Genomic DNA, 56,470 nt, shown 5'->3' with positions numbered 1-56,470 from the left:
ACAAGCCCTACGCCGGGGTCAAGGCGCCGTTCTTCTACAGCCTGGCCGCCGGTTACCAAGCGATGGACAGCCTGGCCCGGGTGTTCAACATCCCCGACTTTATCTGGCAGCAGCAGGGTGATGGGGAGGTGTTCGTGGGCAGTTGGGCTGACAGCTTCTTTGGCGTTCGCCCGCCGCTGCAGTTGCCGGCGGAACTGTTCGACGACTACCAGGGCAACCAGAGCGCGATGATTGCAGCCATTCCCGGGTTGCGACCAGGTGCAACGATCAACCACGGCGAGCGCATCACCAGTGTGGCCCTCGTCGATAACCAGATGGCCATCCGATGGACGACGCAATAAAGCGAAGCGTAGAACGACAGTTCCCCGAACTCACCGGCGGTTACCACCTGCCACGCTTTGCCCGGGTTGTCGGCGTGGCCGATGCCCCGGCCGGCGCCGGGATCTGTGACGACTTCCGGCCGCGTTATGCGGTGGATATCGAGGTGCTGGGGCCGGATGGCGAGCCAGACAGCAAGCTGCCGATCCTGGCGGGTGTGCCGTTGCCGCTGCCCACGGGTGGCGAGGAAATGGGCATCTATGCCTTTCCCGAGGAAGGCACCCGGGTGGTGGTGTGCTTTGCCTACGGCCTGCCGCACAAACCCTATATCCAGACGATCCTGCCCCATGGCCTGAGCATGCCCAGCGTTCCGAAGGGGGACCAGGTGTGGCAGCACAGCGAGGCGTGCCAGCAGCGTGTAGACGCCGACGGCAACTGGTTACGCCAGACTGACGGCAAGATCCAGGACAAGGCGATCGAGCGGGAAGTGGAGGCCATGGGCAACACGGAGCGCTACCAGAACCACACCAGGACGGTGGACGACCATTCCAAGGAGTCGGTAGGGGGTATAAAGACGATCGAGGCTCTGGGCGCGCTCAAGCTGTTGTCGGGCGGATCTGCGAGCCTAGCGGCAATGGATGATCTGCACCAAGCGACCGGGCGCGACTTGAACCTGGTGGTAGGGCAGAAGCACAACGCCACGGTGGGTGGCGACATGGAGGAAAGGATTGAAGGCGTTCGGCAGAGCCTGGCAGCTATCAGCCAACAACTGATAGCACCGAAGAACCATGTCGGCTCTAAGAGCGTGAACATCTTCCAGGTGGTGTGTGACTTGCTCGACCTGGTGCAACAGATGAACACACAGTTGGCCGGTCACACCCATGGGCCTACACCGGTACCAGGAAACGCTGGGGCGTTCATAGGTAACGCGGCTAAGGCCACCGCACTGGCCGGACAATTAAAACCCATCACGTTATAAGCCCGGTTATGCGTAGTTCAGCCAGCGACCCGCCCCTGTAAACACAGGTGGATACTGGCGAAACCCCATCATTCATGGAATCATGCACTTTATTCGCAGCTAACGGTCGCTAGCCTGTTCGTTCCTTCGGAAACCGTTAACAAACGCCAATGCAAATAGTGTTTTAAATACCAGACTGGCAACTCAGTAAATGGTTAGTTTGCTGCCAAGGGTTACACGAGTAGGTGAGCACCATATTTTAATAAGCCCTATTGTAAGGGTGGAAAACTTGAGATTTTAGTATTGAACAATATGGACGTTAAAAGCAGCAACTTTAGGGGCGACATAAATGGGTTGCGTGCCTGGGCGGTGGTTTCAGTAGTTCTTTATCACTTTGGCGTGTTCGGTTTTTCTGGAGGTTTCATCGGTGTAGATGTTTTTTTTGTGATCTCTGGTTATTTAATGACCGGCATAATCGCGAAAGGCCTATCTAACTCCCTGACTTCAAATAAGCGGTTTTCGGTGCTAGAGTTTTATGTATCTAGAGCCAAGCGCATCCTACCTGCGCTAATTGTTTTATGTGGCTTCGTTTTGATTCTTGGGTGGGCCATTTTATTGCCGGGAGAATATCGTACGCTTGGCGCTTATACGCTTAGTGCGCTGGGATTTTTTTCGAATATAAAATTTAGACGTGAGTCGGGGTATTTTGACGCCGCCTCCCACGAAAATTTACTGTTGCATACATGGTCGCTTTCGCTTGAGTGGCAGTTCTATATAATTCTCCCGCTAGTAATGCTGGGGGCGTGGAAGCTCCGCCCAAAAATATCAACTCTAAAAATAGTCGTACTTCTTTGGCTTGCGCTATCGCTTTATTGGTCGCTTACGATAACTCCGCACAAACCCACAGCGGCATTCTATCTTCTTAAGAGCAGGGGGTGGGAATTGCTCGCGGGCGGGATTGTTTATCTGTGGGCTAACAATGTTTCGATGACGGCGAATCTTAAAAGGATTCTTGAGGGGCTTGGCTTTTCATTGATAATTTTATCAATTTTTTTATTTGATCAAAACAGCCAGTGGCCAGGTTGGCGTGCAATAGTGCCAGTTCTTGGGACGGCATTAGTGTTAGTTGCAGCAAGGCAGGATTCGTGGTGGACCGGCTCAAAGCTAGCACAATGGTTAGGAGACTGTTCTTACTCCTTGTATCTTTGGCATTGGCCAATAGTAGTGGTTCTGATGTTTTTGAACCTGAAAGGTCACACATTCGCTGTACTGATCGGATTGGTGTTGTCTCTGTTTTTCGGTTGGATATCTTACCGATATGTTGAAACACCTGTGCGTATAGGCTTGTCCAAAAAGCCTATGATCCCATCGGTGATATTTTTGTTGATTGGGGCCCTAACAATAAGTGCCTTTAGCACGCTGATTCGCCAGAAAGATGGTTTTCCAAGCCGGGTATCACCACAAACAAACGCAATATTTAACGAAGCGCTTAATAAGAATCCGCGTTTAGAAGAGTGCGCATCCGCATCATTTGGTATCGGCTCTAAAGACAACCCTGTACCCAACTGCAAATATGGGAACAATGACATAATCAAAGCGGTAATGATTGGTGATAGTCACTCTTCATCCCTGATTACATCACTGAAAGCAGCCATTGGGGATGGTGATGTATTGCAGTGGGCTGCCAATGCATGTCCTCTGGCTAGCGGCATATACAGCAAGAACGAAGAGCACAAGTGCCCTGATTACTTGACTTGGGCGCTGAAAGAAGCCAAGAAGCTACCAAGCAATGTACCTGTTGTTTTAGTAAATAGATTCTCACTTTATTTATATGGCCCAAATGAAATTGACCCGCCACTGGCAAAACTCATGTCTCAGTCCACCTCTAAAAATGGAGACATAAAAAGCGATGAATATGCTGCCGAAATGAGAGCGGGCATACTTAAAACCGTGTGCGAGCTTTCTAAAGACAGGGATGTTTACATCGTCAAGCCTGTGCCAGAACTAGGTTTTAACGTTCCTGCCAGTATGGGGCGGTCGATGATTTTTAATGTACCCACGAGGGTTTCAGTAACGCTAGATCAATATGACAAAAGAAACTCATCCGCTTTAAAAACACTCGACTTGGCGGTAGATCAATGCGGCGCAAAACTTCTCGACCCAACTCCATATTTATGTGACAAAGATACATGCTGGGGAGATGTTAACGGACTCCCAATTTATTTTGATGACGATCATCTAAATGAAAGAGGTAGTGAGATTCTAATTCCTATGTTTCAAAAAATAGGCAAACCAAACTCATAGAATCAATACAACTCCCGATTCGGTGGTCGGGAGTCAGCGACCAAAAAACACATAGGTACTCACACCATAACTATTACCTGTACTTTAAAAGACAAAGGGCGCCAATTGGCGCCCTTTCTGTAAGTCATTTCGATTGGTTAAGTGCACAACTCTCGTAGCGCTGCAGTGGCTAGAAAGCCTGATCGCGATGCGTATCGGTGATCCTTCTGCACCTTTTCATCAATCCGATTCAGCAGATGCTCAGGCAACGAGGCATTGAATCTAACCGACTTGCCCAGGTATGGAGTCAGATCGAAGTCGATCACCGCCCACACACCATCCGCGTAATCTGGATTGCCCAAGTGCGCATCTACTTCTTGTGCTTGAGGTAAAGCCTCGTCGTCCGCAACGAGCCCTTCCAGGTGTAGCGCCAGTGCCTCACGTACATTTTCAAGCGCTTCCGAGAAGGTGCTGCCAGCTGAGAAGCATCCGGGCACGTCTGGCACGGTCACACTAAAATCAGAATCCGCGTCTTTATGTATTACGACTGGAAATTTCATTTACATAATTCTCCCTTGAGAATTAACACGCTCGTTACACCGAGCGCTTGAGATTCAGTATCTGTAGGTTTGAGGGCTTCATAAAGCCCCCAGTCGCCCAGTACCGCCTCACCGGAGCCCTTGTCGGGGTCTTCGGTGGTCAAACCGGCCTCACTTGAGGCCGGCGCTTTTCAGTATGCTGTGCAACGTTCCTTTCGCTATTTCAGTCTTGGGGTGTGGAACCGTCACCCTGCCTTTTTTGGTTGGGTGTTTGAACTGGTGGTGACTCCCCTTTACCGCCACTTCAAACCACCCATCCGCCTCGATTAACTCAATGACCTCTCGACTTCGCATCAACCCCCTCCCTTCGCTTCAATGTTGTGTATAGTACACACGATTGGCACTACAGTCAAGGACCAATACACACGATACACACGAAAAGATCTGCGTGTGGTAAAAGATTGCAGCCAAAGAAAAAATGAGACGAAAAAGCACTTATCCCCCTCCCGCCGACGGGCTTTGCGTCCGTTTTTTGTGCAAACCCGCAGGGTGGTGCAATCAGGGTGCCAGGCCACGCCGGCCGTGGGGCTTCGCGGGGTAACGGTGATTGCACGATGTGAAAGGTTTTGCAAAGAAGTGCAACGAACGAGTCGGAGAGTGTCCAAAAAGTGTCCAAAACTTTTATCACCCCGTGGGAAATATGGGGCAAAAGGCCAATAAAAATGGCAGTTCCTAGAGTTTTCCCAATAGACACTGGTGCTTTTTTTGGGCTCATAATCCCTTGGTCGTAGGTTCGAGTCCTACTGGGCCCACCAAATTGAAAGCCGCGCACTGCGCGGCTTTTTTTGTTTCTGGAGGCTGGAAATCCAAGAGGCTGGCCGCTAACTCTCAGGGCCTACATTCAGCGCGCAGGGCATACATACCGCCAAGCCATGGAGAGGCCTGACTACTGGGACACACCAACATATTCGTCCCTCCACTTTGCGAAGTCGGAGCGAGTCTTATAAATAACGTCATCAACTATATAAGCCCCTCTGGCAACTTCGCCAGGAAAATCAATAATAAACGCAAACCTTAAGCTATAGCTTTCTGACGGTTGATGGCGATATCTCTCTTCTTCAGAAAGATCCTTAATGTACATTTTATTTTCACCAGGTCGTTTTTTTGAAAACGATTCCCAGTCGATGGCAACTCCATCTGGATTAATTATTCGATACCTTTCTGGCTGACTATCAACATTCCACACAATAAACGCACCATTCGGACCGTCAGCAACATTGCGAACAATACCAATCACACCTGGCTTCAAAATATTATTGTTTGCCCTATTCTTCGGCTCCAGCAGTGTAGTCCTATGACCATCAATAAAAACCTCAACCAATGCTTTAGTACTCATGACGGACTCCATCAATTAGACTTTTAAACTTGAGTCTAAAATGCACCTATCGCCCCAACAACTGTGAAAACTAACAGGGTGCAATAACTATTTTGAATATTTTCCATAACCCTCAGGAATTACGACTTTGAATATTCCTGGTGCACTCGCCGCTGAATAATTTCCGGTGTAGCGCACGCGCAGGACTCGAAGATCTTTTTTGATCCAGTCGGGCAACGCGTTAACGAATGCTCCCCCCGTGAAATACGAGCCTGTAACATGCCCCAACCGCCACCCGCATCGGAGCCGCACTTGTCCATCCCCCGCCCGCCCCTCCTCGATGAAATCGACCGCCAACTAATCGCCGCCTTGCAGCTCAACGCCCGTGAAAGCGTGGCGATGCTCGCCCGGCAATTGGGGATTGCCCGTACCACGGTGACCTCGCGCCTGGCGCGCCTGGAAAAGACCCAGGTGATTACCGGCTATGGCGTGCGCCTTGGCCAGCGTGTGGTGGATGGTGGGTTGCAGGCGTATGTGGGGATCACGGTGCAACCGCGCTCTGGCAAGGAAGTGCTGCGTCGACTCAGCGCCATGGCCCAGGTCCAGCAGTTGTGTGCGGTCAGTGGCGAGTTTGATTATGTGGCCTGGCTGCGCACCGATTCGCCGGAGCAACTTGATCAACTGCTGGACCAGATCGGCAGTGTCGATGGGGTAGAAAAGACCACCACCTCGATCATCCTTAGCAACAAATTGGATCGTGGGCAGCCAATCTGACCACCATTTTCGTCACTTCGACTAAAAACAATCCAAAACGACGACACTTTGCGTCTTATTAACGAGCGCTACGCTCCCTAGAATGGCTGCCATCTTTTCCTATACTCCACGGGTCGTGCCCCGTGCAGTTGCCAGCAAGGTCAGCCATGAACGCCACTAACAAGAACAATCGCCACCCTGCAGACGGTAAAAAACCCATCACCATCTTTGGCCCGGACTTCCCGTTCGCCTTCGATGACTGGATCGAACACCCGGCTGGCTTGGGCAGTATTCCTGCCGCCCACCATGGCGCCGAAGTGGCGATTGTCGGTGCGGGTATCGCCGGGCTGGTGGCCGCCTACGAGCTGATGAAGCTCGGCCTCAAGCCGGTGGTGTACGAGGCCTCGAAAATGGGCGGGCGCCTGCGGTCCCAGGCGTTTGAAGGGGCCGAAGGCATCATCGCCGAACTGGGTGGCATGCGTTTCCCGGTGTCCTCGACGGCGTTCTACCACTATGTGGATAAGCTGGGCCTGGAGACCAAGCCCTTCCCCAACCCGTTGACACCGGCCTCCGGCAGCACCGTGATCGACCTGGAAGGCCAGACCCATTACGCACAGAAACTCGCCGACCTTCCTGCGCTGTTCCAGGAAGTGGCTGACGCCTGGGCCGATGCATTGGAAGCCGGTTCGCAGTTCAGCGATATCCAGCAGGCCATCCGCGACCGCGATGTGCCACGCCTCAAAGCGCTGTGGAATACCCTGGTGCCGCTGTGGGACGACCGCACGTTCTACGATTTCGTCGCCACTTCCAAGGCGTTCGCCAAGCTGTCGTTCCATCACCGCGAAGTGTTCGGCCAGGTCGGTTTTGGCACCGGTGGCTGGGACTCCGATTTCCCCAACTCGATGCTGGAAATCTTCCGCGTGGTGATGACCAACTGCGACGATCACCAGCACCTGGTGGTCGGTGGCGTGGCGCAGGTGCCCATGGGGATCTGGCGCCATGTGCCAGAGCGTTGCGCCCACTGGCCAGCCGGCACCAGCCTCAGTTCCCTGCACCACGGCGCGCCGCGGGCCGGGGTCAAGCGCATTGCCCATGCCGCCGACGGGCGCTTCGCGGTGACCGACAATTATGGCGACACCCGGGAATACGCCGCCGTGCTGACCACCTGCCAGAGCTGGCTGCTGACCACCCAGATCGAATGCGACGAAAGCCTGTTCTCGCAAAAAATGTGGATGGCCCTGGACCGCACGCGCTATATGCAGTCGTCGAAAACCTTCGTCATGGTCGACCGGCCTTTCTGGAAGGACAAAGACCCGGAAACCGGCCGCGACCTGATGAGCATGACCCTCACCGACCGCTTGACCCGCGGCACCTACCTGTTCGACAACGGCGACGACAAACCGGGGGTCATTTGCCTGTCTTACTCGTGGATGAGCGACGCCCTGAAAATGCTGCCGCAGCCCATCGATAAACGGGTCAAGCTGGCCCTCGATGCGCTGAAAAAGATCTACCCGAAAGTCGATATCAAGGCGCGCATCATTGGCGACCCGATCACCGTTTCCTGGGAGGCCGACCCGCATTTCCTCGGTGCTTTCAAGGGCGCGTTGCCGGGCCACTATCGCTATAACCAGCGCATGTACGCGCACTTCATGCAAAAGGATATGCCGGCCGAGCAGCGCGGGATTTTCATCGCCGGCGACGACGTATCCTGGACCCCAGCCTGGGTCGAAGGCGCAGTGCAAACCTCGTTGAACGCGGTTTGGGGCATCATGACCCACTTCGGTGGCAGTACCCACCCGCAAAACCCGGGGCCTGGGGATGTGTTCGATGAGATCGGCCCCATCGCCCTGGCCGAATAAGGAGTCAAGCCATGCGTGTCGCCCTGTACCAATGCCCGCCATTGCCACTGGATGTAGCCGGCAATCTCAAGCGCCTGCACCACGTCGCCCATGAAGCGGGCGATGCAGACCTGTTGGTGCTGCCGGAAATGTTCCTCACCGGCTACAACATTGGTGCTGAAGCGGTGGGCGCGCTGGCCGAGACGCAGGATGGACCGGCAGCGCAAACCATTGCCGAACTGGCGCGCAATGCGGGCCTGGCGATTCTTTATGGCTACCCGGAGCGGGCCGAGGACGGGCAGATCTACAACTCCGTGCAACTGATCGACGCCACTGGCCAGCGCCGGTGCAACTACCGCAAGACGCACCTGTTCGGCGACCTCGATCACTCGATGTTCAGCGCCGGCGGCGACGAGTTCCCTATCGTCGAATTGAACGGCTGGAAGCTGGGGTTCCTCATCTGTTACGACCTGGAGTTCCCGGAAAACACCCGGCGCCTGGCCCTGGCCGGTGCCGAGTTGATCCTGGTACCGACGGCCAACATGGTGCCCTTCGACTTCGTCGCGGACGTCACCGTGCGGGCACGGGCCTTTGAAAACCAGTGCTATGTGGCCTACGCCAACTACTGTGGGCATGAAGACCAGATCCAGTATTGCGGGCAAAGCAGCATCGCCGCGCCGAATGGCCAGCGTGTCGCCCAGGCCGGCCTGGATGAAGCGCTGATCGTCGCCACCCTCGACCGTCTGCTGATACGTGACGCACAAGCGGCCAATCACTACCTCGCAGACCGGCGCCCCGAGCTTTATGCCGCGCTGCACAAGCACTGACCACCGCGCTTTGCGCTAGCATAGGCACTTCCTACGTTCTGGAAGTGCTCATGCCTGTGCCGGCCCACCCTCATCACCTGCAACTGACCCTGGCCAATGGCCTGCGCGTTTCGCTGCGTCACGCCCCACGTCTCAAGCGCTGTGCCGCGGCCCTGCGGGTAGCGGCCGGCAGCCATGATGTGCCGTTGGCCTGGCCGGGGCTGGCGCACTTTCTGGAGCACCTGCTGTTTCTCGGCACCGAGGCTTTTCCTACGCCTGACGGTTTGATGGCCTACGTGCAGCGCCACGGTGGGCAGGTCAACGCCAGCACCCGCGAACGCACCACCGACTTCTTCTTCGAAGTGCCCACCCCAGTGTTTGGCGGCGCGCTGCAGCGTCTGGTGGATATGCTCGCTCACCCGCGCCTGGCGATGGACGATCAGTTGCGCGAGCGTGAGGTGTTACAGGCAGAGTTTGTCGCCTGGGCCCAGGATGCCGAGGCACAGCATCAAGTGGCGATCTTCGAAGGCCTCGCTGCCGCGCATCCACTGCGGGGTTTTCATGTGGGCAATCGCGACAGCCTGCCGGTGCCACACGAGGACTTCCAACAAGGTTTGCTGGGGTTTTATCAAGACTTCTATCACACAGGGCAAATGACCCTGAGCCTTGCCGGCCCGCAATCGCTTCAGGAGCTGCAAGCCCTGGCCCAGCACTTTGGCGATCGCCTGCGCGCTGGCCCGCTGCGCCCGCAGCAGGCACCGCCGGCGTTGATGGACAGCAATAAACATCGCTATCAACACCTGGATAAACAGCATCTGCACCACCTCATCGCCTGCAACGCGCCCCGCGAAGCCTTGGACTTCCTCTGCACCTGGCTGAATGCGCAGGCACCTGGTGGTTTGCTGGCCGAGTTGAAAACCCGTGGCTGGGTAAGCGCGCTGCACGCCAGGGTGCCGTACCAGTTCGCCGGGCAGGCGCTGCTGGATATCGAGTTCACCCTGGGGCCCAAGGGCTCACAACAAGTCCCGGCAATCGAAGCACTATTGAACGACTGGTTGAGCTTTTTCGCCCACAGCGACTGGGCTGCGCTGCGCGAAGAATATGCCCGGCTGATCGACCGCCAACAGCAAATCAGTGGCGCCTTGGGCCTGGCCCGTCAGGACAGTGAGAACCTTCAAACTCAGTTGTCCGAGCCGCACTGCCAAGCCCTCAAGGCCATGCTGATTGCACTGCAACCGTCGCCCGCGCAGCAGGCCTGGCAGCTCCCGCCAGGCAACCCATTCCTGCAACGGTCACCCCAGGAACACCGCCCCGGGCTGATTCGCGGGCAGACCAGCGCCCATCGGGGCTTGCGCACCTTCGCTCAGGATCGCTCCCGTGGCCGGCGCGAACTGCCAGGCCTGTCGTTCAGCCAAGCATTGCCGGCCGATAGCGACGAAGGCGCCCTCTACCTGCGCTGGCAACTGGATTCGCCCGCACATGGCTTGGGCAACAGCCTGCAAACACTGCAAACCAACGCCCGTCAGGCCGGGGTGCAAGTGTCCTGGGAAGCCGTAGGCAATGACTGGCTGCTGAAAATGAGCGGGCTGCATGAACCCATGCCCGCTATCGTCGAGCAACTGGCACGCGACCTGACCCAGCCTGACGCCGACCTTTGGCAGGACGCACTCGCCAGGCCGGCGCCGCAGATGGCCATCCGCGAGCTGCTCAAGGCATTGCCGGCCTGCTTTGCCGATATCGCTGACGTCACCGCGCCACCTGACCGTTGGGCCACCGCCCGCTGGCAAGGCCTGGGCATGGGCCTGCCCGCCGCATGCGAAATGGCCATCAACAATGCGGCGGCACGCCTACCCGGGCACTGTGCCGACTGTGAACACAAAGCCCAGCCCATCAACGGCCCGCATCGCTGGCACACCGTAGCAACCGATGGCGACGAAGCCGCCTTGCTGCTGTTTTGCCCGACACCCAGCCAGTCCCTCGCCGACGAGGCCGACTGGCGGTTGCTCGCTCACCTGGCGCAAACCCCGTTTTACCAACGCCTACGTGTCGAGTTACAAGTGGGCTACGCAGTATTCAGTGGCACCCGACAGTTCAATGGGCAAACCGGCCTGCTGTTTGGCGTGCAGTCACCCAATATCGCGCTTGCGGGCCTGTTCGAGCACATCCAGGTCTTTCTCAAGCAACTGCCAGCGTTGATCGGTGGGAGTAACGACTTGGGCAACACCACCCTGGCCCAGCAGTTCTCGCCACAAACACTGCCCACCGCCCAAGCCGCGGAGTTGCTCTGGCAGGCGCATTTGGCGGGGCGTGGCGCGGACTATCTTGAGCAACTGCAACAGATGATCCAGGCGCGCAACCGGCAGAACCTGGTGGATGCGGCGCAGCGACTCGAGCAAGCCGCCGGCGGCTGGCACTGCCTGGCCAATGGTGCGGCGGTGAGCGATGACTGGCAGATATGATTCTGATCGTTGCCGATGCTGCAACAGGCTTTTTCCACCAAGACAGCGCTAGCTTGACGAGAAATGAGTAATATTCCGCCACGCATCTGAACATCTCCGCTTGGAGGTGGACTATATGTATTACTTGGTAGTAAACGTCCCATCCCTTCGTAGGAGTATGAATATGACTTGGTCCAAACCTGCTTACACTGATCTGCGTATCGGTTTTGAAGTCACCATGTACTTCGCCAGCCGCTGAGTGCTTTTGTATTGCAATGCAACGCCTCGGCTCGCCGGGGCGTTTTTATTTTGAGTCTTGTGTGAAGGAGCGGCGATGTTTGTCCAGATTCTAGGTTCGGCGGCCGGTGGCGGTTTCCCGCAGTGGAACTGCAACTGTGTGAACTGCGCCGGCTTTCGCGACGGCAGCCTGCGGGCCCAGGCACGAACCCAATCGTCCATCGCCCTGTCCGACGATGGCGTGAACTGGGTGTTATGCAACGCCTCGCCGGATATCCGCGCGCAACTGCAAGGTTTTGCGCCGATGCAACCGGGCCGAGCACTGCGCGATACCGGGATCAGCGCAATCATCTTGATGGACAGCCAGATCGACCACACCACCGGCCTGCTCAGCTTGCGCGAAGGCTGCCCGCACCAGGTGTGGTGCACCGACATGGTCCACGAAGACCTGAGCACCGGATTCCCGCTGTTCACCATGTTGACTCACTGGAATGGCGGCCTCGATTGGCAGCGCATCGAGCTGGATGCCAGCTTCACTATTCCCGCCTGCCCCAACCTGCGCTTCACCCCGCTGCCTCTGCGCAGTGCCGCGCCGCCCTACTCGCCCCATCGGTTCGACCCGCACCCCGGTGACAATATCGGCCTGATCGTCGAAGACCTGCGCACCGGCGGCAAACTGTTCTACGCCCCCGGCCTGGGCAAGGTAGACGCGCCGCTCTTGGAGATCATGGCCGGCAGCGACTGCCTGTTGGTGGATGGCACGATGTGGGATGACGATGAAATGCAGCGCCGTGGCGTCGGCACCCGCACCGGCCGCGAAATGGGCCACCTGGCACAAAACGGCCCCGGCGGCATGCTGGAGGTACTGGAGCAACTGCCCAAGCAGCGCAAGGTGCTTATCCACATCAACAACACCAACCCGATCCTCGACGAAGACTCTGCCGAGCGAGCCGAGTTGGCGCGGCGCAATGTAGAAGTAGCCTACGACGGCATGAGCATTGAACTGTAGGAGAGCCCCAATGACCGATACACCGCTGAACCCCGCCGACTTTGAACAGGCCTTGCGGGCCAAGGGCGCCTTCTACCATATCCATCACCCCTACCATGTGGCGATGTATGAAGGCCGGGCCACCCGCGAGCAGATCCAGGGCTGGGTCGCCAACCGGTTCTACTACCAGGTGAACATTCCGCTGAAAGACGCCGCGATCCTGGCCAACTGCCCGGACCGGGAAATCCGCCGCGAATGGATCCAGCGCCTGCTCGACCATGATGGCGCCCCCGGCGAAGACGGCGGTATCGAAGCCTGGCTGCGCCTGGGCCAGGCCGTGGGCCTGGACCCGGATCAACTGCGCTCCCAGGAACTGGTGCTGCCCGGCGTGCGGTTTGCCGTCGATGCCTACGTCAATTTCGCCCGCCGGGCCAGTTGGCAGGAAGCCGCCAGCAGCTCGCTGACCGAGCTGTTCGCCCCGCAGATCCACCAGTCGCGCCTCGACAGCTGGCCCCAGCATTACCCATGGATCGACCCTGCCGGCTACGAGTATTTCCGCACCCGCCTGGGCCAGGCCCGACGTGATGTCGAGCATGGGCTGGCGATCACGCTTGCGCACTACACCACCCGCGCCGGCCAGGAGCGGATGCTGGAGATTCTCCAGTTCAAACTGGACATCCTTTGGAGCATGCTCGATGCCATGAGCATGGCCTACGAACTGAACCGCCCGCCTTATCACAGCGTGACCGCGCAGCGGGTCTGGCATAAAGGGATCACCCTATGAGTTTTGACCGCAGCAAAAAGCCGACGTGGCGCCAGGGCTATCGCTACCAGTACGAGCCGGCGCAGAAAGGCCATGTGTTGCTGTACCCCGAAGGCATGATCAAGCTCAACGACAGTGCTGGGTTGATTGGTGGCTTGATCGACGGTGAGCGCAGCGTGGCAGCGATCATTGGCGAGCTGGAGCAGCAATTCCCCGGCGTGCCCGAACTCGGTGAAGACATCGAGCAATTCATGGAGGTCGCACGTGCAGAGCACTGGATCGAACTTGCCTGAAAAGCCCGAGATTGGCCTGCCGCTATGGTTGCTCGCCGAGCTGACCTACCGCTGCCCGCTGCAATGCCCGTATTGCTCCAACCCGCTGGACTTCGCCGAACAAGGCAAGGAGCTGAGCACCGAACAGTGGATCAAGGTGTTTCGCGAGGCCCGGGAGATGGGTGCGGCACAACTGGGGTTTTCCGGCGGTGAGCCGCTGGTGCGCCAGGATCTTGCCGAACTGATCGGCGAAGCCCGCAAGCTGGGGTTCTATACCAACCTGATCACCTCCGGCATCGGCCTGACCGAGCAGAAGATCAGCGACTTCAAAAAGGCTGGCCTGGACCATATCCAAATCAGTTTCCAGGCCAGCGACGAGCAGGTGAACAACCTGCTGGCCGGCTCCAAAAAGGCCTTCGCGCAGAAGCTGGAAATGGCCCGGGCGGTCAAAGCCCATGGTTATCCGATGGTGCTGAACTTCGTCACTCATCGACACAATATCGACAAGATCGACCGCATCATCGAACTGTGTATTGCCCTTGAGGCGGACTTTGTCGAGCTCGCCACCTGCCAGTTCTACGGCTGGGCCCAGCTTAACCGCGTCGGCTTGCTACCGACCCAGGCACAACTGACCCGCGCCGAACGCATCACCAACGAATACCGCGCCAAGCTGCAAGCCGAAGGTCACCCCTGCAAGCTGATCTTTGTCACGCCGGACTACTACGAGGAACGCCCGAAAGCCTGTATGAATGGCTGGGGCAGTATCTTTCTGACAGTCACACCAGACGGCACCGCCCTACCTTGTCACGGCGCCCGACAGATGCCGGTGCAGTTTCCCAATGTGCGCGACCACAGCATGCAGCACATCTGGTACGACTCGTTTGGTTTCAACCGCTTTCGCGGCTACGACTGGATGCCCGAGCCGTGCCGCTCGTGCGACGAGAAGGAAAAGGACTTCGGCGGCTGCCGCTGCCAGGCCTTCATGCTGACTGGCGACGCCAGCAACGCCGACCCGGTATGCAGCAAATCCGCCGATCACGGGATCATCCTCGATGCCCGACTCGAAGCCGAGCACGCCACGCAGACTATCGAGCAACTGGCTTTTCGCAATGAGCGAAACTCCCGGCTGATCGCCAAAGGCTGAAGGTTTCAGCGCTTGGCGATGATGTATACCGCGTGAATGATGCCCGGGAAGTAACCGCACAAGGTCAGCAGGATATTCAGCCAGAACGCGCCGGCGAAGCCCACTTGCAGGAACACACCCAATGGCGGCAACAGGATGGCGATGATGATACGAATGATATCCATGGGTTCAGCTCCGAAAAATCGGCTCGTGTGAGCCGTACAGCTAATCGACCCTGGCCGCGCGTGAGGGTTCAGTGGAATCTGGCACCGGGCCATCCTCCTCAGGCGAGGATCTCCAACCCGTGCTTTTGCACGATGCTCAGCAACTTGAGCGCCATGCCGCTGGGCTGCTTCTCGCCGGATTCCCATTGCTTGATTGTCGACGCACTGGTGTTCAGGTAACGGGCGAACACCGGTTGGCTGACATGACTGCGCTCGCGCAGTTGCTTGATCTGGTCGGCAGGTATCTGCGCCGGCACAGGCGCAATGCACATCTCATCGAACTCACGAAGGGTGGTCTTGCTGATGGCGCCGATCGAATGCAGCGCGCTGGCCGATTGGTGGATGGACTCCAGCGCTTCAGTTTCATATTTTTTGCTCATGATGTATCTCCACAAACTCCCTGAGATCCAGTAACTGCTGGATCTGTATTTCGTTTAAGCCCTCATAGGCCTTTGCCAATGCCCTAAACCCAGCCAATTCCTTGTGGCTGATATTGCTCTGGTCTTGTTTGGCGAACAGAAACTGATAAACCCAGTAATGCCTGCCCTTCGCCAGGACGATCGAACGATGACGGTTGTGATTGAGGCGTTTCTTCCAAACTCCACCGCCCAAATTATCCGCCTGCCCCCTGAGCATTTGGCCAAATGCCTCGCCCAATTCCATATCACCGATCCAGGCTTTGCGGGCAGCCTCAGCAAAATTCCGGCTTTTGAACAGCCTGAGTTTCATAGGCATCCATTCCTCATAAACATACCACCCAGTGGTACAGATTAGAAAGAGCGCATACAAAAATCCTTGCGCCCTACCGGCACTCCCTGCCGGTGCCCGCTAAAAAGCCATTTATTTCGATGAGGCTCAAGCCTCCTTTTCAATCCAAAAATCACACACAAAAAAACGCCCCCAACCAAAAAAATCAGGCTGGAGGCGCCGCGTATAACGCGAGACGGTTCAGGAATAAAGGTTAAACAGCAATGCCCTTGCGGCACTGCAGTTGGGTGGTATGCACACGGGAAAAAGCGCGGGCCAGACGCAGCAGCATTTCGTCAATATTGCTCTTGCTCACCGTCAGCGCCGGGGTAAAGCGCAGGCAGTCGGGTTGGGGAGCATTGAGGATAAGACCTTCATACAGTGCCGCCTTTACCACCGCATCTGCCGAATCATCTGACAAGCCCAGGCCCAACAAAAGGCCCTGGCCCCGCAGTTCGCCCTGGCCATAGCGGTGGGCAAGGCGCGCCAGGCCTTCGCCCAGGTATTGGCCGGTATCACGCACGTGTTCGAGGAAGCCGTGACCCAGCACGCTATCGAGCACGGCGACGCCGGCAGCGGCCATCAGGGCATTGCCGTGATGGGTACCTTCCAGCTCGCCCAGCTCAAAGCAGCAGGCCTTGCCGCGAGCCAGCAACGCCGCCAATGGCACTCCGCCGCCCAGGCCTTTGCCCAGGGTGACGATATCGGCGCGCACGCCGTAGTGTTGTTCGGCCAGCAAGGTGGCGCAACGGCCCATGCCGGTCTGCACTTCGTCGAGGATAAGCAGGATGCCCAGCTCCCGGCACAGCCGCTCCACGCCCTTGAGGTAATGCTCGGTGGCCGGAATGACGCCGGCGTCGCTCTGGATCGGCTCCAGCATGATCGCCACGGTGTGCGCATCGACTGCGGCATGCAGGGCTGGCAGGTCGTTGAACGGTACGTGGCAGAAGCCCGGCAGTTGCGGCTCGAAACGATTGTCGCCAGAGGCCGCCAGTGTAGACAGGCTGCGACCATGACAAGCGTTGCTGGCAGTGATGATGCGATAGGCGCCACTGCGATGCAGTTGGCCCCACTTGCGCGCCAACTTGATGGCCGCCTCGCAGGCTTCCGCACCGCTGTTGAGCAGGTAGGCCTGGTCGCTGCCGGTGCTGTGGCACAGGCGGTCCACCAGGTTCAGTTGGCTACGGTTGTGCAGGCCGCTGCCAGGGTTGATCAGCGCTTGCGCCTGGTCGGCCAACGCGCGCACCAATACCGAAGGGCTGTGGCCAAGGCTGTTGGCAGCACCGCCTTGGGTAAAGTCCAGGTAGGCACGGTCTTCACTGTCCCATAGCCAGGATCCCTGGCCGCGTACGAAAACCTGTGGCGGACGGGCCACGGTGGGCATCAGTGATTGGCTGGAAAGCTCATCACGCAGCATCGGGGTTTTCGCGTCCAGTAACAGATCATCCAGGCTCGGTGCCGGGCGTCGCAGGTTGAACAGGTTCATGCCTGCACACCCCGCAGGTTGTTGGCAACCCTGGATTGGCGCAAGCCCGTCACGTCGTTTTTTGCCTTGCCTATGTAAACACCATCGCTGTAAACGGTATTCATCTCGCTTCTTGGCCCTGTAAGCCCTGTGAATAGGCGCTAGACTAGGCGCCTTGGGGGCGTACAGCCATTTCGATTTTCCAGCTTTTTCGATAAGTGTTACTTATGGATTTCAAGCAACTGCGTTATTTCGTCGCGGTGTACGAGGAAGGCCATGTCGGCCGGGCTGCAGAGCGCCTGTCGATCTCCCAGCCGGCCTTGTCACAGCAAATCCGCCAGTTGGAGCAGAACCTCGACGTGAGCCTGTTCGAGCGCAGCAGCAAACGCCTGTTGCCGACCCTGGCTGCCCACACCTTGTACAACCACGCCCTGCCATTGCTCGATGGCATGCAGCAAGCCGTCGAGGCCCTGCGCCACTTCAAGGGCCAGGCGCTGCGTACCTTGGCCATCGGCGTACTGCAAACCGTGCATACCAGCCTGGTACCGCAGATGCTGGAACGGGTACGCAAGGCCCAGCCGCACCTGGTGGTGCAGATCTACGAGTTGACGGGCCTGGAGATCGAACGCCGCCTGCTCAACGGCTCGCTGGACATCGGCATCAGTTACTTGCCGGCACGCCAGCCCGGTTTGCACGGTGTGCTGCTGTATGAAGATGAACTGAAAGTGGTCATCCCATCCGACCATCCCTTGCGTGAATTCAAGAAGGTCTCCCTCAAGCAAGCGGCGGAACTGCCCATGCTGCTGTTGGGGGAAGAGTTCCAGGTCAGGCAGATCTGGCAGGCACAGTTGGCGAACCTGGGGCGCCGGCCACAGGTCCAAGCGGAGCTGAACACCATGGTGGGGATTCTCGACAGCCTGCCCCATACCAAACTGGCGACGGTACTGCCTGGCCGCTCCCAGGACGAACATAGCAGCCAAGCGCTGTTGTGGAAGCCCTTGAGCGAGCCACGGGTGCCGCTGAAGGTGGGGCTGGTGTGTCGGGATGTGCAACGGCAACAGGCGACGCTTGAGTTGCTGCGCACCTTGCTCGAAGACGTGATGAACGGTCCCCATGGGCCGACGGCCACAGTAGACGGGCTGGCCTGAACTTTTTCGCAGGCAATAAGAAAACCCCGCCGAAGCGGGGCTTTGCAGACTGTTTCCCTGACATCCATTTCACTCCGCCACCCTGGCAGAATCCTACGTGTCCCTGTTGTTGCTTTGCGCTTCCTGCGCGACGTCCATGTGAAGTAGATTAGCTGTGGATCCAATCTGGCGATAGAGGACGATTAGCAGCACGTCACGTAAGAGAATGCTTACACGCCCTCCCCCGCTTAGAACTGCGCTTCGTCCAGCAAGAACAGCGATTCACTGCCGGCTTTGACCGAGGCGCTCAGGGAGTTAATGCGCGGCAGCAGGCGGGCAAAGTAGAAGCGCGCCGTCCCCAATTTGCTGGCGTAGAAGTCTTCCTGGGCCTCTTTACCCAAGGCCGCCTTGGCCATCAGCGCCCACATGTAGGCATAGGCCATGTAGCCAAAGGCGTGCAGATACTCCACCGAGGCCGCGCCGATTTCATTCGGGTTGGTCTTGGCGCGGTCCAGCACCCAGGCGGTCAAGGTGTCGAGCTCGTCCACCGCAGCGCTCAGGGGCTGGGTGAACTCAGCCAGGTCGCTGCTGGCAGTGCTGATGAAATGGCGGATCTCATCGGCAAACAGGGTGTAGAACGCCCCGCCGCTGCCAACGATCTTGCGCCCCATCAAGTCCAGCGCCTGGATACCGTTGGTGCCTTCGTAGATCTGGGTGATGCGCACATCACGCACCAGTTGCTCCTGGCCCCACTCGCGAATGTAACCATGGCCGCCGAAAATCTGCTGGCCGTGCACGGTGGTTTCCAAGCCCAGGTCGGTGAGGAACGCCTTGGAAACCGGGGTCAGCAGCGCCACCAGGTCATCCGCGCGCTTGCGGGTCGCGGCGTCTTCGCTGAACTTGGCGGTGTCCAGTTGCATCGCCACATAAGTGGAGAACGCCCGGCCGCCTTCGTTTGCCGCCTTCATGGTCAGCAACATGCGACGCACGTCAGGGTGGTTGATGATCGGGTCGGCGATCTTGTCCTTGGCCTTGGGGCCGGTCGGCGAACGGCTTTGCAGACGGTCACGGGCGTACTCAACAGCGTTCTGGTAAGAACGCTCGCCAGTCGCCAGCCCCTGGATGCCGACGCCCAGGCGCTCGTAGTTCATCATGGTGAACATCGCCGCCAGGCCACGGTTCGGCTCGCCGACCAGGTAGCCAACGGCTTCGTCGAAGTTCATCACACAGGTCGCAGAGGCCTGGATGCCCATCTTGTGTTCGATCGAGCCACAGGTCACCGGGTTGCGCGCGCCCAGGCTGCCATCGGCATTGACCATGAACTTGGGCACCAGGAACAACGAGATACCCTTGGGACCGGCCGGGGCGTCCGGCAACTTGGCCAGCACCAGGTGGATGATGTTGTCGGTGAGGTCGTGTTCGCCACCGGTGATGAAGATCTTGGTGCCGCTGACCTTGTAGGAACCGTCCGCCTGAGGCTCAGCCTTGGTGCGAATAATCCCAAGATCGGTACCAGCATGCGGTTCGGTCAGGCACATGGAACCGGCCCACACCCCTGCGTACATATTCGGCAGGTAGGTGGCTTTGAGTTCGTCACTGGCGTGGGTATTGATCGACACACAGGCGCCGGACGTCAGCATCGGGTACAGGCCAAACGCCAACCCCGAGGAGTTGATCATTTCTTCGACCTGGGCCGATACGGCCTTGGGCATGCCCATGCCACCGTAGGCTGGATCGCCACCAACGCCGACCCAGCCGCCTTCGGCGTAGGTCTTGTAGGCTTCGGGGAACCCGGCCGGGGTGGTCACCACGCCGTTGTCCCAGCGGCAACCTTCTTCGTCGCCGCTGCGGCTCAAGGGGGCGATGGTCTTGGCGGTGACTTTGCCGGCTTCCTCAAGGATCGCCTCGACGGTTTCAGCATCCACGGTCTCGGCCAGGGCCGGCAGTTGCGCCCACAGCTTGGCAACCTCGAATACTTCGTTGAGGACGAAGCGCATATCGCGCAGCGGCGCTTTGTAGTCAGCCATGGCAAACCTCGTGAGAACGTTAAAAGTGATTCGGTAGGATCGGTTTCACAGACCCAGAGTGTAACCGAACAACTTTTGTGACACATAGGGTCTGCTTGTGACCAACAAGTATTTTTCAGTCACAACGTTCCCTGTAGGAGCCGGTAACCCGGCGCCTACAAGGCGAACAGTTCGGCAGGCAGGCTCATCAGGCAGTCACTGCCCGCTTCCACCGCTGCGCGATGGGCACTGGTGCGCGGTAACAGGCGCTTGAAATAAAACTCGCAGGTCGCCAGCTTGCCCCGGGCGTAATCGCCATCGCCATTGCCCGCATCCAACTGCGCCTGGGCCACCAGGGCCATGCGCAACCACAGGTAGGCGTGGATGATGTAACCGCTGTACATCAAGTAATCCAGGGCGGCGGCGCCGACTTCATCGGGGTTTTTCATCGCGGCCATGCCGACCTTGGTGGTCAATTCGCCCCATTGCTGGTTCAGCTCATTGAGTTGCGTGACCTGGGCCTTGAGTTGCGGGTGCTCGGCATGCGCCGCGCAAAACTTATGCACAATTTTGGTAAAGCCACGCAGCAACTTGCCCTGGCTGCCCAGCACCTTGCGCCCCAGCAAATCCAGGGCCTGGATACCGTTGGTGCCTTCGTAGATCGGCGCGATCCGACAATCGCGCACCAGTTGCTCCATGCCCCACTCACGGATAAAACCGTGGCCACCAAACACCTGCATGCCGTGGTTGGTCACTTCCAGGCCGGTTTCGGTCATAAAGGCTTTGCAGATCGGCGTGAGGAATGCCAGCAAATCCTCCGCTTCCTGGCGTTGCTGCGGGTCGTCGCCCAGGTGCGCGGTGTCCAGCAGTTGCGCGGTGAAGTAAGTCAGGGCGCGGTTGCCTTCGTTGAAGGCTTTCATGGTCAGCAACATGCGCCGCACATCGGGGTGCACGATGATCGGATCTGCCGGCTTATCCGGCGCCTTGGCGCCCGTCAGGGAGCGCATCTGCAAGCGGTCGTTGGCGTACTTGATCGCGCCCTGGAAGCTCGCCTCCCCCAGGCACAGCCCCTGCATGCCCGTGCCCAGGCGCGCATGGTTCATCATGGTGAACATGCAGTTCAGGCCCTTGTTGGCCTCGCCAATCAGGTAACCCTCGGCACCATCGAAATTCAGCACGCAGGTGGCCGAGGCCTTGATCCCCATCTTGTGTTCGATGGAGCCGCAACTGACCCCATTGCGCGCCCCGGAATCGGCGAGGAACTTGGGCACGATAAACAGCGAAATACCCTTGGTGCCAGCAGGCGCATCCGGCAACTTGGCCAACACCAGGTGGATGATGTTTTCGCTCATGTCATGCTCGCCGGCGGAGATGAAGATTTTGCTGCCGGTTACCGCGTAGCTGCCATTGGCCTGGGGCACGGCGCGGGTCTTGATGATGCCCAGGTCCGTGCCGCAATGGGCTTCGGTCAGGCACATGGTGCCCGTCCACTGGCCGGCGGTGAGTTTGCTCAGGTAGGTGTCTTTTTGCTCTGCGGTGCCGTGGGCATGGATCGCCGACATGGCGCCGTGGGTCAGGCCCGGATACATGCCCCAGGAGGTGTTGCTGGAGCCGATCATCTCGCTGAGCACCAAGCCCAGGGAAGACGGCAGGCCCTGGCCGCCGTAGGCCGGGTCCGCCGCCAGGCCGTGCCAACCGCCTTCGACGTATTGTGCGAAGGCTTCCTTGAAGCCTTTGGGGGTGGTCACCACGCCATTGTCGAAATGGCAGCCTTCTTCGTCCCCCGTACGGTTCAACGGCGCAAGCACGTTCTCGCAGAACCTGGCGCCTTCTTCGAGAATCGCGCTGACCATATCCGGGCTGGCCTCGGTGGCCCCCAGGGCAGCGTAGTGAGCTGGGAAATCAAACACGTGATCGATCAGAAAGCGCATGTCGCGCAGGGGGGCTTTATAGGCAGGCATGGTGATGTCTCCGGCGGCAGATTGTTTAAACCTACTGCCGCCAGGAGGCCCGGACAATCACTGTACAGGCGCTGAATACATCACCATCACTCAACCGGCAGCGCCCTGCATGCGCACCGCGCCACGGCGGTTCTGGCCGGCCGCCACCACGCAGTTACGCCCAGCGCCCTTGGCGTTGTACAGCGCCTGGTCGGCGCACTTGAGCACTTCTTCCGGGGTGCGCTGCTCGGCCTGGCGCTCGGCGACGCCGATGCTCACGGTGACCGAGACACTGGAATCGCCGCCGCCCGAACGGCGCTGGCGACCTTGGTGGTCGTCCTGGGGGCGACTGTCCTGATTGCGCAACTTGATGTGGTAGTTGGCAATGATCTCGCGGATTTCTTCCAGGTGCGGCAGGCATTCATCCAGGGTCTTGCCGGCAAACACCACGGCAAACTCTTCGCCACCATACCGATAGGCCCGGCCACCGCCGCTGACTTTCGACAGTTTGCTGGCGACCAACCGCAGCACCTGGTCGCCGACGTCGTGGCCGTGGGTGTCGTTGAAGCGCTTGAAGTGGTCGACGTCGCTCATCGCCAGCACATAGTTGCGCCCCAGGCGCTGCATGCGTTCATTGAGGGCGCGGCGTCCCGGCAGTCCGGTGAGCTCATCACGAAAGGCCATCTGATAGGCCTCATGGGACACACCCGCAGCAATCATCAACATCACCTGGCTGCACATGATGTTCAGGGTGAACGGCAGGATGAAGGTCTGCGGCAACATCCAGAACATTCCCAGCAACCCCACCAACTGCGCGGCGTGCAGCGGCCGAGGCTCGCGCCAGTACTGCGCCGCCAATGCGACAAAGCCCAGCAGGAACATCGGGTACGACAGTTGGATCAGGCTCATCCACGCGCCATGCAGCGCCGGCCAGCGAATCTCCGCCAGCCAGTTGAGCAACGGCCCCGGGTAACTCTGCTCCAGGCCCAGGGCCACGCTGCCGACGGCAAGCAGCACCGCGCAGCGTGCGACAAAGTCGCGGAACAGGTGGGTTTTCTCCTGCCACAAGGCATAGATGCTGAACAGCAGCGGCAACAGCAGGCACACCAGGTGGAACACCACGGCGGCGTCTTCGCGCACGCGGCCATGGTCACGATAGAAATCGGTCTGGGTGTCCAGCAGGAAGTAGGCGACGTACACCGTCACCATCAGGAACAGTTCACGCTGGCGACGGTACACCGCGCAATAGGCACCGCCCAGCAACAGCACCAGGGTCGGCAGGACGTTGAACAGCGAGGTGAAGAAAACGCTGAGGTCCTTGACGTAAGCAGCCGACAACCCCGCTAGCAATAACAGCAACGATGGTAGGAAATGACTGAAACGTACAGCGGACGCGCGCGACAAGGGTAAAGCTCCGACCCACAAAAAAAAGATGGCATAGTGCCTTCATTGCTCACAGTTAAGCACATTCAATGTGACCTGCATCACATTGCCATCACTGTAACGGCAGCAAGGAGCAATCCCTGAGCGCGCCGCTCAGGTTTTTTCAGCCTCCCGCAAAAAAGCCGCCGCTCCCGAAAGAGCGGCGGCTTGGCAGGGAACCGGCCTAGGCTTAGTAGCCCAGGTCGAAGTTCTCTTCTTTCATGTCCATCAGGTTGTTGGCGCCCGACAGCATGGTGGCCACGTGGGTGCGGGTACGCGGCAGGATGCGCTGGAAGTAGAAGCGCGCTGTCTGCAGCTTGGCGGTGTAGAAGCCTTCTTCGCTGGTGCCGGCAGCCAGTTTTTCGGCAGCCAGGCGTGCCATGTCGGCCCAGAAGTAAGCCAGGCAGGCATAACCGGAGTACATCAGGTAGTCCACGGAGGCGGCACCGACTTCTTCACGGTCCTTCATGGCCGCCATGCCGACCTTCATGGTCAACTCGCCCCATTCCTTGTTCAGTGCAGCCAGCGGTGCGACGAACTCGCTGACCGCTGCGTTGCCTTCGTTGGCCTGGCAGAACTTGTGCACGATCTTGGTGAAGCCCTTGAGCGCTTCGCCCTGGGTCATCAGCACTTTACGGCCGAGCAGGTCCAGGGCCTGGATGCCGGTGGTGCCTTCGTACAGCATCGAGATGCGGCTGTCGCGAACGTTCTGCTCCATGCCCCACTCGGCGATGAAGCCGTGGCCGCCGTAGATCTGTACGCCGTGGTTGGCGGATTCAAAACCGACTTCGGTCATGAACGCCTTGGCGATCGGGGTCATGAACGCCAGCAGGCCATCTGCCTGTTTCTTGGCTTCGTCGTCGGTGCCGTATTTGACGATGTCCACTTGCTTGGCGGTGAAGTACACCATCGCACGGTTGCCTTCGGCGAAGGCTTTCATGGTCAGCAGCATGCGGCGTACATCAGGGTGCACGATGATCGGGTCAGCGGCCTTGTCAGGCGCTTTCGGGCCAGTCAGGGAGCGCATTTGCAGGCGGTCACGGGCATATTTGAGGCCACCCTGGAAACCGATCTCGGCGTGGGACAAGCCTTGCAGCGCGGTACCCAGGCGAGCGGTGTTCATAAAGGTGAACATGCAGTTCAGGCCTTTGTTCGCCGGGCCGATCAGGTAACCGGTGGCCGCGTCGAAGTTCATCACGCAGGTGGCGTTGCCGTGGATGCCCATCTTGTGTTCCAGGGAACCACAGGACACCGCGTTGCGCTCACCCACCGAACCATCGGCGTTGGGCAGGAACTTAGGCACGATAAACAGCGAGATGCCTTTGGTGCCAGCCGGAGCATCCGGCAGGCGGGCCAGTACGATGTGGACGATGTTGTCGGCCATGTCGTGCTCACCGGCCGAGATGAAGATCTTGGTGCCGGAGACTTTGTAGGAACCGTCGGCCTGAGGTTCGGCCTTGGTGCGCAGCATGCCCAGGTCGGTGCCGCAGTGCGGTTCGGTCAGGCACATGGTGCCGGTCCACTCGCCCGAGACCAGTTTGGTCAGGTAGGCATCTTGCTGCTCGGGGGTGCCGTGCTCGGAAATGGTATTCATCGCGCCATGGGACAGGCCTGGGTACATGCCCCACGACCAGTTGGCTTCACCGACCATCTCGCTGACGGCCAGGCCCAGGGATTCCGGCAGGCCTTGGCCGCCGTGCGCGACGTCGTGGGCCAGGCTCGGCCAGCCGCCTTCGACGAATTGCTTGTAGGCTTCTTTGAAACCAGTAGGGGTTTTAACGCCTGACTCGCTCCAGGTGCACCCTTCGATGTCACCGACGCGGTTCAACGGGGCCAGCACTTGCTCACAAAACTTGGCGCCTTCTTCGAGAATGGCGTCAACCATGTCTGGGGTAGCGTCCTGGCAAGCCGGCAGACTCTGATAGTGCGCTTCGTAGCCGAGCAGTTCGTCACGAACGAAGCGAATATCACGCAAGGGGGCCTTGTAGTCAGGCATAGCGATAAACCTCTGCTGATGAATCCTGGAATGAACAACCGCGTGGATTTGTTGTAGCGGTCAAACAGTTGTTTGAAACATACGTTTACGACCAATCCTTGTCAAGCGCCCAGCGGCTGCCGTTTGTCATGACGCAGGTCAACGCCAGGCGCGACGAGGCCTGCAGCGTGATGCCGCACAGGATTTCCAGGGGGAAAAATGGCAGGAGCCGGCTGGCCGGCGATTGCGGTGTGCCAGGCAGGCCGCGATCGCCGGCCTGCCGGCTGCTACAGAAGAGTCAGGGGGATCAGGCGTAGGTGTCGATCAATGTGCCGAGCATTTCGTCGGAAGCCTTGGCGACTTTCGCGCCCAGCTCCACCTGGAACTTGCCTTCGGCCAGTTCCACCATATTGCTCGCCGAGTCGGTCGGCTGGCCGCGATTGACCGCTTGCAAACGGTCATTCTGCGCATCCGAAGGCTGGCTGGTGGCGGCACTGGCGATTTTGCCGGCGGCCTGGTCGACGCGGTTCTGCCCGGCCTGGATAGTGTTCAGGCCCGAATAAAACGCGCTACTTCCAGAGATGTCCATGGCGTGCACCTGCCTTGCAATCAATCGTGAACTCTTATTGAAGCAGACAATCTGGCAAAAGGCCCGTCAATAACACTAATGGCATAATGCCTTATCGCTAGGAAAAACTAATCAAGCAAGTCCAGTTGCAGGTACTCGGCCACCGCTTCGGCCGTGGGCTGCTTGAGGCGCGGCACCCGGCCCAGGCACGGCGCCGGCAGGCGTTCGGCCAAGGTGGCGAGGTTTTCTTCCAGACGGGAGGTCTTCGGGTCGATGATATTGGCCACCCAGCCCGCCAACGGCAGACCGTCCCGGGCGATGGCTTCGGCGCTCAACAATGCATGATTGATACAGCCCAGGCGCACGCCCACCACGAGGATCACCGGTAGCTGCAAGGCCTTGGCCAAGTCCGACAGGTTGTCCTGGTCAGCCAGCGGCACGCGCCAGCCACCTGCACCTTCGATCAGGGTGAAATCCGCGTGTTTTTCGAGGATGTGCTGCATCGGCTTGAGCAGGGCCTGCACGGTCAACGCCACGCCAGCTTCACGGGCCGCCAGGTGCGGCGCGATGGCGGGCTCGAAGGCCAGTGGATTGACCTCGGCATAGGTAAGCGGCAACGAGCACTCGGCCAGCAAGGCCAGGGCATCGGCGTTGCGCAAGCCACGGGGCGTCACTTCACAGCCCGAGGCCACCGGCTTGCCGGCGGCCGTGCTCTTGCCCGCTTGCCGCGCGGCGTGCAGCAGGCCGGCCGCAACGGTGGTCTTGCCGACATCGGTGTCGGTGCCGGTAATGAAATAGGCAGCGCTCATAGTGGTTTCTCCAATACGGCGTACACGACTTGATAGGTTGCCGGCAGGCCCTGAGCCTGGCGGAACTGCTCATAGGCCTGCACCAGTGCAACAATCCGTGCACGGCCCGTCAAGCCACCCGGGCGTCCCGGGTTCAGATTATGCGCGCCCAAGGCTTTCAATTCGTGGGTCAGGCTGCGCACATCCGGGTAATGCAGTACATGGGGGCGCTGCTCCAGGCTCACCACACGCAAGCCACTGGCCGCACACAGCTGTTGATAAGCACTGAACGGGCGGAAGCGATTGACGTGCACCATCCCGTCCGCCGCCCGCCAACTTTCGCGCAGCTCATCCAGGGTGCCAACGCACAGGCTGGCAAACGCCAGCACCCCGCCAGGCTGCAGCACGCGCCGGGCTTCGCTGAGCACCGCGGCAAAATCGGCACACCACTGCACCGCCAGGCTGGAGAAAATCAACTCGCAGCTGCCGTCCTGTAGCGGCAAGCGCTCGGCATCCCCGGCGATAAAATGCTCGGCACCGCCCAAGGGCCGTGCGTGATGGAGCATACCTTCGGCGATATCCAGCGCCAGGCCTTGGCCCTGGGCAAACGCCTGGTTCAATGCGCGGCTGAAGAACCCGGTGCCGCAGCCCAGGTCGAGCCAGCGCCGGGGCTGCAACGTCGACGGCAAGCGCCCGAGCAACTCGCCGCCCACATCACGCTGCAACGCGGCCACGCTGTCATAACTGGCCGCCGCCCTGGAAAACGACGCCGCGACCTGGCGCTTGTCGGGCAAGGCGCCCGGCAGTGGAGGATGGGACAAATCAGTCATCACCGCACTCATGCAAAAAAGCCTGGATCGCCCCCGCCACTCCGTGGGGGTTATCCAGTAGGAAAGCGTGGCCGGCCTGTTCAATCAGACCGACTTCAACATCTGGCAGTAACTTCAACAGGTCAGTGGCCGCCTCACAGGGCACCAACTCGTCCAGGCCGGCAAACAGATGCAACTGTGGGCCACGAAAAGCCTGCAAGGCCTCGCGGGTGTCCAGTTGCGCGAGCAGCTCAAGACCGCTCATCAATACACTGGACGGGGTAGCCGGCGCGCTGCTGACCAGCAAGCGCGCGATGCCCCGTGGGTCTTGCGTACCCTTGGCGCACAGCAGGCCGAAGCGTTTGAGGGTGACTTGCGAGTCGGCATGGCAGCCGGCCAGGAACCCATCGAAAGCCTGCGCCGCCATCCCATTGGGCCAGCCCTCATGCGCCACAAAACAGGGGTTGCTGGCCAAGGTCAGCAAGCCGCAGCAGCGCTCGCCGCGCCGTGCCGCCAACTCAGAGGCGAGCATCCCGCCCAACGACCAGCCGCCCAGCCAGGCGTTATCCGGCAAGGTGGCGTCGAGTTCGTCGAGCCATTCGTTCAGGTCGCCGCCCGGCAGCGCCGGCAGTGGTTCGATATCCACTCGCAGGCGCTCGTCCAGACCGCGCAACGCGGCGGCCAAGGGCTCCAGCGGCGAGACACCCAGGCCCCAGCCGGGAAGCAATATCAGTCGGTCACGCATGGTCGGACTCCCGGCCTGACAAGCGGAAACACTCATCCAATGCGTCTAACAATAGTCGTACCTGCGCCTCGCTGTGGGCGGCGGTCAAGGTCACGCGCAAGCGCGCGCTGCCGGCCGGCACCGTGGGCGGGCGGATGGCTGTGACCATGATCCCGCGCTCGCGCAGCATCTGTGACAGGCGTATCGCCCGGCCACTGTCGCCAACCATGATCGGCTGGATCGGCGTGAAGCTGTCCATCAACGCCAGGCCGATCTGTTCGGCGCCCTGGCGGAACTGGCGGACCAGCGTGCGCAGATGCTCGCGCCGCCAGTGCTCGCTGCGCAGCAGCGCCAGGCTTTTCAGGGTCGCGCAGGCCAGCGCCGGCGGTTGGCTGGTGGTGTAGATGTACGGGCGGGCGAACTGGATCAGGCTTTCGACCAGATCCTCACTGCCAGCCACAAACGCCCCGGCGGTGCCAAAGGCCTTGCCCAGGGTGCCGACCAACACCGGCACATCCTCCTGGCTCAGGCCGAAATGCTCGACGATCCCGCCGCCCGTGGCGCCCAGCGGTCCGAAGCCATGGGCGTCATCCACCATCAACCACGCTCCTTTGGCCCGGGTTTCGCGGGCCAGGGCCGGCAGGTTCGCCAGGTCGCCGTCCATGCTGAACACGCCGTCGGTCACCACCAAGGTATTGCCGCAGGCCTTTTCCAGGCGCTTGGCCAGGCTGACCGCATCGTTATGCAGATAGCGATTGAAGCGCGCACCGGACAGTAAACCCGCATCCAGCAGGGACGCGTGGTTGAGCCGGTCTTCGAGCACCGTATCGCCCTGCCCCACCAAGGCGGTGACGGCACCGAGGTTGGCCATGTAACCGGTGGTGAACAGCAGCGCACGCGGGCGCCCGGTGAACTCGGCCAGCGCTTCCTCTAACTCATGGTGCGGGGTGCTGTGGCCAACCACCAAGTGCGAGGCGCCACCGCCCACGCCCCAGCGGGCCGCGCCGGCCTGCCAGGCCTCGATGACTTGCGGGTGATTGGCCAGGCCCAGGTAGTCGTTGTTGCAAAAGGCCAATAACGGCTGGCCGTCCACCACCACCTGCGGGCCCTGGGGGCTTTGCAGCAGCGGGCGCTGGCGGTAGAGATGGTCTGTACGGCGGGCAGCGAGGCGCGCGGCGAGATCGAAAGACATGCTGGCCTCGATAAATCAGGTTGAATCCGACCCACTGTGGGAGCTAGCTTGCCTGCGATAGCGCAGGGTCAGTCGATCAATCAGGTGACTGATAGGTCGCTATCGCAGGCAAGCCAGCTCCCACATTTGGATTGCATTCCAATAGGGAGATGGGGTTCAGACGGCAGCGTTGTAGAACTGCTCGCTGCTTTTCTGCTCGACCAACGCCTGCTCAATCGCCGCCTGGTGCACTTCATCGGCATGTTCTTCGCGGGCTTCGGGCAGGATGCCCAGGCGCGAGAACAGTTGCATGTCCTTGTCCGCCTGCGGGTTGGATGTGGTGAGCAATTTATCGCCATAGAAGATCGAGTTGGCACCGGCAAAAAACGCCAGGGCCTGCATCTGCTCGTTCATCGCTTCGCGGCCAGCGGACAGGCGCACATGGGATTGCGGCATCAGGATGCGCGCCACGGCGAGCATGCGGATAAAGTCGAACGGGTCGATATCCTCGGCATTCTCCAGCGGCGTACCGGCCACCTTGACCAGCATGTTGATGGGTACCGACTCCGGATGCTCCGGCAGGTTGGCCAGTTGGATCAGCAGGTTGGCGCGGTCGTCCAGGGACTCGCCCATGCCGAGGATGCCGCCCGAGCAGATCTTCATCCCCGAATCACGTACATACGCCAGGGTTTGCAGGCGCTCGCTGTAGGTGCGGGTGGTGATGATCGAGCCGTAGAACTCCGGCGACGTATCCAGGTTGTGGTTGTAGTAGTCCAGGCCGGCCTGGGCCAGGGCCTCGGTCTGGTCCTGGTCAAGACGCCCGAGGGTCATGCAGGTTTCCAGGCCCATGGCCTTCACCCCTTTGACCATCTGCAACACGTAAGGCATGTCTTTGGCCGACGGGTGCTTCCAGGCCGCGCCCATGCAGAAGCGGGTCGAACCGATGGCCTTGGCGCGCGCAGCCTCTTCGAGGACCTTCTGCACTTCCATCAGCTTTTCTTTTTCCAGGCCGGTGTTGTAGTGGCCCGACTGCGGACAATATTTGCAATCTTCCGGGCAGGCGCCGGTCTTGATCGACAGCAAGGTGGACACCTGCACGCGGTTGGCATCGAAGTGCGCGCGGTGCACGGTCTGCGCCTGGAACAACAGGTCATTGAACGGCTGGACGAACAGGGCTTTGACTTCGGCCAAAGACCAGTCGTGACGCAAGGTGGCAGTGAGGCTGGCGCTCATGGGCGATTCCTTGTTTATGCTTGGGCAAGCGCTGTGGGTAGGGCAATACCCACAGGCACGACACGGATGCTCGGCATATTTAAGGAAGATTCATGCACTGTCAACCTTACTACAAACATGAGGTTTACATCTGGCTAAAAAGCAACCAGATGTGCCTGCTCTGCGACGAAGCCACACATTCAGCCGCGACCCTGTGCAATACCTGCGAAATCGACCTGCCGTGGCTGACGGACGGCTGCGAGGTGTGCGCCCTGCCCTTGCCGATCAGCGGGCTGGTCTGCGGCCAATGCCAGCGCTCGCCGCCCGCATTCAGGCAAGTGGTCGCGCCCTGGACCTATGGCTTTCCGCTGGACAGCCTGATCAGCCGCTTCAAGCACCAGGGCAGATGGCCGCTGGGGCAGATGCTGGCGAGCCTGTTGCGCCAATGCCTGCAAGACCGCTTCGACAACACCGAACTGGCCCGCCCCGACCGCTTACTCCCGGTGCCGATGGCCGCCAAACGCCTGCGCCAACGCGGCTACAACCAGGCCGCCATGCTCGCCCGCTGGCTGAGCCGGGACCTGGACCTGCCCCTGGATGAACACCTGCTGTTGCGCCCCCATGACACCGTTGCCCAGCAACAACTGGACGCCAAACAGCGCCAGCGCAACCTGCTCAAGGCCTTTGCCCTGGCCCCCGGCGCGCAGGTGCAGGGCCAGCACCTGGCACTGGTGGACGATGTGCTGACCACCGGCGCCACCGCCCACAGCCTGGCCCGCCTGCTGATGCAGGCCGGCGCGCGCCAGGTCGACGTGTATTGCCTGGCGCGCACGCCCAAGCCCGGCACATGACTTGACTCTGGCGGCGCGTGCCCGCAACGTCCCGGGTATTCCAAGCCAGTGTGCAGCCGTTCGCCATGCCTTTACCGTCCCTGTTGAGCCAACATATTGTCCGCCGCCCGCAGCGCATCGCCTTGCTGCAACATATCGCCGAGCAAGGCTCCATCACCCGCGCCGCAAAAAGTGCCGGCTTGAGCTACAAGGCCGCGTGGGATGCCATCGATGAGCTGAACAACCTGGCGCAAAAGCCCCTGGTCGAGCGCAGCGTCGGCGGCAAGGGCGGCGGCGGCGCGCGACTTTCGGCAGAAGGTGAGCGGGTGTTGCGCCTGTATCAGCGCCTGCAAACCCTGCAAGCCCAGGTGCTGGAAGCCGCCGAAGACGCCAGCGACCTCAACCTGCTGGGCCGCCTGATGCTGCGCACCAGCGCGCGTAATCAATTGCATGGCCAGGTGGTCGCCATCGACAGCCACGGCCGCAATGATCGAGTACGCCTGGAACTGGCCGGTGGCTTGACCCTCGATGCACAGATCACCCATGACAGCACCCTGCGCCTGGAACTGGAAACCGGTACGCAAGTAGTGGCCTTGATCAAGGCTGGCTGGCTGGAGCTGATCGCGGCTGACCAGGCGCCGATGCCTGGGTTTAACTGCATGGGCGGCCAGGTCGAGGCCATCCTTGATGCCGATGATGGGCCCAGTGAGGTGCGTATTGTCTTGCCCAGTGGCCTGGTGCTGTGCGCGTTGGCAGCGCCCGAGCAGCTCAAGGCGCTGGGGGCGGGTGAAGGCACGCAGGTTCAGGTGCAGTTTGCGCCGAGCAATGTGTTGTTGGGCACGCCGGTTTAGCTGATCTTCAGGGCCCATCGCAGGCAAGCCCGCTCCCACACGATGGCACACGCGCCACCTATCCACGGCCCGGTGCGCTACCATACCCGGCCGGACGCGGCGACCTGCTGCGCGCAGGAGTTCGCATGGCCCACCCGTTTGAAACATTGACCCCCGACCTGGTTCTCGACGCTGTCGAAAGCATCGGTTTTCTCAGCGACGCCCGCGTCTTGGCGCTCAACAGCTACGAGAATCGTGTCTATCAAGTCGGCATCGAAGACTCCGAGCCGCTGATCGCCAAGTTCTACCGGCCCCAGCGCTGGACCAACGAGGCAATCCTCGAAGAACACCGCTTCACCTTCGAACTGGCCGAGTGCGAAGTCCCGGTCGTGGCGCCGATGATCCACAACGGCGAAAGCCTGTTCGAACACGCGGGTTTCCGTTTCACCCTGTTCCCCCGCCGTGGTGGCCGGGCGCCGGAGCCAGGCAATCTCGATCAGTTGTACCGCCTCGGGCAGTTGCTTGGGCGCTTGCATGCTGTCGGCGCCACGCGCCCTTTCGAGCACCGCGAAGCCCTGGGCGTGAAGAACTTCGGCCATGACTCCCTGAACACCTTGCTCGAAGGCAATTTCATCCCCAAGAGCCTGTTGCCCGCCTACGAATCCGTGGCCCGCGACCTGCTCAAGCGCGTTGAGGATGTGTACAGCGCCACGCCACACAAGAACATCCGCATGCATGGCGACTGCCACCCCGGCAACATGATGTGTCGCGACGAGATGTTCCATATCGTCGACCTCGACGACTGCCGCATGGGCCCGGCGGTGCAGGATCTGTGGATGATGCTGGCCGGCGATCGGCAGGAATGCCTGGGGCAGCTGTCGGAACTGATGGACGGCTACCAGGAATTCCACGATTTCGATCCCCGCGAACTGGCGCTGATCGAACCCCTGCGCGCCCTGCGCCTGATGCACTACAGCGCCTGGCTGGCGCGGCGCTGGGATGACCCGGCGTTCCCCCACAGCTTCCCGTGGTTCGGCAGCGAACGGTACTGGGGCGACCAGGTGCTGGCGCTGCGCGAGCAACTGTCTGCACTCAACGAAGAACCCCTGAAATTGTTCTGACCCCGGTAGGAGCCGGCTTGCTGGCGATGGCATCCTCAACAGCCCCCAACCCGAGGGCGCCATCGCCGGCACGTTTTGTGGCGATTGAGTTTTCAGCACACATTTGCTGACAAACATCCTTACAATCGCCGCATTGTTAGTTGCCTAAGCAAGGATTCTGCATGCAAGCCGCCAACCCGCGTCGCGGGTACATCCTGGGCCTGAGTGCCTACGTCATCTGGGGCCTGTTCCCGCTCTACTTCAAAGCCATCGCCAGCGTGCCGGCTGCCGAAATCATCGTCCACCGCGTGCTGTGGTCGGCGCTGTTCGGCGGTTTGCTGCTGCTGGTGTGGAAACACCCCGGCTGGTGGCGCGAACTACGGGACAACCCCAAGCGCCTGGCGATCCTGGCGTTGAGCGGCTCGTTGATCGCGGGCAACTGGCTGACCTATGTGTGGTCGGTCAACAGTGGGCGCATGCTCGAAGCCAGCCTGGGGTACTACATCAACCCGCTGGTCAACGTGCTGCTGGGCATGCTGCTGCTTGGCGAGCGCCTGCGGCGCCTGCAATGGGTGGCCGTCGGGCTGGCCGCCGTGGGTGTGGCGCAACAGGTGTGGCAGGTGGGGAGTCTGCCGTGGGTCTCGCTGGTGCTGGCGCTGACCTTTGGCTTCTACGGCTTGATCCGCAAGCAGGCGCCGGTCAAGGCGCTGCCCGGGCTGGTGGTGGAAACCTGGATGCTGGTGCCGATCGCCCTGGCGTGGCTGCTGCTCAACCCCACCGCCCATAGTGCCAACCTGGCGTTCTGGAGCACTTCCGAAGCCTGGTGGCTGGTGGCGGCAGGCCCGGTGACGTTGATCCCACTGGTGTGTTTCAACGCTGCGGCGCGGCATTTGCCCTACACCACCCTCGGCTTCCTACAGTACCTGGCACCGACCCTGGTGCTGCTGCAGGCGGTACTGCTGTTCGACGAACACATGACGCCCGCCAGCCTGGTGGCCTTTGTGTTTATCTGGGCGGGGCTGGCGGTCTACAGCGTTGATGCGTGGCTCAGCCTGCGCAAACGCTGATCAAATAACGTACAAAACCCTACAAGCCACGGCCGGTGTGGCTTGCAGGGTTTCACCCCAAGGTTATCCACAACCTGATCCCCGGCGTTTGTGCACAAGCCGTTGAAATTGCTCGTTTTTTGCTCAAGGCGCCACAAGCCACGGCCGGCGTGGCCTGGCGCCGGGTCTCTACAGCTTATCCACAGGCCCATGCAAGATTTCCATGAACAACCCTGTGGACGGTTATTCCTCGCTGCGCAGCTGCAACTCCACCATTAGATCGTCGGCCAGGGTTTCCAGGGCGGCTTGCAGCGTGTCCAGCGCCAGGCTGGACGGCACGGCCAACGCAGCTTCGGCGTGAAACAACGGGTCGCTGCTCATGGGCGCCGGGCGCACGTCGGTGCTCAGGCGTTCCAGGTTGACCCCTTGCTTGCTCAACAGTGCGGTGATCTCGCGCACGATCCCCGGCCGGTCATTGCCCACCAGGGTCATCAGAATCGGCTTGCTCGCCGATGCCTGCGCGCCGCTGCTCTCGCCCACCAGCACACGGATGCCATGGGTAGACAAGTCCTCCAGGGCGCTGACCAACTCGCTGCGGTTTTCCATCGGCACGCTGACCCGCAGGATCCCGGCAAATTGCCCGGCCATATGAGCCATGCGACTTTCCAGCCAGTTGCCACCGCGCTCGGCAATGCAGTGGGCAACACGTTCGACTACGCCGGGTTTGTCGGCGGCGATCACGGTGAGTACGAGATGGTCCATGGCAACAGCCCTCTTTTATGGATTAGCCAGTATAGGCAGATGTGCTCATGTAGGAGCCGGGAACCATCGCAGGCAAGCCAGCTTCCGCGTTGATCCCATGGCAGTGAAGAAAAACAAATCGTGTACCATTTTTATATTTATCTGGAACAATCCATTGGTTTTTTGAGAACATCCCATGCCCCGCTGTGACCGTACAACCAAAGTGGGTCGTTAAACGACGTATTTAGTCTAATTTTCACAACCGCAACTCATCATGTAGTATGCCTCGGCGCGCACTACATAACGTTAGGTCGATGTCTGCCCAGGCGCCGTCAGAACCCCGAACACCCCGTCAGCAAGCCTTGCGCCGTTGATTGGAACCGCCCAGCCGCCGTTGATGGCATGTACTGGTGCCTTGGGTTTGTGGTTTAAATGGCCAGAGGCTTCATTGGTAAATTGAAAAGCTGAAAAGCGAATTAGCTCCGCAGAGTGAGGCAAGCAATGACTGAACACGTTCAAGTCGGTGGCCTGCAGGTCGCCAAAGTCCTGTTCGACTTCGTGAACAACGAAGCCATTCCCGGTACCGGCCTGACCGCCGACCAGTTCTGGGCCGGTGCCGACAAGGTCATCCACGACCTGGCACCGAAGAACAAAGCCCTACTCGCCAAACGCGACGATTTCCAAGCGCGGATCGATGCCTGGCACCAGACCCACGCCGGCCAGGCCCACGACGCGGTGGCCTACAAAGCCTTCCTGCAAGATATTGGCTACCTGCTGCCAGAAGCGGCGGATTTCCAAGCGACCACCCAAAACGTCGATGACGAAATCGCCCGCATGGCCGGCCCCCAGTTGGTCGTGCCGGTGATGAATGCGCGGTTCGCCCTCAACGCCTCCAACGCCCGCTGGGGCTCGCTGTACGACGCGCTGTATGGCACCGATGCCATCAGCGAAGCCAACGGCGCCGAGAAAGGCCAGGGCTACAACAAGGTGCGCGGTGACAAGGTTATCGCCTTCGCCCGTGCGTTCCTCGACGAAGCCGCACCGCTCACCGCCGGCAGCCATGTCGACTCCACCGGCTACAAGATTGTCGATGGCAAGCTGATAGTCAGCCTCAAGGGCGGCAGCAACAGCGGCCTGCGCAGCGATGCCCAGTTGATCGGCTACCAGGGCGATGCCGCCCAGCCCATCGCAATCTTGTTGAAGCACAACGGCCTGCATTTCGAAATCCAGGTCGACGCCAGCACCCCGGTCGGCCAGACCGACGCCGCCGGCGTCAAAGACATCCTGATGGAAGCCGCGCTGACCACCATCATGGACTGCGAAGACTCGGTGGCCGCCGTCGATGCCGATGACAAAGTGGTGATCTACCGCAACTGGCTCGGCCTGATGAAGGGCGACCTGGCCGAAGAAGTGGCCAAGGGCGGCAAGACCTTCACCCGTACCATGAACGCCGACCGCACCTACACCGGTGTCGATGGCAACGCGGTGACCTTGCATGGTCGCTCGCTGTTGTTCGTGCGTAACGTTGGCCACCTGATGACCATCGACGCGATCCTCGATGCCCAGGGCAATGAAGTGCCCGAAGGCATCCTCGACGGCCTGATCACCAGCCTGGCCGCGGTCCACAGCCTCAATGGCAACAACAGCCGCAAGAACAGCCGCACCGGCTCGGTGTACATCGTCAAGCCGAAAATGCACGGCCCGGAAGAAGCGGCGTTCACCAACGAGCTGTTCGGGCGCATCGAAGACGTGCTGAACCTGCCGCGCAACACCCTGAAAGTCGGGATCATGGACGAGGAGCGCCGCACCACGGTCAACCTCAAGGCCTGTATCAAAGCGGCCAGCGAGCGCGTGGTGTTTATCAACACCGGCTTCCTCGACCGTACCGGCGACGAAATCCACACCTCCATGGAAGCTGGCGCGATGGTGCGCAAGGCCGCGATGAAGGCCGAAAAGTGGATCGGCGCCTACGAAAACTGGAACGTCGATATCGGCTTGAGCACCGGCCTGCAGGGCCGTGCGCAGATCGGTAAAGGCATGTGGGCCATGCCCGACCTGATGGCCGCGATGCTCGAGCAGAAGATCGCGCACCCGCTGGCGGGCGCCAACACTGCGTGGGTACCGTCGCCGACCGCCGCTGCGCTGCACGCGCTGCATTATCACAAGGTCGACGTCTTTGCCCGCCAGGCCGAACTGGCCAAGCGCGAACGCGCTTCGGTGGACGATATCCTCACCATCCCCCTGGCGCAGAATACCGACTGGTCCGAGGAAGAAATCCGCAACGAACTGGACAACAACGCCCAGGGCATCCTCGGTTATGTGGTGCGCTGGATCGACCAGGGCGTGGGTTGCTCGAAAGTGCCGGACATCAACGATGTAGGCCTGATGGAAGACCGCGCCACCCTGCGTATCTCCAGCCAGCACATCGCCAACTGGTTGCGCCATGGCGTGGTCAGCCAGGCCCAGGTCATGGAAAGCCTCAAGCGCATGGCGCCGGTAGTGGATCGGCAGAACGCCGGGGATGCGCTGTACCGTCCGCTGGCCCCGGACTTCGACAGCAATATCGCGTTCCAGGCCGCGGTGGAGTTGGTGATTGAAGGGACCCAGCAGCCCAATGGTTATACCGAGCCGGTGTTGCATCGTCGGCGGCGGGAGTTCAAGGCCAGGAATGGTTTGTAACGGGTCACTGAAATGAAAAAGCCCTGGTCATATGGCCGGGGCTTTTTATAGGCCGTGTAGCAAGACTTAACTGACAATAATGACGTAGGTACCCGAAATTACGGCCTGCGAGCCAGCCCCAGAACCCGTTCCATCAACTGTAACGCCGGTCAACGTGCCCGAATGCACATTACCGACCACTTTCACCTGGATAGTGCCTCCAACCGAGTGAGTAAATGTGCGTCCAGCAGGATCCAGATAATCTATTTGAAATTGCGTATGCGGCAACGTATGAGTCCCCTGCCCCAGGGTCTGGCCGTAGTTAATTCCCAGGTGCGTAGTATCACTGGTCGCGACCAGCAGCACCCCAGATGACGAGCCAGAAAATTGATTCGGATAAAAAAGGTTATCGTGTCCATTTACACGCGCCGAGATATTCGCTTCGACTGTTGTGGTGCCATTACATGCATTACTCATGGTGAACTCCTGTTCGCTTCATTAGTTGGGGCACCGGTCCCAAACCAGCACCCTCTCAACGATTAAACAGGCCCCCCTCAAACACCCGATACTGTGAAATCTGACAGTGCCGACCAACGGTCCCTCGGCTACGGAGCCATCCCCAACTCGCGCTTGACCATCTTCGCCAACTTCACGCTATCAATCGGCTTGAGCAAAAAGTCCACCACGCTCAAATGCATCGCATCAATAACATCCGGCGCCTCGGCATCCCCCGACATGATGATGATCGGCAACGCCGCGCGGGTGGAGCCACGCACTTTTCGGATCAACTCCAGGCCATTGCTGGGCGCCATGCGCAGATCCGTGATCAACAACCCGATGGAGGTACTGGAATTGAGCAGTTGCCATGCCGCCTCGCCACTGTCCGCCGTCATGCAGCGAATGCCATCGAGCCCGAGAATTTCCGCCAGCAGTTCACGGGCGTCTTTATCGTCATCGACGATCAGCACCCGTTGCGGCGGTAGATCAGGCTCCAGCATCACGGCGCTCAGCGCCTCGCGCTCGGCATCACTCAAAATATCTTGGTCGGGCATAGATTTCTCGGCAGTTTCTCTCAATCTCCCAGCACAGAAGTCAGACATCGCCGGAAGGGCGAACAATGTGCACTTCGTCGGATAGATTTCCTAGTGGGAGATCTACGGGGTTTGGACCATATTCATGTAAGGTTTTTCCCTAGTCATTGAAGGCCGGATAGCTACCTAGACTTACGTCCAATGGGCACCCGCCGCGTGGGGGTCGACCATGAGGGACGATAACGACAAAAAAACTGCGGTCATGGTTATGAGTAAAGCTGATGCTTTCACCCAGGCAGGGAAAACTGCGGTGTTGCAGAACATTCACGGCACCCTGCAATTCCTGCAACGCTTCCCGCCGTTCAACCAAATGGAAAACGCCCACCTGGCGTTTCTGGTGGAACAGTGCCAATTGCGCTTCTATGGCCCCGGCGAGAGCATTCTCAAGCCTTCGGCAGGCCCCGTGGAGCACTTCTACATCGTCAAGCAAGGGCGTGTGGTGGGCGAGCGGCCGGATTCGGCGCAAACCACCTTCGAAATCACCACCGGCGAATGCTTCCCCCTGGCCGCGCTGCTGGGGGAGCGGGCGACCCGCACCGAGCACAAGGCCGCCGAAGATACCTTCTGCCTGCAATTGAACAAGCCGGCCTTTATCAAGCTGTTTGCCCTGTCCAGCCCGTTCCGTGATTTTGCCTTGCGCGGGGTCAGCAGCCTGTTGGACCAGGTCAACCAGCAGGTGCAGCAAAAGGCCGTGGAAACCCTCGGTACCCAATACTCGTTGAACACCCGCCTGGGCGAGTTGGCCATGCGCCACCCGGTGACGTGCAGCCCGCTGACGCCGCTGCGCGAGGCGGTCACGCTGATGCACGAGCAGCAGGTCGGCAGCATCGTGGTGGTCGATGAACACAAGGCGCCCCTGGGGATCTTCACCCTGCGCGACCTGCGCCAGGTGGTCGCCGATGGCACCAGCGACTTCAGCCAGGCCATCGAACAGCACATGACCCAGGCGCCGTTTTTCCTCAGCCCGGATCACAGCGCATTTGATGCCGCGATTGCCATGACCGAACGGCATATCGCCCACGTGTGCCTGGTCAAGGATCGGCGCCTGTGTGGCGTGGTGTCCGAGCGCGATCTGTTTTCCCTGCAACGGGTCGACCTGGTGCACCTGGCGCGTACCATCCGCAACGCGCCCCGGGTCGACAACCTGGTGGCGATCCGTGGCGAAATCGGCCAGTTGGTCGAACGCATGCTGGCCCATGGCGCGTCCTCGACCCAGATCACCCATATCATCACCCTGCTCAACGACCACACGGTGTGCCGGGTCATCGAGCTGAGCATCGCCGACAAGGGCGACCCCGGCGTGCCGTTCAGTTGGCTGTGTTTCGGCAGCGAAGGCCGCCGCGAGCAGACGCTGCACACCGACCAGGACAACGGCATTCTGTTCGACGCCCGTGACGCGGCCCATGCGGCCGAGATTCGCGGCCTGCTGTTGCCGCTGGCGCAGCAGATCAACCAGAGCCTGGCGCTGTGCGGCTTTACCCTGTGCAAGGGCAATATCATGGCCGGCAACCCCGAACTGTGCCTGTCCCGCGCCGAGTGGGCCCGGCGTTTTGCTGCGTTTATCCGCGAGGCGACGCCAGAGAACCTGCTCAAATCCAGCATCTACTTCGACCTGCGGGTGGTGTGGGGCGATGAACAGGGTTGCGAGCAACTGCGCCAGGGCATTCTTGACCAGGTCGCGGACAATCGCCTGTTCCAGCGGATGATGGCCGAGAACGCCTTGCGCCAGCGCCCGCCGGTGGGGCGCTTCCGTGACTTCGTGCTGACGCGCAAGGGCTCGGACAAGGCCACCCTGGACCTCAAGGTGCAGGGTTTGACGCCCTTCGTCGATGGCGCACGCCTGTTGGCCCTGGCTAACGGGATCGCAGCCAACAACACCCTGGAGCGTTTACGCCAACTGGTGGAGCACGAGGTGATCGAACGCCTGGACGGCGCGGCCTATGAAGAGGCCTACCACTTTATCCAGCAAACCCGCATGCAGCAGCACCAGTTGCAGACCCGCGAGAACCAGCCGTACTCCAACCGGGTCGACCCCGACAGCCTCAACCATCTGGACCGGCGCATCCTGCGTGAATCCCTGCGCCAGGCCCAGCGCCTGCAAAGCAGCCTGGCCCTGAGGTATCAACTGTGAGTCTGTTCAGTTGGCTGCGCCCTGCGCGGCCGGGCCTGGATGCCGCTCAACAGGCGCGCCTGCAACACCTGGCCGCCCCCAAGGCGCTCGGCGAACACAGTTTGCGCGAGCAGCGCTGGGTCGTCCTCGACCTGGAAACCAGCGGCCTGAACCTCAATCGCGATCTGGTGCTATCGATTGGCGCGGTGGTCATTGAAGACGGTGCCATCGACTTTTCCCAGCAGTTCGAACGCACCCTGCTACGGGCTCAAACCAAACTCAGCCCCAGCGTACTGATCCACGGCCTCGGCCCCAGTGCGATCGCCGCCGGTTGCGATCCGGCCGAGGCGTTGCTGGACTTCATGGATTTTGTCGGCGACAGCCCGCTGCTGGCGTTCCATGCACCGTTCGACCAACACATGCTTGGGCGCGCGCTCAAGGACAGCCTGGGTTATCGCCTGGCTCATCCATTCCTCGACGTGGCGGACCTGGCGCCGCTGCTGTGCCCGCAGGCGCATATTCGCGAAGCGGGCCTGGATGACTGGGTCGGCCACTTCAACCTGCAAGTCGGCGAACGCCATCACGCCAGCGCCGACGCCCTGGCCACCGCTGAATTGATGTTGATTCTGTTCAGCCGCGCCCGCCAGCAAGGGCTGGACAGCCCGGCGGCACTGCAACAGCGCCTGAGCCAATGGAAACGCCGCAAGCAGGCCCCCTCCCTATAGGAAGCATCACCCGACCAACGCCAATTGCACCCATCCGCTGCCTCTGCCACAATCGCGAATAATTCTCGTTAGTTTAAACATCTCGATTGGTGATGCCTTGTCGTCAGCCCAAAGTCCCCACAGTGAGCTTGTTGGCACGTTGTACCGTGACCATCGCGGCTGGCTGCTGGCATGGCTGCGGCGCAACGTGGCCTGCCCCAGTCGGGCCGAAGACCTCAGCCAGGACACCTTCATGCGCCTGCTGGGCCGTGAAGAACTGCGCGAACCCCGCGAGCCCCGGGCGTTCCTGGTGGCCATCGCCAAGGGCCTGTTGTTCGACTATTTCCGCCGTGCCGCGCTGGAACAGGCCTACCTCAGCGAACTGATGCTGCTTCCGGAAAGCGAACACCCGTCCCCAGAAGAACAGCACCTGATCCTCGAAGACCTCAAGGCCATCGACCGCCTGCTCGGCAAACTCTCCAGCAAGGCCCGCGCCGCCTTCCTCTATAACCGTCTCGATGGCCTGGGCCACGCCGAAATCGCCCAGCGCCTGGGGGTTTCCGTGCCGCGGGTGCGCCAGTACCTGGCCCAGGGTATTCGCCAGTGCTACATCGCGCTGTATGGCGAGCCGCTGTGACTCAGATCAGTTCCAAACCGGTTTCGGCACGAGTGCTGGATGCTGCGATAGCCTGGCAACTGTCCCTGGATTGCGGGGATCGCAGCGCCGTAGAGCAGGAAGAATTCAACAAGTGGCTGGCCAGCAGCGATGAACATGCCCGCGCCTGGCACCAACTGGGCATGCTCGACCAGCGTTTCAGTGTGGCCAGCGGCCCGGCGCGGGCGGCGTTGCTGCAATCGCGCGAAAGTATCCGCCGCCGGGTGCGCAAGCTCGGCAGTGGCCTGGCCAGTGTGGTGCTGATCTGCGGGCTGGCGCTGTTCGCCGGCCAGCGCTACGCGCCCCTCGACTATTGGCTGGCCGACCAACGCACCGCCACCGGCGAACAACGCACCCTGAAACTGGCCGATGGCACGCTGATCAACCTCAATACCCACAGCGCCATTGATGTGCGCTTTGACGAAAAGCGCCGGGTGATTGTGTTGCAGGACGGCGAGATTCTCGTAGAGACCGGCCATAACGACGCGCGCCCCTTTTTCGTCCAGACCCGCGACGGCAGCCTGCGCGCCCTGGGTACGCGGTTTATCGTCAAGCGCGAGGACGACGGAACGCGGCTCAGCGTGTTGCAGTCGGCCGTCGCGGCGCAGCCCGAGGCGGTGCAGCAGGAGCAGGTGTTCAAGGAAGGCCAGCAGGTGCTGATGCGCCATGACGGCCTTGGCCCGTTGCTCGCCGTCAGTCCCGGCACCGACGCCTGGACCCGCGGCATGCTGGTGGTCGACAACGCGCGGCTGGCGGATGTGGTCGAGGAACTGTCGCGCTATCGCACCGGCTACCTGGGCGTGGACAAAAACGTCGCCGACCTGCGCATCACTGGCAGCTTCCCGCTGCACGACACCGACCTGGCCTTGAATGCCCTGCTGCCGACTTTGCCGGTGCAGATCCAGCAGCGTACGCCATGGTGGGTAAACGTGGCCGCCGGGCCCGCGCCAGGCGGCTCTGCTAGTAACAACTGAATAAAGACAATTTCGAAAAAGTCCAAAAAACTGTCATTTTTCACAGGTTCTGAACACTACCTTTTGCCATCCAATAGGCCTTCGCTTTGCCGGCAACCCGCTGGCTAAAGCGTTTTTGTTAGGCCAACGAGGATGGACCCATGTCAACCCAACTCAATGTTTACCGTCAGAACTATGTCTTTGGCTTTCCTGGCCAAGGCAGCGACCCCTGTGGCGCTTTGGCAGAGTTGTATCAGTGCGTTCCCGAAGCGCGGGAGCAAATTGACGCGACCCTGGCGATCATCGAACTCCAGGCGGCCCAATACGAGCCAGATCCGCACCCTGGATTAGTGACCCAGGTTCTGCTGACCCATGATCACGCACTCCCCCTGCCTTCCGGCGTTGCCCAGTTGGCGCTATATGGCGCAGCGGTGGTACTCAATCAATTGCTCCAGGCGGCAGGTGTGGTCCCTGCCCTGATCGTTGCGCAAAGTTTCGGCGAAATTGCGGCCAGGGTCTGTGGCGGCGTGCTCGACATTGCGCAGGGGGCACGCGCGGTGTGCGCTCTCAATGCCGCCTACCGCGACGAGGAGGGCCGAGGCAGCATGCTGCTGATCAACCTTTCGGCGCCGGCCACCCAAGCACTGCTGGACCGCTTCCCCGAGCGCAACCTGGTACTGGGCTCGGTCAACGCACCGGCGCAATGCATCATCAGCGGCGAGACGGCAGACCTTGAGCACCTGCGTGCCCACCATGACGGCAACGCGCCGCCCTTGCGCCCGATCCCCATCGCGTACGCTTCCCACTACCCCCCTCACCTGGAAGTTGCCCGCAAGCTCTACGAAAACCTGCAGCCCCTGATACCCCAGCCGTTCCATACACCGATCTACTCCACCGTACTGGGGCGCCGCTACGAACCCGAGGATGACCTGCACCACATGTTTACCCGGGGTGTCACGCAGCCGACCAACCTGCCCCACACCTTGGCGCAGCTGCCGACGGACGAACACACCGTGTTTATCGACCTCGGGGTGAACAACGGCCTGTCCACGTGCATACACAAGAGCTTGCCCGATGCACAGGTCTACGCGCCGCTGGCACAACCCATCGAAATCCTGCGCCTGTTGCTGACCAAGACACCCCTCGAACACGAAGCGATCATGGCCCTGCGCGGCCTGGCCAATGGCCCGGTCGATGCCCAGGTTCACGCACACATGGCGAAAATCTTCCGCGACCCTGAACTGCGCCCCCGCGCCAACCAGAGCTTTCACGACGGCCACCGCCATACCTACCAGCGCTTGCAGCACCTGATGCGGCAACTGCCCGAAGGCATTCACGGGTTTGCACAACCGCAGTTACTGATGGCCGTGGCCTCTCACGCGGCGATCAACGACCCCTCGCTTTTTATGGGCTGCGTGATTCAGCAAGGGCTTTGCATCGGCACACTCCTGGCGTTCGAACAGGATCACCCGCACGCTGCGCAGTGGCGACATCAACTGGAAACCGGCGCGAGGCTTGGGGTGTACGCACTGACTGAGATAGGTCGCAGTAACTCCCATATGGGGGCCTGTGTCGAAGCAGTATTCGACCCCCAAACGCGCACGTTTGTGCTGAACACGCCAAACAAAGCGGCGCTGAAATTCGCCAACGTCGGCATCAATAACCTGGACAAGATGGGCGTGGTGTTTGCCCAGGTAACCGTGCAGGGCCAGGCCTGTGGCGTGTTCGCGTTTGTACTGCCACTGAGTGACGCCAAGGGCCCGCGCCCAGGGGTTTGCATGTCGTCGCCGGCGGAGATTCGCGCAGTGCCGCTCGATTATGGCCTGGCAAGCTTTGACCGGGTGCGCCTACCGTTCGACGCGTGGCTGTGCGATGGCGCCTCGATCGACGCGGCCAATCACTTCCACGACCCATTGGGCAGCACCGACCGCCGCCTGATTCGCTCACTGTTTGCGCCCAAAAATGTCTGGGCCATGGTCGGTATCGGCTTGAGTTCGGTGATGCTGGCCTGTGCAACCCTGGCCCTGACCCATGCCAACCGGCGCACCACCCAGGCGCGGATCGGCAACGGCACCGGCTTGCTGGCTTTTCGTACCCAACGCCGTGCGCTGTTCGGCTGCCTGGCCACGGCCTACGTCATGAAGTGCTTTGCCAATGACTCCGCGCGCCTGTGGATCGAAGGCACGGCCAGCCAGGCATCGCTGCAGACCACCGGCAGCGGCGACGTGACGTGGACCCCATGGGCCGCCATCAGCCAGACCCTGGCCCTGACCAAGGCCCTCTGCGCCCCCGCCGCCGAGGCGCTGGCCACCGAATGCCGATTGCGCTGCGGAGTGGCCGGCGCGCTCAACCTCAATCGCTTCGCCGACTACGAAGGCATGGCCAAGATCTACCAGGATGCCGGGGGCAATAACCGCATGATCCTGTTGGACGCAGCCAAGGTCCTGATCGGTCAGCCCTTGGACGAACCCACCCGGCCAGACCCGAAAGGTGCACTGGATGATGCCGCGTACTGGCAGGCCATGGCGCACACCCTGGAGTATCGCTTGCTCAAGCAAGTGGCCGAGCATGTCGCCCAGCATAGCGGAGAGGGTGAGGACGACATGCAGGTATGGAACTCGCAATTGATGATCGTTGCCCGCGCGGGTGAGGCCTACGCCCAGCGCCTGGCCATCCAGAGCGCGGTGCAAGCGAGCCACTCGCTGCCCCAGGGCCTGGCCAGGGAACTGGGTAGCGCGTTGTGCGGGATGTATGTGCTGGAATACCTGAATAAACACGCCGCCTGGTTTATCAGCGAAGGCCTTATGGACATTGCGCGCTACCGCGCCCTTGAGGAGCGCCTTGATGCGTTGAGCGATTTCCTCACCGCGCACGTTGAGCTATTGATTGAGGCGTTCGGCCATGGCGAGGCCACCCGCGCGGCAATCGCCGATACAGCGCCATACCCCGATGCACTGGCCAACAAACTGCAGTGGGCCGTCGGCTGAAAAACACCGCTATCCTGAGCCTTGAGGGCCATGCATTACGAAGAGTTGTGAGCATTCACAGATTTATTTTCACTTGGCCCTATCACTTTTTGATTCTCATCCGGCACCTAGGCAATTGAGAAATATTTCCATTCCGGAGCCGCCCTATGTCCCGCACACTAGACACCTTGTTGCGCCCCAGCCTGCTAGCCGTGGCGATCGCCCTCAGCGCCCCGCTGGCCAGCACTGCGCTGATCGCCGCCGAACAGGCATCCAGCGTGCGTGCCTACAACCTGCCGGCCGCACCGTTGGCCAGCACCCTGAACCAGATCGCCAGCCAGGCCGGCCTCGCACTGACCCTCAGCCCGGCACTGGCCGCCGGCAAGACCTCGGCCCCGGTCAAGGGCCAGTTCGATGCCCCGGGCGCACTGCGCGAGGCCTTGCGTGGCACTGGGTTGCAGCTGGAGCAAAGCAGCGCGGGCACCTACAGCCTGGTGGCGATTCCAGAGGGTGTGGTGTCGTTGCCGCAGACCAATATCACCGGGCAGGGGAATTACGAGAGCGCGTGGGGGCCGGTGGATGGTTATGTGGCTACGCGTACGGCGGCTGGGACCAAGACCGATACGCCAATTGCCGAATTGCCGCGCTCCGTGACAGTAATCACCCGTAAACAAATGGAAGACCGCTCAGTTCTGAACCTCAACGACGCGCTGCGCTACACCGCAGGGGTGCAGAGCAGCGGCTATGGTTCTGACTCGCGCAGCGATTGGTTACTGGTACGCGGTTTTGTACCGACCCAATTCCTCGACGGCCTGCCTTTGCCAAAGGGCAACTACGCTACGCCAAAAGTTGACACTTGGAGCCTGGAGCGTATCGCTGTACTGCGCGGTCCGGCTTCCTCCGTCTACGGTCAGACGCCTCCCGGTGGCTTGCTGGATATGGTCAGCCGTCGCCCACAAGCTGAAAGCAGTCACGAGGTCGAGGTACAAACCGGTACCAATAACCACAAGCAGATCAACTTCGATAGCACCGGAAAAATCGATGACGAAGGACAATTCCTCTACCGTATCGGTGGCGTGGTGCGTGACAGCGATACAGCGGTCGATCATATCCCTGACAAACGCTACAACGTCGCGCCCAGCCTGACGTGGAACATCAACGACGACACCAAGCTGACCCTGCTCTCGCAGTTCACCCGCGACGACACCGGGATCACGGGTCAATTCCTGCCGCTACAGGGCACCAAATTGTCATCGCCTGCCGGCAAAATTTCCCACCACAAGAACCTCGGTGATCCGGACTGGGAATTCTACGACCGCACTTACTATGCGCTCGGCTATGCCTTTGAAACTCGCTTGAACGATACCTGGCAGTTCCGGCAAAACCTGCGCTATACCAAAAACGACCTGTCGTTCCAGGGCATCACGGCAGGGGGTAGTTTTTGGCCAAACGGGCCGGAGTTGGCCGTAGACGCCGATGGCAACGTGAGCCGCTCAGCCGGCAAGGTCGATGAAAACATCGGGCAGTTTGCCGTCGACAACAACTTCCAGGCCGACTTCCAGACCGGCGCTGTAAGCCACACCTTGCTGCTGGGTCTGGACCACCAGCGCTCCGATGCCGATGCGCGCTGGCTATGGGGTTCCGCCGGTGTTCCGACCATCAACTTCAATCGACCGGTGTATGGGCAGGACTTCTCCAAAGTCCAATACTTCACCATGTATGACTACACCCAAAAGACCCAGCAGACCGGCCTGTACGTACAGGATCAAATGGCTCTCGACAATTGGCGCCTGACTCTTGGTGGACGTGAAGACTGGGTGCACACCGGCACCACGTTCCACAACCAGAACGACGCCACCAACACCCAGCGTGACAAAAACTTCAGCGGTAATGCGGCACTAAGCTATGTGTTCGACAACGGCGTCACTCCATACCTCTCCTACGCCGAATCGTTCCAAGCGGGCTCAGGGACACAAGTACTCAGTACTGGTGCATTCAAACCCACAGAAGGCAAACAGTACGAAGCAGGGATCAAATATCAGCCGCCTGGCACCAAGGCGTTGCTGACCGCTGCCGTGTTCGATCTAACACAGACAAATACGTCGGTTACCGAGGGCGGCATTACCCGTCAAGTAGGCGAGGTGCGTGTGCGCGGCCTGGAACTGGAAGCCAGCGCCGACGTCACCGAAAGCCTCAAGCTCGTAGGCTCGTACACCTATAACGACAGCGAAATCACCAAGGGCGCTGCCGCAGAAAAAGGCAACCGCATGAATCAGGTACCTCGTAACCAAGCCACCGCCTGGGCCGACTACACCTGGCACAGCGGTCCGCTCGACGGCTTTGGCGTGGGTGCAGGCGTGCGTTATGTCGGCGATACCTACGGCAACGCTGCCAATACCGACTGGGGCCATGTTGGCTCCTACACGGTGTACGACGCCTCGGCCCATTACGATCTTGGCCGCGTAAGCAGCGCTCTGAAAGGTGTCACCGTGGCGGTCGATGCCAAGAACATCTTCAACAAGGACTACCTCGCCACCTGCGATGGTTTCTACTGCTACTACGGCGACCAACGTAACGTCGTCGCCAGCGTGAACTACAAATTCTAAGACGGTTAAAAACCGCAGATGAAGGGCCGCCCCAATTGCGGCCCTTCTGCCTTTTGGAGCCGTGATGAAAAGCACAACCATCCGCCGCTGGTCCTTCATCCACACCTGGACCAGCCTGATCTGCACCGTGTTCCTGCTGATGCTGGCGCTGACCGGGCTGCCGCTGATCTTTCACCACGAGATCGATCACCTGCTGGGCAATGAACCCGAGCTCAAGCAGATGCCGGCCGATACCCCGCAGCTCAATCTCGAGCAACTGGTGGCCAAGGCCCAGGCCCATCGCCCTGGCGAAGCCATGCAGTACCTGGCCTGGGACGAAGACGACAAGAACGGTGTGATTGCGATCATGGCGGCCACCGCCGGGACCGAGCCCAATTCGTCCCACACCTTTATGCTCGACGCGCGCACCGGCGAAAGTGTGGAGATGCCGTCGGCCAATGGCGGCTTGACGATGTTCCTGCTGCGCCTGCATGTGGATATGTTCGCCGGGCTGCCGGGCAAATTGCTGCTGGCGTTCATGGGGGTGCTGTTTGTGCTGGCGATTGTTTCCGGCACGGTGTTGTACCTGCCGTTCATGCGGCGCTTGAAGTTCGCCACGGTGCGCCAGGACAAGTCCACGCGCCTGCGTTGGCTGGACCTGCATAACCTGATCGGTGTCGTCACCCTGACCTGGGCGCTGGTGGTGGGCGTCACCGGGGTGATCAGCGCCTGCGCCGACCTGATCATCGCTGCGTGGCGCAACGACAGCCTCACCGCGATGATCGAACCCTACAAGAACGCGCCGCCGCTGACCTTGCGTGCGCCGGCCACCAACCTGCTGAACATCGCCGAACAAGTCGCACCGGGCATGACCCCAGACTTTATTGCGTTCCCCGGCACGCGGTTTTCCAGCGAGCATCACTACGCGGTATTCATGAAAGGCAGCACGCACCTGACCTCGCACCTGCTGACCCCGGTGCTGATCGACGCCAGCGACCTGAGCGTCACCGCCGTGGCCGAGCGGCCGTGGTACATGGACGCCATGGGCATGTCCCAGCCCCTGCACTTTGGCGACTATGGCGGCATGCCGATGAAAATCCTCTGGGCGGTGCTGGATGTGCTGACCATCATCGTGTTGGGCAGCGGTGTGTACCTGTGGTTGGTGCGGCGCAAGGCGGCCAAGCCATGAGGCCCCGGCAGTCGAATTTCTGGAAGGTGTTCGGGGTGCCCTTGGTGATCGGGCTGCTCAGTGCTGCCGGGTTGTTTGCGGCGTTGCTGGGGGATGGGGGTTGGGATTCCCTCAGTTGGCTTGGGCTGGGGATCCCGGCGGCAATCGGTGTCTGGGGGTTGCTGCGGCGGCCGTGAGGACGCCATCGCAGGCAAGCCAGCTCCCCCACTTTGATGTGCGAACACCGTCCAATGTGGGAGCTGGCTTGCCTGCGATGAGGCCCGCAAAAACAACCAAGATCCCCCTCGCCAGTCACCTCGCAACTGTCTAGTCTATGGCCGACCCTTTCCGAGGATTGCCCATGTTCGCGCCCAGCATGACCTTGTTCCACAACCCCGCTTCGCCGTTTGTCCGCAAAGTTTTGGTGCTGCTCCACGAAACCGGCCAGCAAGAGCGGGTTACTCTGGAGACCGTGCTGGTCACGCCGGTCAACCCGATCACCGCGTTGAACGAGGGCAACCCCCTGGGCAAGATCCCGGCCCTGCGCCTGGCCGATGGCAATGTGTTGCACGACAGCCGGGTGATCCTCGACTACTTCGACCACCAGCACGTCGGCAACCCGCTGATCCCCCGCGACGGCTCGGCCCGCTGGCGCCGCCTGACCCTGGCCTCGACGGCCGATGGGATCATGGACGCGGCGGTGTTGGTGCGCTATGAAACCGCCCTGCGTCCGGCCGACAAACACTGGGACAGCTGGCTGCAGGAGCAGCGCAACAAGATCCGCCGCGCCCTGGCAGAGTTGGAACAGGACGCCATCGCAGAGCTGGCCAGCCATTTCGACATCGCCGCCATCAGCGTCGCCTGCGCCCTGGCGTACCTGGACTTTCGCCATCCGGACCTGCGCTGGCGTTCAAGCAATCCCAAACTGGCCGCCTGGTACGCCGAGGTCAGTCAGCGGCCTTCGATGTTGGCGACCCAGCCGCCGGCCTGAGTGGTGCCTCCCTTGTAGGGGCGAGCTGGCTCGCGAAGGTATTCCAGGCGCATTGTCGAGGGGGAGGCACGCCCGCTCCAAGGGTCGGGCAGCAATGCCCTGATCATCGCCACCAGCTCTCCCCTCTCCCGCTGATCCTCACGTAAGCCGATCATTGCACCGCCTCCAGGTCAAACGCCAACGGCTCGGCCACCTTGCGTTTGCCCACGCCATACCAGTCCAGTTTGCGCGTCAGGACCATCACCGTGCCCAGCAGCCCGAACAGTAACAACGAGCCCATCAGCAGCGCGTAGTCCTCGGCGCTCAACAACCCGTACAGCAAGCCATACAGCGCCGCCAACCCCGCCGAGAACCCCAGGCCGTGGGCCACGCTGCGCAGCACATGGCACACATAAAAACCGATCAACAACACACAGGCACTGGCCGAAATCAGGTACGCCAGGGCAAAGCCGATATGCTCGGACAGCGACAACAGCAGCAGGTAGAAAAACGCCAGGGCCACCCCCACCAACGCGTACTGGATCGGGTGTACCGCCAGGCTCTTGAGCACTTCGAACAGGAAGAAGCCGGCGAATGTCAGGGCGATAAACAGCAGCGCATATTTGATCGCGCGATCGCTCTTGAGGTACTGGTCCACCGGGTCGATAAAGTTCACGCCGAAGCTGCGCTGGTTGAAGTCCTCGCAGCGACTGCCGACCACACAGCCTCCCAGTGATTCTTCAAGGTTGGTGGAGAAAAACGAGGTCTGCCAGCTGGCGCTAAAACCTTGGTCGTTGATCTCGCGCTGCACCGGCAGGAAGTTGCCGACGAAGCTTGGATGGGGCCAGTTGGAGGCCAGCTTGACCTTACTCGTCTTGCCCACCGGCAGCACCAGCAGTTGTTCGGTACCTTGCAGCCGCAGGTCGAACGCGAAGTCCAGCGGCGCGGGGTTCTTGCTGTCCTGGGCGGGCAACGGTACATGCACACCGGCGCCAAGGAAGCTCACCTGGGTGCCCGGGGCAAACTCCAGGCGCTGGCTGCCCAGCTCCAGTTTCAGGGCGTTTTCAATGCCGCGGATATCGCTGATACCGACCGCCAAAAATGCCTGGCCAAACGTGTAATCGGCAAAGTCCTCCTTGATGCCCATCTGCGCCGGCAGCACAAAGCGGCCGCTGATGCGGTTGTCGGCATGGAACAGCCGCGCCTGGTAGATCCCCCGGGCGCGCAGTTCGGTTTGTACCTTGCCGTCGAGTTCGAACTGCTCCGGCAGGAAGTACAGGCGGCCATCTTCTTCGCTGAGCACTTCATAGCGTTTGTTGAGTTTTTCGTTGAGCTTCCACTCACGCACAGTCTTGCGATACGGCACCACCATCAACGGCCCGCTGACCTGCTGGCTGTAGCTGGAGCTGCGGGCAATGTCCATCAAGACGCCGTCGCGCAGTTCCTGGCGGTCGTTGATGATGCCGTTGATCATCAGCAACGGAATCAGCAATAGCAGGATCAGCAGCGCGATGGCGCCCAGTTTGAATAGCAGGCTGCGGTTCATGGGTCTCTCCCTGTTTTGATGGGGAGAGTCTGGCGGCGGCCTGTGGGGGATTTATGAGGGCAATGTGGAGACTGTGTGGAGATGCAGCACCACTTGCACGCCACCCGGGACGTTGCCGATCTGCAATGAGCCGCCGTGCAGCTTCACCACTTCTTCGACAAAGTTCAGGCCCAGGCCGGTGCTTTTGCGCCCGCTGGCCGGGCGCGGCAGGGAGTAGAAACGCTCGCTCAGGCGTGGCAGCGCGTATTCGGGAATCGGTGCGGCCTGGTTGAACAGGCACACATCCACATCGTGATGCCGCTCCTGGGCACTAAAGCGCAGAGTGCCGCCGGGCGGGGTAAAGTCCAGGGCGTTTTCCAGCAGGTTGCCCAAGGCCTGGCGCAGTAAAAACGGCTCGCCATACAGCTTTACATCCGCTTCGATCAGGCGCTCGACCTGCAACCCGGCCTGTTCGATCCGCGCGCATTGCGCCTTGAGGACTTCATCGACCAAGGCGGCCAACGGTACCGGGACTTGCTGCTCCAGCCCCTGGCGCTGCTCGACCTGTGCCAGGTTCAGCAGGCGCTCGATCAACTGCTGCAAGCGCGCGCTTTCGCTGGCGATATTGCCGACAAACCGCTGTTGCTGGGCGACAGTCATTTCCCCCTGCAACAACTCCGCCGCGCCGCGAATCGCCGCCAACGGGCTTTTCAGTTCGTGGGTCAGAGTGTGCACGTAACGCTCGACGTAGGCCTTGCCCTCCAGTTGCGTGCGCATGTGCTCCACAGCGGTGGACAACTGCGCCAGTTCACCACCGCGATAATGCGGCAACTCGGCGCGCCGCCCCTCGCTGACCGCCTGGGCATAGGTGGTCAGGCGGCGTAGCGCAGCACTCAACCACCATGACAGCAACGCCCCCAGCAACAAGCCCAGCGCCACCAGGCCGGCGCCGTACCACAGCAGGCGGCGCTCGGTGCGGTCGACATAGGGCTGTAGCGAACTGTTGGGCTTGGCCACGGTAACGGCGCCGATGATCTGCCCGTTATCGCGGATCGGCGCGCCGACATGCATCACCGACGACGCCGGGTCATCGGCATCGCTGCGGGTCGAGCGGGCGCCGTACTCACCGCGCAGGGTCAGGTACACGTCGTTCCATTTCGAGTAGTCCTGGCCCACGGCTGTTCCTGCCGAGTCCAGCAGCACAACGCCCCGGGCGTCGGTCACATAGATACGGTGGTTGACCTGATTCTTCGCCAGCCCCCAGATCGTCGCGCCCGGCTGGCGCTCGCCGTAGGCCTTGAGCACGGTAGGCCAGTGGCTTTGGCCGAGGGTGCCGTTTTTCACATCGTCACGCAGGATTTCCGCCAGCAGGTTGGCGGTATCTACCAGGGTTTCCTCGGTGGACTGACGCACGCCGGGGCGGATTTCCTTCATCACCGTGTTGAGCACAAAGTAGCCGGTGAGGCCGATAAACAGCGCATACACCAGGAAAATCCGCAGCCCCATGCGCATCAGGCGTGGCTCGGGCTGTAGCTGTAGCCCAGGCCCCGATGGGTCTGGATCGGCTCGGCCTCGGCGACCACGCCACGCAACTTGCTGCGCAGGCTTTTGATATGGCTGTCGATATTGCGCTCGTAGCCGGCATCGGCGGCCACGCCGACAGCATCCAGCAGTTGCTCGCGGCTGAATACCCGCCCGGGCTGTTCCAGCAGGCAGTTGAGCAGGCGGAATTCATGCCGGGTCAGGCCCAACAACTGGCCGCGATAGTGGATCTGCACCCGCTCGTGGTCCACCTGGAACAGGCCGCCGCTGGCCGGCGCTGGCACCGGTGCCACGCGCTTTAAGATCGCTTTGACCCGCGCCGCCACTTCCCGCGGGCTGAAGGGCTTGACCACATAATCATCCGCGCCGATTTCCAGGCCCACCACACGGTCGATTTCACCGTCGCGGGCACTGAGGAACATCACCGGTACTTCACTGAAGCGGCGCAGTTGCTTGCAGGTTTCAAAACCGCTGATGTCCGGCAGGCCGATGTCGAGGATCAGCAGATCGGCCGGGGTTTGGCGTTGATGCTCCAGCGCCGCCTGGCCGAGGGTCAGCCAGGTGGTGGTAAAGCCTTCGCCTTGCAGGGCAAAAATCAGCGTATCGGCTATGGCCGCTTCGTCTTCGACAATCAGGATATGAGGCATGGCGTCCGAGCACTGGGAGCTAAAGGTGAACGGTGCCCCATGCCTTATGCGGCGTCAATCAGCAGTCGGGCTTGTCCGCGGTATAGCGACGAGCCGGGTTCACGGCGGCGCCGAACTCACGCAGGGCCTTGGCCCCGATCAGCAGCGGGTAGTTGAAGCTGCTGCGGTCGGTAAGGTTGACCTCCACCGTGCGCTTGACGTTGCCCAGGCACATTTCCAGGTCCACCACCGGGCGCTTGGCTACGCTGGTTTCTTCGCCGTCTTCATCTTCGTCGGCGCGGTTCTTGATCTTGCTGATGCGCGCCACTTTGTGTTCGTAGACCTTGTTGCTCACGTCCTTGCCGCTGAGACGGAACCGCACCCAGTCCTCGCCATCGCGGGTGAAGGTCTCGATGTCGCGGGCCGACAGCGAGGCGGTCAACGCGCCGGTGTCCATCTTGGCCTTGAAGGTCTCGCCGATTTCCGGCAACTGGATATATTCGTAGCGCCCGTACAGGGTCGGCTCGGCGGCCATCACGGGCAGGGCAACCACGGCTAATAGGGCAAGGAGGGATTTCACGTAGGAGGATTCCTTGAAGTAAGTAGACGAATACTAGACTGCAAACGCTGCCTAAAGTTGGATCGTTGCCCAGCATACGCAACACAAAGTGAAACATTCGTCAGGCCATTTGCGATTTGGCCTCTAGACTCAAGCTGCTTATCATGGCCCGTCCAATCGCTTGCAAGAGTTGCTTATGCGCCGCCTGCTCACCGGCTGTTTCGTCACACTGCTGCTGTTACTCAACACACTGATCCTGATCGGCCCGCTGCTGGTATTCGCCCTGCTCAAGCTGGTGGCGCCCGGGCGGTCACGCGATTACGCCTCCTGGGCCGTGATGTGGATCGCCGAGACCTGGGCCGAGATCGACAAGCTGATCTTTGCCCTGTGCATCCCCACCCAATGGGATATTCGCGGCGACACTGGGCTGAGGGTCGATACCTCATACCTGGTGATCAGCAACCATCAATCCTGGGTGGATATCCCGGCGCTGATCCAGACCCTCAACCGGCGCACGCCGTTCTTCAAGTTCTTCCTGAAAAAGGAGCTGATCTGGGTGCCGTTCCTGGGCCTGGCCTGGTGGGCCCTGGATTACCCGTTCATGAAGCGCTACAGCAAGGCGTTCCTGGCCAAGCACCCGGAACTGGCGGGCCAGGACCTGAAGATCACCAAACAGGCCTGCGAGCTGTTCAAGCGCCAGCCGGTGACGGTGGTCAACTACCTGGAAGGCACGCGTTTTACCGAGGCCAAGCGTGCCCAGCAGGGCTCACCTTTCACTCACCTGCTCAAGCCCAAGGCCGGTGGCGTGGCGTTTGTGCTGGCCGCGATGGGCGAACAGCTGGATGCGATCCTCGACGTGACCGTGGTGTATCCACAGCAGAAGATTCCAGGGTTCTGGGACTTGATCAGCGGCGCGGTGCCGCGCGTCATTGTTGATATCCG

53 protein-coding genes (2 of these 53 cut by a window edge) are annotated in these 56,470 nt (G+C 60.6%); 28 read left to right on the top strand and 25 right to left on the bottom strand.

The annotated features are described in order from the left end of the window. The 3 genes from HBO11_RS16310 to HBO11_RS16300 all read left to right on the top strand — a co-directional run. Positions 1–341 carry the final stretch of a hypothetical protein gene (locus HBO11_RS16310; RefSeq protein WP_170058905.1) on the top strand. Its footprint begins 352 nt before the window's first position, so the window shows 341 of its 693 coding nt (coding positions 353–693); its start codon lies beyond the left edge, outside the window; the stop codon is at positions 339–341. Then, positions 326–1,297 carry a hypothetical protein gene (locus tag HBO11_RS16305; RefSeq protein WP_170058904.1) on the top strand — a complete coding sequence of 324 codons (972 nt, stop codon included), beginning with the start codon at positions 326–328 and terminating at the stop codon, positions 1,295–1,297. The genes HBO11_RS16310 and HBO11_RS16305 overlap by 16 nt, the downstream gene beginning before the upstream one ends. Before the next feature lie 291 nt (positions 1,298–1,588). Then, positions 1,589–3,580 carry an acyltransferase family protein gene (locus tag HBO11_RS16300; protein ID WP_262381060.1) on the top strand — a complete coding sequence of 664 codons (1,992 nt, stop codon included), beginning with the start codon at positions 1,589–1,591 and terminating at the stop codon, positions 3,578–3,580. A gap of 137 nt (positions 3,581–3,717) precedes the next feature. Here HBO11_RS16300 and HBO11_RS16295 read toward each other — a convergent pair whose 3' ends face one another. The 4 genes from HBO11_RS16295 to HBO11_RS16280 all read right to left on the bottom strand — a co-directional run bounded on the left by HBO11_RS16295 (position 3,718) and on the right by HBO11_RS16280 (position 5,494). After that, entirely contained in the window at positions 3,718–4,119 is a 402-nt protein-coding gene (locus HBO11_RS16295) for a type II toxin-antitoxin system HicB family antitoxin (RefSeq protein WP_170058902.1), read from the bottom strand. Beyond that, a complete protein-coding gene (locus HBO11_RS16290; RefSeq protein ID WP_170058901.1) occupies positions 4,116–4,262 on the bottom strand; it encodes a hypothetical protein in 147 nt (48 codons plus the stop codon). The genes HBO11_RS16295 and HBO11_RS16290 overlap by 4 nt, the downstream gene beginning before the upstream one ends. A gap of 7 nt (positions 4,263–4,269) precedes the next feature. Beyond that, positions 4,270–4,452: a type II toxin-antitoxin system HicA family toxin gene (locus HBO11_RS16285; protein WP_170058900.1), complete on the bottom strand. Its 183-nt coding sequence runs from the start codon at positions 4,450–4,452 to the stop codon at positions 4,270–4,272. Positions 4,453–5,044: 592 nt separating this feature from the next. After that, a complete protein-coding gene (locus tag HBO11_RS16280; protein WP_169953788.1) occupies positions 5,045–5,494 on the bottom strand; it encodes a hypothetical protein in 450 nt (149 codons plus the stop codon). A gap of 258 nt (positions 5,495–5,752) precedes the next feature. Here HBO11_RS16280 and HBO11_RS16275 point away from each other — a divergent pair, with 258 nt between their 5' ends. The 9 genes from HBO11_RS16275 (at position 5,753) to pqqE (ending at position 14,712) form a co-directional block, all read left to right on the top strand. Beyond that, positions 5,753–6,247, top strand: coding sequence for an Lrp/AsnC family transcriptional regulator (locus HBO11_RS16275; protein WP_169901683.1), 495 nt, complete (start codon positions 5,753–5,755; stop codon positions 6,245–6,247). A 146-nt stretch (positions 6,248–6,393) separates the two neighbouring features. Next, positions 6,394–8,085, top strand: a complete 1,692-nt coding sequence (locus tag HBO11_RS16270; RefSeq protein WP_169953786.1) for an NAD(P)/FAD-dependent oxidoreductase — start codon at positions 6,394–6,396, stop codon at positions 8,083–8,085. A gap of 11 nt (positions 8,086–8,096) precedes the next feature. Then, the gene (locus HBO11_RS16265) at positions 8,097–8,891 is read left to right on the top strand and encodes a carbon-nitrogen hydrolase family protein (RefSeq protein ID WP_169953784.1); all 795 of its coding nucleotides are present in this window, start codon (positions 8,097–8,099) and stop codon (positions 8,889–8,891) included. A 50-nt stretch (positions 8,892–8,941) separates the two neighbouring features. Further along, positions 8,942–11,329, top strand: coding sequence for a pyrroloquinoline quinone biosynthesis protein PqqF (gene pqqF, locus HBO11_RS16260; RefSeq protein ID WP_169953782.1), 2,388 nt, complete (start codon positions 8,942–8,944; stop codon positions 11,327–11,329). A gap of 163 nt (positions 11,330–11,492) precedes the next feature. Then, a complete protein-coding gene (gene pqqA, locus HBO11_RS16255; protein ID WP_003194766.1) occupies positions 11,493–11,567 on the top strand; it encodes a pyrroloquinoline quinone precursor peptide PqqA in 75 nt (24 codons plus the stop codon). Between the two features lie 75 nt (positions 11,568–11,642). Next, complete coding sequence (gene pqqB / locus HBO11_RS16250; protein ID WP_169953780.1) at positions 11,643–12,554, top strand: pyrroloquinoline quinone biosynthesis protein PqqB; 912 nt, start codon at positions 11,643–11,645, stop codon at positions 12,552–12,554. A gap of 10 nt (positions 12,555–12,564) precedes the next feature. Continuing rightward, positions 12,565–13,317, top strand: a complete 753-nt coding sequence (gene pqqC, locus HBO11_RS16245) for a pyrroloquinoline-quinone synthase PqqC (protein WP_169953778.1) — start codon at positions 12,565–12,567, stop codon at positions 13,315–13,317. Then, positions 13,314–13,589 carry a pyrroloquinoline quinone biosynthesis peptide chaperone PqqD gene (gene pqqD / locus HBO11_RS16240; RefSeq protein WP_169953776.1) on the top strand — a complete coding sequence of 92 codons (276 nt, stop codon included), beginning with the start codon at positions 13,314–13,316 and terminating at the stop codon, positions 13,587–13,589. Before pqqC ends, pqqD begins: the two co-directional genes overlap by 4 nt. Continuing rightward, a complete protein-coding gene (gene pqqE / locus HBO11_RS16235) occupies positions 13,561–14,712 on the top strand; it encodes a pyrroloquinoline quinone biosynthesis protein PqqE (protein WP_169953774.1) in 1,152 nt (383 codons plus the stop codon). Before pqqD ends, pqqE begins: the two co-directional genes overlap by 29 nt. A 5-nt stretch (positions 14,713–14,717) precedes the next feature. Here the strand turns inward: pqqE and HBO11_RS16230 are convergent, their stop codons facing one another. The 4 genes from HBO11_RS16230 to HBO11_RS16215 form a co-directional block, all read right to left on the bottom strand. Continuing rightward, entirely contained in the window at positions 14,718–14,876 is a 159-nt protein-coding gene (locus HBO11_RS16230; RefSeq protein WP_010207008.1) for a YqaE/Pmp3 family membrane protein, read from the bottom strand. 98 nt (positions 14,877–14,974) lie between these two features. Next, positions 14,975–15,295: a DNA-binding transcriptional regulator gene (locus HBO11_RS16225; protein ID WP_169953772.1), complete on the bottom strand. Its 321-nt coding sequence runs from the start codon at positions 15,293–15,295 to the stop codon at positions 14,975–14,977. Next, positions 15,279–15,644 carry a type II toxin-antitoxin system RelE/ParE family toxin gene (locus HBO11_RS16220; RefSeq protein WP_169953770.1) on the bottom strand — a complete coding sequence of 122 codons (366 nt, stop codon included), beginning with the start codon at positions 15,642–15,644 and terminating at the stop codon, positions 15,279–15,281. Before HBO11_RS16220 ends, HBO11_RS16225 begins: the two co-directional genes overlap by 17 nt. A gap of 232 nt (positions 15,645–15,876) precedes the next feature. Further along, positions 15,877–17,148 carry an aminotransferase class III-fold pyridoxal phosphate-dependent enzyme gene (locus tag HBO11_RS16215; RefSeq protein WP_169953769.1) on the bottom strand — a complete coding sequence of 424 codons (1,272 nt, stop codon included), beginning with the start codon at positions 17,146–17,148 and terminating at the stop codon, positions 15,877–15,879. A gap of 206 nt (positions 17,149–17,354) precedes the next feature. Between HBO11_RS16215 and HBO11_RS16210 the strand changes: the two genes are divergently transcribed. Next, the gene (locus tag HBO11_RS16210) at positions 17,355–18,275 is read left to right on the top strand and encodes a LysR family transcriptional regulator (protein WP_169953768.1); all 921 of its coding nucleotides are present in this window, start codon (positions 17,355–17,357) and stop codon (positions 18,273–18,275) included. A 227-nt stretch (positions 18,276–18,502) separates the two neighbouring features. On the opposite strand, the gene HBO11_RS16205 is transcribed toward HBO11_RS16210, so the two are convergent. From HBO11_RS16205 to bioB, 10 genes are all read right to left on the bottom strand, one after another. Further along, positions 18,503–20,281, bottom strand: coding sequence for an acyl-CoA dehydrogenase C-terminal domain-containing protein (locus HBO11_RS16205; RefSeq protein WP_169953767.1), 1,779 nt, complete (start codon positions 20,279–20,281; stop codon positions 18,503–18,505). 155 nt (positions 20,282–20,436) lie between these two features. Then, the gene (locus tag HBO11_RS16200; RefSeq protein WP_169953766.1) at positions 20,437–22,221 is read right to left on the bottom strand and encodes an acyl-CoA dehydrogenase C-terminal domain-containing protein; all 1,785 of its coding nucleotides are present in this window, start codon (positions 22,219–22,221) and stop codon (positions 20,437–20,439) included. A 90-nt stretch (positions 22,222–22,311) separates the two neighbouring features. After that, positions 22,312–23,604, bottom strand: coding sequence for a GGDEF domain-containing protein (locus HBO11_RS16195; RefSeq protein WP_169953765.1), 1,293 nt, complete (start codon positions 23,602–23,604; stop codon positions 22,312–22,314). A gap of 208 nt (positions 23,605–23,812) precedes the next feature. After that, positions 23,813–25,618: a phenylacyl-CoA dehydrogenase gene (locus HBO11_RS16190; protein WP_029296902.1), complete on the bottom strand. Its 1,806-nt coding sequence runs from the start codon at positions 25,616–25,618 to the stop codon at positions 23,813–23,815. Between the two features lie 286 nt (positions 25,619–25,904). After that, positions 25,905–26,186 (bottom strand): pyrroloquinoline quinone biosynthesis protein PqqE, encoded by a 282-nt coding sequence (locus tag HBO11_RS16185; RefSeq protein WP_169953764.1) that lies wholly within the window; start codon positions 26,184–26,186, stop codon positions 25,905–25,907. A gap of 107 nt (positions 26,187–26,293) precedes the next feature. Then, positions 26,294–26,974: a dethiobiotin synthase gene (gene bioD / locus HBO11_RS16180; protein WP_169953763.1), complete on the bottom strand. Its 681-nt coding sequence runs from the start codon at positions 26,972–26,974 to the stop codon at positions 26,294–26,296. Beyond that, entirely contained in the window at positions 26,971–27,783 is an 813-nt protein-coding gene (bioC, locus tag HBO11_RS16175; protein ID WP_169953762.1) for a malonyl-ACP O-methyltransferase BioC, read from the bottom strand. Before bioC ends, bioD begins: the two co-directional genes overlap by 4 nt. Then, positions 27,776–28,507: an alpha/beta fold hydrolase gene (locus HBO11_RS16170; protein ID WP_169953761.1), complete on the bottom strand. Its 732-nt coding sequence runs from the start codon at positions 28,505–28,507 to the stop codon at positions 27,776–27,778. The genes bioC and HBO11_RS16170 overlap by 8 nt, the downstream gene beginning before the upstream one ends. Further along, the gene (gene bioF / locus HBO11_RS16165; RefSeq protein WP_169953759.1) at positions 28,500–29,678 is read right to left on the bottom strand and encodes an 8-amino-7-oxononanoate synthase; all 1,179 of its coding nucleotides are present in this window, start codon (positions 29,676–29,678) and stop codon (positions 28,500–28,502) included. The genes HBO11_RS16170 and bioF overlap by 8 nt, the downstream gene beginning before the upstream one ends. A gap of 156 nt (positions 29,679–29,834) precedes the next feature. Then, positions 29,835–30,890 (bottom strand): biotin synthase BioB, encoded by a 1,056-nt coding sequence (bioB, locus tag HBO11_RS16160; RefSeq protein ID WP_169953757.1) that lies wholly within the window; start codon positions 30,888–30,890, stop codon positions 29,835–29,837. A 92-nt stretch (positions 30,891–30,982) separates the two neighbouring features. On the opposite strand from bioB, the gene HBO11_RS16155 reads away from it, so the two are divergent. The 4 genes from HBO11_RS16155 (at position 30,983) to rarD (ending at position 34,696) form a co-directional block, all read left to right on the top strand. Continuing rightward, positions 30,983–31,720: a ComF family protein gene (locus tag HBO11_RS16155; RefSeq protein ID WP_169953755.1), complete on the top strand. Its 738-nt coding sequence runs from the start codon at positions 30,983–30,985 to the stop codon at positions 31,718–31,720. Between the two features lie 65 nt (positions 31,721–31,785). Then, positions 31,786–32,550 (top strand): TOBE domain-containing protein, encoded by a 765-nt coding sequence (locus HBO11_RS16150; protein ID WP_169953845.1) that lies wholly within the window; start codon positions 31,786–31,788, stop codon positions 32,548–32,550. A gap of 125 nt (positions 32,551–32,675) precedes the next feature. Further along, positions 32,676–33,650, top strand: coding sequence for a serine/threonine protein kinase (locus HBO11_RS16145; protein ID WP_032858595.1), 975 nt, complete (start codon positions 32,676–32,678; stop codon positions 33,648–33,650). A gap of 161 nt (positions 33,651–33,811) precedes the next feature. Further along, positions 33,812–34,696, top strand: coding sequence for an EamA family transporter RarD (gene rarD / locus HBO11_RS16140; RefSeq protein ID WP_128593318.1), 885 nt, complete (start codon positions 33,812–33,814; stop codon positions 34,694–34,696). Between the two features lie 222 nt (positions 34,697–34,918). Here rarD and HBO11_RS16135 read toward each other — a convergent pair whose 3' ends face one another. Continuing rightward, positions 34,919–35,437 (bottom strand): ACT domain-containing protein, encoded by a 519-nt coding sequence (locus tag HBO11_RS16135; RefSeq protein ID WP_057440288.1) that lies wholly within the window; start codon positions 35,435–35,437, stop codon positions 34,919–34,921. A 480-nt stretch (positions 35,438–35,917) separates the two neighbouring features. Here HBO11_RS16135 and HBO11_RS16130 point away from each other — a divergent pair, with 480 nt between their 5' ends. After that, positions 35,918–38,095 carry a malate synthase G gene (locus HBO11_RS16130; RefSeq protein ID WP_169953752.1) on the top strand — a complete coding sequence of 726 codons (2,178 nt, stop codon included), beginning with the start codon at positions 35,918–35,920 and terminating at the stop codon, positions 38,093–38,095. A gap of 66 nt (positions 38,096–38,161) precedes the next feature. Here HBO11_RS16130 and HBO11_RS16125 read toward each other — a convergent pair whose 3' ends face one another. After that, positions 38,162–38,551: a hypothetical protein gene (locus HBO11_RS16125; RefSeq protein WP_169953750.1), complete on the bottom strand. Its 390-nt coding sequence runs from the start codon at positions 38,549–38,551 to the stop codon at positions 38,162–38,164. A 128-nt stretch (positions 38,552–38,679) separates the two neighbouring features. Then, the gene (locus HBO11_RS16120; RefSeq protein ID WP_169953748.1) at positions 38,680–39,126 is read right to left on the bottom strand and encodes a response regulator; all 447 of its coding nucleotides are present in this window, start codon (positions 39,124–39,126) and stop codon (positions 38,680–38,682) included. 247 nt (positions 39,127–39,373) lie between these two features. On the opposite strand from HBO11_RS16120, the gene HBO11_RS16115 reads away from it, so the two are divergent. From HBO11_RS16115 to HBO11_RS16075, 9 genes are all read left to right on the top strand, one after another. After that, complete coding sequence (locus HBO11_RS16115; RefSeq protein WP_169953746.1) at positions 39,374–41,296, top strand: putative nucleotidyltransferase substrate binding domain-containing protein; 1,923 nt, start codon at positions 39,374–39,376, stop codon at positions 41,294–41,296. Then, entirely contained in the window at positions 41,293–42,000 is a 708-nt protein-coding gene (locus tag HBO11_RS16110; RefSeq protein WP_169953744.1) for a 3'-5' exonuclease, read from the top strand. Before HBO11_RS16115 ends, HBO11_RS16110 begins: the two co-directional genes overlap by 4 nt. A 97-nt stretch (positions 42,001–42,097) precedes the next feature. Beyond that, on the top strand, positions 42,098–42,616 hold the full coding sequence (locus HBO11_RS16105) for an RNA polymerase sigma factor (protein WP_169953742.1): 519 nt from the start codon (positions 42,098–42,100) through the stop codon (positions 42,614–42,616). Next, positions 42,613–43,608 carry a FecR family protein gene (locus HBO11_RS16100; protein ID WP_169953740.1) on the top strand — a complete coding sequence of 332 codons (996 nt, stop codon included), beginning with the start codon at positions 42,613–42,615 and terminating at the stop codon, positions 43,606–43,608. Before HBO11_RS16105 ends, HBO11_RS16100 begins: the two co-directional genes overlap by 4 nt. 140 nt (positions 43,609–43,748) lie before the next feature. Continuing rightward, complete coding sequence (locus HBO11_RS16095) at positions 43,749–46,574, top strand: acyltransferase domain-containing protein (protein ID WP_169953739.1); 2,826 nt, start codon at positions 43,749–43,751, stop codon at positions 46,572–46,574. A 146-nt stretch (positions 46,575–46,720) separates the two neighbouring features. Next, positions 46,721–49,159 (top strand): TonB-dependent siderophore receptor, encoded by a 2,439-nt coding sequence (locus tag HBO11_RS16090; protein ID WP_169953738.1) that lies wholly within the window; start codon positions 46,721–46,723, stop codon positions 49,157–49,159. A 64-nt stretch (positions 49,160–49,223) separates the two neighbouring features. Next, the gene (locus tag HBO11_RS16085) at positions 49,224–50,327 is read left to right on the top strand and encodes a PepSY-associated TM helix domain-containing protein (RefSeq protein WP_169953737.1); all 1,104 of its coding nucleotides are present in this window, start codon (positions 49,224–49,226) and stop codon (positions 50,325–50,327) included. Continuing rightward, on the top strand, positions 50,324–50,503 hold the full coding sequence (locus tag HBO11_RS16080) for a hypothetical protein (protein ID WP_169953736.1): 180 nt from the start codon (positions 50,324–50,326) through the stop codon (positions 50,501–50,503). Before HBO11_RS16085 ends, HBO11_RS16080 begins: the two co-directional genes overlap by 4 nt. A gap of 164 nt (positions 50,504–50,667) precedes the next feature. Further along, entirely contained in the window at positions 50,668–51,297 is a 630-nt protein-coding gene (locus HBO11_RS16075; protein WP_169953735.1) for a glutathione S-transferase family protein, read from the top strand. 151 nt (positions 51,298–51,448) lie between these two features. Here HBO11_RS16075 and creD read toward each other — a convergent pair whose 3' ends face one another. Genes creD through HBO11_RS16055 form a run of 4 tightly spaced genes read right to left on the bottom strand, consistent with a single transcriptional unit; the run spans position 51,449 to position 55,549 of the window. Then, positions 51,449–52,822 (bottom strand): cell envelope integrity protein CreD, encoded by a 1,374-nt coding sequence (gene creD / locus HBO11_RS16070; RefSeq protein WP_169953733.1) that lies wholly within the window; start codon positions 52,820–52,822, stop codon positions 51,449–51,451. Between the two features lie 51 nt (positions 52,823–52,873). Continuing rightward, complete coding sequence (creC, locus tag HBO11_RS16065; RefSeq protein WP_169953731.1) at positions 52,874–54,313, bottom strand: two-component system sensor histidine kinase CreC; 1,440 nt, start codon at positions 54,311–54,313, stop codon at positions 52,874–52,876. Beyond that, positions 54,313–54,990, bottom strand: a complete 678-nt coding sequence (gene creB, locus HBO11_RS16060) for a two-component system response regulator CreB (RefSeq protein ID WP_169953729.1) — start codon at positions 54,988–54,990, stop codon at positions 54,313–54,315. The genes creC and creB overlap by 1 nt, the downstream gene beginning before the upstream one ends. A 58-nt stretch (positions 54,991–55,048) precedes the next feature. Beyond that, positions 55,049–55,549, bottom strand: a complete 501-nt coding sequence (locus tag HBO11_RS16055) for an ATP-dependent zinc protease (protein ID WP_029296952.1) — start codon at positions 55,547–55,549, stop codon at positions 55,049–55,051. Positions 55,550–55,724: 175 nt separating this feature from the next. On the opposite strand from HBO11_RS16055, the gene HBO11_RS16050 reads away from it, so the two are divergent. Next, positions 55,725–56,470 carry the 5' portion of an acyltransferase gene (locus HBO11_RS16050; RefSeq protein ID WP_169953727.1) on the top strand. 142 nt of this gene lie beyond the right edge of the window, so 746 of the gene's 888 nt are visible here — the first part of the coding sequence; the start codon lies at positions 55,725–55,727; its stop codon lies beyond the right edge, outside the window.

It is taken from the genome of Pseudomonas sp. WS 5010 (assembly GCF_012985565.1).
Classification (GTDB): domain Bacteria; phylum Pseudomonadota; class Gammaproteobacteria; order Pseudomonadales; family Pseudomonadaceae; genus Aquipseudomonas.
This window is presented reverse-complemented; position numbering and strand designations above follow the sequence as displayed.

What these genes read in the sequence shown, in the direction of transcription:
- creB (WP_169953729.1), bottom strand. Translation starts at nt 54,990, where the DNA reads ATGCCTCATATCCTGATTGTCGAAGACGAAGCGGCCATAGCCGATACG.
- HBO11_RS16135 (WP_057440288.1), bottom strand. Translation starts at nt 35,437, where the DNA reads ATGGACCATCTCGTACTCACCGTGATCGCCGCCGACAAACCCGGCGTA.
- pqqD (WP_169953776.1), top strand. Translation starts at nt 13,314, where the DNA reads ATGAGTTTTGACCGCAGCAAAAAGCCGACGTGGCGCCAGGGCTATCGC.
- HBO11_RS16080 (WP_169953736.1), top strand. Translation starts at nt 50,324, where the DNA reads ATGAGGCCCCGGCAGTCGAATTTCTGGAAGGTGTTCGGGGTGCCCTTG.
- bioB (WP_169953757.1), bottom strand. Translation starts at nt 30,890, where the DNA reads ATGAGCGCCAGCCTCACTGCCACCTTGCGTCACGACTGGTCTTTGGCC.
- HBO11_RS16295 (WP_170058902.1), bottom strand. Translation starts at nt 4,119, where the DNA reads ATGAAATTTCCAGTCGTAATACATAAAGACGCGGATTCTGATTTTAGT.
- HBO11_RS16280 (WP_169953788.1), bottom strand. Translation starts at nt 5,494, where the DNA reads ATGAGTACTAAAGCATTGGTTGAGGTTTTTATTGATGGTCATAGGACT.
- HBO11_RS16300 (WP_262381060.1), top strand. Translation starts at nt 1,589, where the DNA reads ATGGACGTTAAAAGCAGCAACTTTAGGGGCGACATAAATGGGTTGCGT.
- creC (WP_169953731.1), bottom strand. Translation starts at nt 54,313, where the DNA reads ATGCGCATGGGGCTGCGGATTTTCCTGGTGTATGCGCTGTTTATCGGC.
- pqqC (WP_169953778.1), top strand. Translation starts at nt 12,565, where the DNA reads ATGACCGATACACCGCTGAACCCCGCCGACTTTGAACAGGCCTTGCGG.
- rarD (WP_128593318.1), top strand. Translation starts at nt 33,812, where the DNA reads ATGCAAGCCGCCAACCCGCGTCGCGGGTACATCCTGGGCCTGAGTGCC.
- HBO11_RS16120 (WP_169953748.1), bottom strand. Translation starts at nt 39,126, where the DNA reads ATGCCCGACCAAGATATTTTGAGTGATGCCGAGCGCGAGGCGCTGAGC.
- HBO11_RS16220 (WP_169953770.1), bottom strand. Translation starts at nt 15,644, where the DNA reads ATGAAACTCAGGCTGTTCAAAAGCCGGAATTTTGCTGAGGCTGCCCGC.
- HBO11_RS16090 (WP_169953738.1), top strand. Translation starts at nt 46,721, where the DNA reads ATGTCCCGCACACTAGACACCTTGTTGCGCCCCAGCCTGCTAGCCGTG.
- pqqF (WP_169953782.1), top strand. Translation starts at nt 8,942, where the DNA reads ATGCCTGTGCCGGCCCACCCTCATCACCTGCAACTGACCCTGGCCAAT.
- HBO11_RS16200 (WP_169953766.1), bottom strand. Translation starts at nt 22,221, where the DNA reads ATGCCTGCCTATAAAGCCCCCCTGCGCGACATGCGCTTTCTGATCGAT.
- HBO11_RS16305 (WP_170058904.1), top strand. Translation starts at nt 326, where the DNA reads ATGGACGACGCAATAAAGCGAAGCGTAGAACGACAGTTCCCCGAACTC.
- bioD (WP_169953763.1), bottom strand. Translation starts at nt 26,974, where the DNA reads ATGAGCGCTGCCTATTTCATTACCGGCACCGACACCGATGTCGGCAAG.
- HBO11_RS16205 (WP_169953767.1), bottom strand. Translation starts at nt 20,281, where the DNA reads ATGGCTGACTACAAAGCGCCGCTGCGCGATATGCGCTTCGTCCTCAAC.
- HBO11_RS16095 (WP_169953739.1), top strand. Translation starts at nt 43,749, where the DNA reads ATGTCAACCCAACTCAATGTTTACCGTCAGAACTATGTCTTTGGCTTT.
- HBO11_RS16210 (WP_169953768.1), top strand. Translation starts at nt 17,355, where the DNA reads ATGGATTTCAAGCAACTGCGTTATTTCGTCGCGGTGTACGAGGAAGGC.
- HBO11_RS16215 (WP_169953769.1), bottom strand. Translation starts at nt 17,148, where the DNA reads ATGAACCTGTTCAACCTGCGACGCCCGGCACCGAGCCTGGATGATCTG.
- HBO11_RS16130 (WP_169953752.1), top strand. Translation starts at nt 35,918, where the DNA reads ATGACTGAACACGTTCAAGTCGGTGGCCTGCAGGTCGCCAAAGTCCTG.
- bioC (WP_169953762.1), bottom strand. Translation starts at nt 27,783, where the DNA reads ATGACTGATTTGTCCCATCCTCCACTGCCGGGCGCCTTGCCCGACAAG.
- HBO11_RS16155 (WP_169953755.1), top strand. Translation starts at nt 30,983, where the DNA reads ATGCACTGTCAACCTTACTACAAACATGAGGTTTACATCTGGCTAAAA.
- HBO11_RS16125 (WP_169953750.1), bottom strand. Translation starts at nt 38,551, where the DNA reads ATGAGTAATGCATGTAATGGCACCACAACAGTCGAAGCGAATATCTCG.
- bioF (WP_169953759.1), bottom strand. Translation starts at nt 29,678, where the DNA reads ATGTCTTTCGATCTCGCCGCGCGCCTCGCTGCCCGCCGTACAGACCAT.
- HBO11_RS16115 (WP_169953746.1), top strand. Translation starts at nt 39,374, where the DNA reads ATGAGTAAAGCTGATGCTTTCACCCAGGCAGGGAAAACTGCGGTGTTG.
- HBO11_RS16145 (WP_032858595.1), top strand. Translation starts at nt 32,676, where the DNA reads ATGGCCCACCCGTTTGAAACATTGACCCCCGACCTGGTTCTCGACGCT.
- HBO11_RS16085 (WP_169953737.1), top strand. Translation starts at nt 49,224, where the DNA reads ATGAAAAGCACAACCATCCGCCGCTGGTCCTTCATCCACACCTGGACC.
- pqqB (WP_169953780.1), top strand. Translation starts at nt 11,643, where the DNA reads ATGTTTGTCCAGATTCTAGGTTCGGCGGCCGGTGGCGGTTTCCCGCAG.
- HBO11_RS16225 (WP_169953772.1), bottom strand. Translation starts at nt 15,295, where the DNA reads ATGAGCAAAAAATATGAAACTGAAGCGCTGGAGTCCATCCACCAATCG.
- HBO11_RS16275 (WP_169901683.1), top strand. Translation starts at nt 5,753, where the DNA reads ATGCCCCAACCGCCACCCGCATCGGAGCCGCACTTGTCCATCCCCCGC.
- HBO11_RS16185 (WP_169953764.1), bottom strand. Translation starts at nt 26,186, where the DNA reads ATGGACATCTCTGGAAGTAGCGCGTTTTATTCGGGCCTGAACACTATC.
- HBO11_RS16230 (WP_010207008.1), bottom strand. Translation starts at nt 14,876, where the DNA reads ATGGATATCATTCGTATCATCATCGCCATCCTGTTGCCGCCATTGGGT.
- creD (WP_169953733.1), bottom strand. Translation starts at nt 52,822, where the DNA reads ATGAACCGCAGCCTGCTATTCAAACTGGGCGCCATCGCGCTGCTGATC.
- HBO11_RS16270 (WP_169953786.1), top strand. Translation starts at nt 6,394, where the DNA reads ATGAACGCCACTAACAAGAACAATCGCCACCCTGCAGACGGTAAAAAA.
- HBO11_RS16170 (WP_169953761.1), bottom strand. Translation starts at nt 28,507, where the DNA reads ATGCGTGACCGACTGATATTGCTTCCCGGCTGGGGCCTGGGTGTCTCG.
- HBO11_RS16075 (WP_169953735.1), top strand. Translation starts at nt 50,668, where the DNA reads ATGTTCGCGCCCAGCATGACCTTGTTCCACAACCCCGCTTCGCCGTTT.
- HBO11_RS16265 (WP_169953784.1), top strand. Translation starts at nt 8,097, where the DNA reads ATGCGTGTCGCCCTGTACCAATGCCCGCCATTGCCACTGGATGTAGCC.
- HBO11_RS16190 (WP_029296902.1), bottom strand. Translation starts at nt 25,618, where the DNA reads ATGCCTGACTACAAGGCCCCCTTGCGTGATATTCGCTTCGTTCGTGAC.
- HBO11_RS16150 (WP_169953845.1), top strand. Translation starts at nt 31,786, where the DNA reads ATGCCTTTACCGTCCCTGTTGAGCCAACATATTGTCCGCCGCCCGCAG.
- HBO11_RS16285 (WP_170058900.1), bottom strand. Translation starts at nt 4,452, where the DNA reads ATGCGAAGTCGAGAGGTCATTGAGTTAATCGAGGCGGATGGGTGGTTT.